Genomic DNA, 56,343 nt, shown 5'->3' with positions numbered 1-56,343 from the left:
CGGTGGCGGGTATCCAGTTGGCCGAAGCGCGGGCGCAGAGCATCAGTCTCGGTCTGCCGTTCCCCGGTGAAGTGCGTTTCGACGAGGATCGCACCGCCCATGTGGTGCCGCGGGTGCCCGGTGTGGTCGAGTCGGTGCCGGTCAATCTCGGGCAGTCGGTGAAGAAGGGCCAGTTGCTGGCGGTGATCGCCAGCCAGCAGATTTCCGATCAGCGCAGCGAACAGGCGGCCGCACAACGGCGTCTGGCTCTTGCCCGAACCACTTATGAACGCGAGAAAAAACTGTGGCAGGACAAGATTTCCGCCGAGCAGGATTTCCTCCAGGCCCGCCAGGCTCTGGAAGAAGCGGAAATTGCTGTGAGCAACGCCCGGCAAAAGATCAGCGTGCTCAGCGGCAGCGTGGTCGCCACCGGTGGCAATCGCTATGAACTGCGCGCGCCGTTCGACGGCGTGGTGGTGGAGAAGCACCTGACGCCGGGGGAAGTGGTCGATGAAACCAGCAATGCCTTCACCCTTTCGGATCTGTCCAGGGTGTGGGTGACCTTCGGTGTTTCGCCCAAGGACCTGACCCGGGTGCAGGTGGGCAAACCGGTGACGATCAGTGCCCCGGAACTGAACGCCGAGGTTGTCGGCAGCGTGGCTTACGTTGGCAGTCTGCTCGGTGAGCAGACGCGTACCGCCACCGTGCGCGTGACCCTGGAAAATCCGCAAGGCGCCTGGCGCCCGGGGTTGTTCGTCACCGCGCTGGTTGCCACTGACAACCGCCAGGCCAGGGTCGCCGTGCCGGAAACCGCGATCCAGACCGTCGAGGACAAGCCGACGGTTTTCGTGCGCACCGAGGGCGGCTTCAAGGCGCAGGCGGTGGAGTTGGGCAGTCGTGCGGCAGGGCAGGTGGAAGTCACCCAGGGGCTGGAGGCGGGCGTGCAAGTCGCCACGGCCGGCAGCTTCGTTCTCAAATCGGAATTGGGCAAGGCCTCGGCCGAACATGCGCATTAAAAGACGCCCACCGATCCGCCCCTCGACGAGAAAATCCTCATGTTCGAACGCCTGATCCAGTTTGCCATCGAGCAGCGCATCATCGTGCTGCTCGCCGTTTTGCTCATGGCCGGCCTCGGTATCGCCAGCTATCAAAAGCTGCCGATCGACGCTGTGCCCGATATCACCAACGTCCAGGTGCAGATCAACACCGGTGCCGCCGGGTTCTCGCCGCTGGAAACCGAGCAGCGCATCACTTTCCCGATCGAAACCGCCATGGCCGGCCTGCCGGCGCTGGAGCAGACCCGTTCGCTGTCGCGTTCGGGGCTGTCCCAGGTCACGGTGATCTTCAAGGACGGCACCGACCTGTTCTTCGCCCGGCAATTGGTCAACGAGCGCTTGCAGATCGCCAGGGAACAATTGCCCGAAGGCGCGGAAGCGGTGATGGGGCCGATTTCCACCGGGCTCGGGGAAATTTTCCTGTGGACCGTGGAAGCCCGGGACGGTGCGCTCAAGGATGACGGCACGGCTTACACACCGACCGATCTGCGGGTGATTCAGGACTGGATCATCAAGCCGCAATTGCGCAACGTCCCCGGTGTGGCCGAGATCAACACCATTGGCGGTTTCGCCAAGGAATACCAGATTGCCCCCGATCCGAAAAAACTCGCCGCTTACAAACTGACTCTTACTGATCTGGTGACGGCGCTGGAGCGCAACAACGCCAACGTCGGCGCCGGTTACATCGAGCGCAGCGGCGAGCAGTTACTGATCCGCGCGCCGGGCCAGGTGGCGAGTACCGAGGACATCGCCAATATCGTCATGGCCAACGTCGATGGCACGCCGATCCGGATCAAGAACGTCGCGAGTGTCGACGTCGGTCGTGAACTGCGCAGCGGCGCGGCCACGGAAAACGGTCGCGAAGTGGTGCTCGGCACGGTGTTCATGCTGATCGGCGAGAACAGCCGCACGGTTTCCCAGGCGGTGGCGGCCAGACTGGAACAGATCAACCGCTCGTTGCCCAAAGGCGTGGTCGCCGTGGCGGTGTACGACCGCACGCATCTGGTGGACAAGGCCATCGCCACGGTGAAGAAGAACCTGGTCGAAGGCGCGATCCTGGTGATCGCGATTCTGTTCCTGTTCCTCGGCAACATCCGCGCGGCACTGATTACCGCGATGGTGATTCCGCTGTCGATGCTGTTCACTTTCACCGGCATGTTCAGCAATAAGGTCAGCGCCAACCTGATGAGCCTTGGTGCGCTCGATTTCGGCATCATCGTCGACGGCGCGGTGGTGATCGTCGAAAACACCCTGCGCCGACTGGCCCATGCGCAACAGCATCACGGGCGACTGCTGACCCGCTCCGAGCGTTTCCATGAAGTGTTTGCGGCGGCCAAAGAGGCGCGGCGACCCCTGATTTTCGGCCAGTTGATCATCATGGTCGTGTACTTGCCGATCTTCGCCCTGACCGGCGTTGAGGGAAAAATGTTCCATCCGATGGCCTTCACCGTGGTGATCGCATTGCTCGGCGCCATGCTGTTGTCGGTGACGTTCGTGCCGGCGGCCATCGCGCTGTTCGTGACCGGCAAGGTCAAGGAAGAGGAGGGCGCGGTCATGCGTGGCGCGCGTCGGGTGTATGCGCCGGCACTGGCCTGGGTGATGAGCCATCGCACCCTGGCGGTGGGCATGGCGCTGGGCGTGGTGGCGCTCAGCGGGGTGCTGACCAGCCGCATGGGCAGCGAATTTGTGCCGAGCCTCAGCGAGGGCGACTTTGCCCTGCAAGCCCTGCGCGTGCCGGGCGCCAGCCTGTCGCAATCGGTGGATATGCAGCAACGCCTGGAAGCCCTGATCCTCGGCAAAGTGCCGGAGGTCGAGCGGGTGTTTGCTCGTACCGGCACCGCCGAAATCGCGTCCGACCCGATGCCGCCGAACATCTCCGACAGCTACGTGATGCTCAAGCCGAAGGAGCAATGGCCGGATCCTGGCAAATCACGCGAGACCCTGATGGCCGAACTGCAACAGGCCGCTGCGACGCTGCCAGGCAGCAACTATGAACTGTCGCAACCGATCCAGTTGCGCTTCAACGAACTGATCTCCGGTGTGCGCAGTGATGTGGCGGTCAAGGTGTTTGGCGACGACATGGATGTGCTCAATGCCACCGCGGCGGAGATCGCCACGGCCCTGCAAAAGGTCAACGGTGCTTCCGAAGTGAAGGTCGAGCAGACCACTGGCCTGCCGGTGCTGACCATCAACATCGACCGCGACAAGGCGGCGCGTTACGGACTCAACGTCGGCGATGTGCAGGACACCATCGCCGTCGCGGTGGGTGGTCGCCAGGCGGGGACGATGTACGAGGGCGACCGGCGTTTCGACATGGTGGTACGCCTCTCCGATGCCATGCGCAAGGACATCGAAGGCCTGTCGGCGCTGCTGATTCCGGTGCCGGCGCCACTCAATGGCAATGCCGGGCAAATCGGTTTTATCGCCCTCAAGGAAGTCGCCAGCCTCGACCTGGTACTGGGGCCGAATCAGGTCAGTCGGGAGAACGGCAAGCGTCTGGTGATCGTCAGCGCCAATGTGCGCGGGCGGGACATCGGCTCGTTTGTCGCCGAGGCGGGCGAGATAATCGAGCGTGATGTGCAGGTGCCAGCGGGTTACTGGACCAGTTGGGGCGGGCAGTTCGAGCAACTGCAATCGGCGGCCAAGCGCTTGCAGATTGTGGTGCCGGTAGCGCTGCTGCTGGTGTTCGGCCTGCTGTTCATGATGTTCAACAACATGAAGGACGGCTTGCTGGTGTTCACCGGGATTCCGTTTGCGCTGACCGGCGGGGTCATGGCGTTGTGGTTGCGCGATATCCCATTGTCGATTTCGGCGGGCGTCGGCTTTATTGCGCTGTCCGGCGTGGCGGTGCTCAACGGCCTGGTGATGATCGCGTTCATCCGCAATCTGCGCGAGGAGGGGCGTTCACTGACGGAGGCGATCAATGTCGGGGCGTTGACCCGGTTGCGGCCGGTGTTGATGACCGCACTGGTGGCGTCGCTGGGCTTTATTCCGATGGCCCTGGCGACCGGCACCGGCGCTGAGGTGCAGCGACCGCTGGCGACGGTGGTGATTGGCGGGATCCTGTCCTCGACCATCCTCACGTTGCTGATACTGCCGGCGCTGTATCAACTGGCGCATCGCCGGGACGAGCAATCGCCCACTGTTGGCTAGTCACTTTTTGCCTCAACAACAGGCCCGCCATTGCGGGCCTTTCTACATAACGGATATGTAATTTCGGCGCCACCGTCACGAAAGGTTCGGATTGTTACCTTGATCCCGTCAGTTACTTAAACGAGGAATCAAAGATGAAATTTGCACAGATGGGTGCGTTTGCCGTGGCGCTGGTGATGTCTTCCCTGGTGTTGGCCGAAGGCGGTGGTGACCGCACTTTCGACAGAATGATGGCCGCCAACGACCGCTCGATGGAGGTGTTTGCCGCCAGGGAAAAGGCCAGTGATCCCGTCGTCGTGAACGACAAGAAGGACGACAAGACCCAAGACTTGTAAGTGTGTTGCCACGAATGAGCCCGTCATCGCGCATCGATGGTGGGCTTTTTTTTGAGTCGTGTTTGAAGGGAATGGGTATGAAACTTCTAAAGTTGATGGTCTTTACCGGTGTCATGGCAATGTCTTTGAATGCGTTGGCCGAGGGCGGCGGCGACAAGACGTTTGACCGGGCGTTCAGCGCCAACGCCAAAGCCATGGCGCAGTACGCCGCCAACCAGGGCAAAGCGGTGCCGGTGGTCAAGGAATACACCTACGGAATGAAACTGGATGTGGTGAAAGTGGTGAGCGTTGTCCGGCCGAAAAATGAATGCGCTGTCGTGCCGGCTGCAATGACTTATGAAGACTCGCAAGGGCAGCTCAATACCGTCACGTACAGCGTGATGGGGAACTGTCGCCAGCAGGGTGGATAAGGGGAGTCCTGGCTGACGCGCCCGGTTCACGTTCAGTGAGTCGGGCTTTTTTCATGCATAAAAAAGGCGCCCCGAAGGACGCCAAAGGATTCACCTCTTACCAAAGGAGCAAGGAGCTTCTAAAGGTGAATTTGCATCAACCGTCTCATCAGAGAATGGCCAGCGGATACTCGACAATCACCCGAACCTCATCCAGATCCGACTCGAACGCCGTGGCCCGGGTGGTGGCCTGGCGCAGGCGCAGGGACAGGTCTTTCAGCGAACCGCTCTGCACCACGTATTTGACTTCGATATCCCGCTCCCAGCGCTTCTGGTCGGTCAGCGGATTGCCGGCGGCATCGCGGCGCATGTACACAGCGTTGGCGTTGGAATAGTCGGCATCGGTGCCTCGGGCATAACGGGTCATGAACGACAGACCGGGCACGCCATAGCTGCTCATGTCGAGGTCATAACGCACCATCCACGAACGTTCCTTGGGTGAGTTGAAATCGCTGTACTGGATCGAGTTGTCGAGGAAGATCGAGTCGGACTGGCGCAGGTAATCGAAGTCGTCATTGCCGTTGTTGCGCTGGTGGGAGAGGGCGACCGAGTGTGCGCCGAACTTCACGCCAACCCGGCCGCTCCAGATGTTGTTGTCGAACTCGCCGAGCAATTGTTTGCCTTCGTCGACCGCCTTGTAGTAATTCAGGCCGCCGAACAGTGACAGGTCATCGGCCAGCGGATAGGTCCACGCGGTGCCGGCGTAGTACTGGTTCCAGGCATCCTTCAAGCGACTGGAGTACAGGCTGAAACTGAGATTCTTGTTCAACGCATAGTCGCCACCGCCATAAGCGATCCAAGGCGAGTTGACCGGGCCGGCGTAGAAGGTCGCGAAGTTTTCGCGCATGTCGCTGGACACCGGTTGGCTCATCGCGTGCAGCCGACCGCCCTGGAGCGACAGACCGTCGATGCTGGTGTTGCTCGCCGTCACACCGCGAAAGCTTTCCGGCAGTAATCGGGAATCGCCGGCCGCCACTACCGGATTGGCCGGGAACACGTCGCCGACCTTGATCACCGTATCGAACGCCCGCACTTTGGCGGCGCCACCGACTTTGGTGTATTCGTCCCGCGCCTGGCCGTCGCCGTTGACCGGCAGCACATCGAACGAACTGCGACCGCCGTTGCGACCGTCACCGGTGTCGAGTTTCAAGCCGATCATCGCAAACGCATCGACCCCGACGCCGACGGTGCCCTGGGTAAATCCGGATTCGAACTTGCCGATCACCCCGTGAGCCCAGGCTTCGGAATAACCATTGCCGGTAGGGCTGGACTGGCCGTTGCGGTGATCACGATTGAAATAGAAGTTGCGGTTGAGCACCGTCAGGCTGCTGCCTTCGATAAACCCTTCGGGTTTTTCTTCTGCAAACACCATGGACGGCCCGGAGCCGACAACCACTGCTAAAGCGGCCATCGACATTTTTTTGTTGTTAACCATCAATCACTCCTTGGGTTCGGCAGAACGGGAACGTGCTTCGGCGTGGTTTTATTGTTCGACAGGCAGAGGCCCGCCGGCATGGTCGCCGGATGACATCGTTGCAGGCGGCGGATAACGCCAAGGTGATGGGGGAATTACAATTTCGTCATATGGATGGAGTGGAACCGGTGAAGGGGAAACAATGAAACGGTTAATTCATGGGCTGCTTTTGCTGAGCCTTTCGCTACTCTCGATGGGAGCAAGGGCAGAGTTCGTCTGCGAGGATTTCCTCGCGAAGATCGGTGCCAAACCTGAGTTCGTGAAGTTTGTGCAGTGCTCTCAAGATACCGAGCGGCAGGGAAAACCTTTGGTCGCCCTCTACCACGTGCCCGGTCCCGACGCTGCCAATGCCGAGCACTACCTGAACCAGCGTTTTGGCCTGCCTCCACTCAAGCGCTACTGCTGTATCTGGGAGTCTTCATCCTTCTTTTATCGAGACCGGAAAACGGGCGTCGGATACGAGTTGGCTATGGCTTCCGAGGAAACCCTTGTACATGAACGCGAATCGTGGCCAGCCATCGGGTCTTTCTACATCAATGTGTTGGTTTATACCGAGGAGCCTTGATAGAGCGGAGGCATGGACGTTTGTCTGTTTTGGCGTCGACTCGCTGTCTGCGCGTTTTTCTCAAAGTATTGCGGACGACTATTCCCATAAAAACAAAAACGGCACCCGAAGGTGCCGTTTCTGTTTGTAGCCGAATGTCGCTGTGCGATCAGCCTGCCAGGCCCGACTGCTGGACCAGGGTCAGCAGCGGTTGTGGGTAGACGCCGAGGAAGAACGCGACCACCGCAATCGCCAGCAGCATCACGCCGCCGGCCTTCTGTTCCCAGTGCAGCTGGGCGTCGTGGCGGCGCAGGTTCGGTTCGATCAGGTACAGGGTGACCATCACGCGCAGGTAGTAGAACACGCCGATGGCGCTGCCCAGGACCAGCGAGCCGACCAGCCACCATTGGTGCGATTCGACACCGGTGGCGATGATGTAGAACTTGCCGATGAAGCCGGCGGTCAGCGGGATGCCGGCCAGGGACAGCATCATCACGGTCAGTACGGCGGTCAGGTACGGACGGCGCCAGAACAGGCCGCGATACTCGTACAGGGCGTCCGCGTCACGGCCGTTGTACGGCGAGGACATCAGAGTGATCACGCCGAAGGCGCCGAGGCTGGTGATCACGTAGGTGACCAGGTACACGCCGATGGCTTCCACCGCCAGACCCTTGCTCGCCACCAGCGCGATCAGCAGGTAGCCGAAGTGCGCGATGGACGAGTAACCGAGCAGACGCTTGAGGTTGCTCTGGGTCAGGGCCAGCAGGTTACCGAACAGGATCGAGGCAATGGCGATGATGGTCAGCACGTTGCTCAGCACGCCACTGCTGGCGGCAGGGGAGATCTGGAACAGACGCACCATCACGGCAAACACGGCGACTTTCGAAGCGGTGGCGAGGAACGCGGCGACTGGCGCCGGAGCACCTTCGTACACGTCCGGCGTCCACAGGTGGAACGGCACCAGCGACAGTTTGAACGCCAGACCGATCAGCATCATGCCCAGGCCCAGTTGTGCCAGCGAGCTTGGCAGGCCGGTGGCCGCCAGGGCCTGGCCGATGCCGACGAAGCTCAGCGAACCGGCGTCTGCGTACAGCAGGGCCATACCGAACAGCAGGAACGCGGAACCGGCCGCCGACAGCACCATGTACTTGATGCCGGCTTCCAGCGAACGCTTGTTGAAGAAGGCGTAGGCCACCAGACCGTAGACCGGCACCGACAGCAGTTCCAGACCGATGAACAAACCGGCCAGGTGCTGCGCGCTGACCAGAACCAGGCCACCGGCGGCGGCCATCAGGATCAGCAGGTACAGTTCTTCACGGTTGCCCGGGTAACCCGAACCGCCATCACCCAGATAGGCGTGGGCGAGGGTGACGCAGGCGAGGGTGGCGACCAGGATCAGCGCCATGTACAGGCAGGCGAAGGTGTCGATCTGCAGCAGCGGAGTCACGGCCAGAGGCGCGACTTTCAGTGCCGGCAGGATCGACAGCAAGGCCAGGTTCAGACCTGCCACCGAAATCAGGAAGGTCTGCGAGTGGTTGCGGCGCCAGGCGATTGCCAGCATCACCACGATAATGGTGAGGCTGGTGATCAACAGTGGCGCAAGCGCAATAAAGTGTTGGATCGTGAATTCCATAGCGCTCTTACCGGGCCGAAGCGAGTTGAGTGAAGGCGGTGCCGAGCCACTGCTGCACGCCATGCATCGTGGCGGCAGAGGTGTCGAGGAACGGTTGCGGGTAGACGCCGAGGTAAATCAGCAGGCCCGCGAGGCCCAGCACCATGATCAGTTCGCGACCGTCCATGCCGTGCAGGATCGAATCCGATTTGGACGGACCGAAGTAGGCGCGGTGGATCATGATCAGCGAGTAGACCGAACCGAACACCAGGCCGGAAGTCGCGATAGCGGTGATCCATGGCGCGCTGGCGAAGGTGCCGATCAGGATCAGGAACTCGCCGACGAAGTTACCGGTGCCCGGCAGACCCAGGGAAGCGGCTGCGAAGAACAGGCTGATGGCCGGCAGGTAAGCGATGCGCGACCACAGACCGCCCATCTCACGCATGTCACGGGTGTGCAGACGCTCGTACAACTGACCGCTGAGGATAAACAGTGCCGCCGCCGACAGACCGTGAGCCAGCATCTGGATCACTGCACCTTGCAGCGCCAGTTGGCTGCCGGAGTAGATGCCGATCAACACGAAGCCCATGTGGGAAACAGAAGAGAAGGCGATCAGACGCTTGATGTCGGTTTGCGCGAACGCCAGGAACGCACCGTAGAAGATCCCGACCAGACCCAGGGTCATGGCGATCGGCGCGAATTCGGCCGACGCGTTCGGGAACAGCGGCAGGGCGAAACGCAGCAGACCGTAGGCCGCAGTTTTCAGCAGGATACCGGCGAGGTCGACGGAACCGGCGGTCGGCGCCTGGGCGTGAGCGTCAGGCAGCCACGAGTGGAATGGCACCACCGGCAGCTTGACCGCGAAGGCGATGAAGAAACCGAGCATCAGGATGTACTCGGTGGTCGTCGACATCTTGGTCTTCAGCAGGTCGGCGTAGTTGAAGGTGATCACGCCGGTGCTGTTGTAGTTGACCAGCACCAGACCGAGGATCGCCACCAGCATGATCAGGCCGGAAGCCTGAGTGAAGATGAAGAACTTGGTCGCTGCGTAGATCCGGGTTTTCTTGCCGTCCGAAGAACTGTGACCCCAGAGCGCGATGAGGAAGTACATCGGCACCAGCATCATTTCCCAGAAGAAGAAGAACATGAACAGGTCGAGGGCGAGGAACACGCCGACGACACCGCCCAGGATCCACATCAGGTTCAGGTGGAAGAAGCCGACGTGACGCTGGATCTCTTTCCACGAGCAGAGTACCGAGAGGATACCCAGCAGGCCGGTCAGCAGGATCATCAGCAACGACAGGCCGTCGAGGGCCAGGTGCACGTTGATGCCGAAACGCTGGATCCAGACGTGCTTGAACTCAAGCGCCCAGGTCGGATCGGCGCCAGGCGCCGGAGCAAATGAATAGTCACCGTGGGCCCACAGCCAGAGGCCGAGAGCGAGTTCCAGGGTCATGGTCAACAGCGCAATCCAGCGGGGGAGGGTGGCGCCGAAGCGCTCACCCATCCAGCACAGCAGGCCGCCGATGAAGGGGATCAGGATTAGCCAAGGCAGAATCATGACGGGCTCGTTTCCTTTCGCAAATTCGCAAGGTTCATATCAGACCGCTACCAGCACGACAGCGCCGATTACCAACACGGCACCGGCAGCCATCGAGGCGGCGTACCAACGCAGTTGACCGGTTTCGGTACGGCTCAGGGCAGTGTGACCACCCTTGGCCATGCGCGGGATCAGACCGATGGTCTGGTCGAGCGGGTCTCTGCGCAGTACATGGCTGATCGCAAGGTACGGCTTGACGAACAGTTTGTCGTAGATCCAGTCGAAGCCCCAGGCGGCGAACCACCAGGCCGAAAGGAAACGGCCGATGCCGCTGTGGGCGATCGCGGTCACGAAGCGACGCTTGCCAAGGAACAGCAGGGCCGCCAGCAGGATACCGGCCAGGGCGATGGCGCCCGAAGCGATTTCCAGACTGTGCTTGGCTTCGCCGCCAGCGTGACCAACGCTTTCCGGCAGTACGCCGTGCAGCGGTGGAACGATCATGGCGCCGACGAAGGTCGACAGCACGATCAGCACCGACAGTGGCAGCCAGTGAGCGATGCCGTGGCCGGCGTGGGCTTCGGTCTTGGCTTCACCGTGGAACGCGATGAAGATCAGGCGGAAGGTGTACAGCGAAGTCATGAATGCACCGACCAGACCGGCATAGAGCAGACCGTGGTTACCGCTGGCGAACGCTTCCCAGAGGATTTCATCCTTGGAGTAGAAGCCTGCGGTCACCAGCGGCAGGGCGGCCAGGGCGGCACCACCGACGATGAAGCTGGCGTAGGCCAGCGGCAGTTTCTTCCACAGGCCGCCCATCTTGAAGATGTTCTGCTCGTGGTGGCAGGCAACGATCACCGCACCCGAAGCAAGGAACAGCAGAGCCTTGAAGAAGGCGTGGGTCATCAGGTGGAAGATCGCGCCTTCCCAGGCACCAACGCCCAGAGCCAGGAACATGTAGCCGATCTGGCTCATGGTCGAGTAGGCGAGGATACGTTTGATGTCGGTTTGTACCAGGGCTGCGAAACCGGCCAGCACCAGGGTCACACCGCCGACGATGCCGACCAGGTGCAGGATGTCCGGCGCCAGGGCGAACAGGCCGTGGGTACGGGCGATCAGGTAAACACCGGCGGTCACCATGGTCGCGGCGTGGATCAGTGCCGAAACCGGAGTCGGGCCGGCCATCGCGTCCGCGAGCCAGGTCTGCAGCGGCAGTTGAGCCGATTTACCGACCGCGCCACCCAGCAGCATCAGGGTTGCCAGCACGATCCAGAAATCGCCGACCTTGAAGTGCTCAGGCGCCTTCACCAGCAGTTCCTGGACGTTCAGCGTGCCCAGTTGCTGGAACAGGATGAACAGGCCGATGGCCATGAACACGTCGCCGATACGGGTGACGATGAAGGCTTTGAGTGCGGCGTTACCGTTGTTGCGGTTGCTGTAGTAGAAACCGATCAACAGGTACGAGCACAGGCCCACGCCTTCCCAACCGAAGTAGATGAACAGCAGGTTGTCGCCCAGGATCAGGAACAGCATGCTGGCGATGAACAGGTTGGTGTACGAGAAGAAGCGCGAGTAACCGGCTTCACCGCGCATGTACCAGGACGCGAACAGGTGGATCAGGAAGCCCACGCCGACGACCACACCAAGCATGGTCACGGACAGACCATCCAGGTACAGGGCGAAGTTAGGCTGGAAGCCTTCCACCGACATCCATTTCCACAAAACGTGGACGTACACGCCACCTTCCGGTGGAGCAACGTTGAACTGCCAGATCACGTAGGCCGCGACGATGGCAGACAGGCCGATGGAGCCGACACCGATCAGCGCCGACAGGTTTTCCGAGAGGCGGCCGCGCGAGAACGACAGCAGCAGGAACCCGATCAGAGGGAATACGAAAGTCAGAAAGAGTAGGTTCATCCGCGCATCTCACTGGCAGCGTCGATATCGAGCGTGTGGAAGCGGCGATACAGTTGCAGCAGGATTGCCAGGCCAATACTGGCTTCGGCGGCTGCCAGGCTGATCACCAGGATGAACATGATCTGTCCATCCGGTTGCGCCCAGCGGGCGCCCGCGACGATGAAGGCCAGTGCAGAGGCGTTCATCATCACTTCCAGACTCATCAACACGAACAAAATGTTGCGGCGGACCATCAGGCCGACCAGACCAAGGCAGAACAGGATGCCGGCAACGGCCAATCCATGCTCGAGAGGGATAGCAGGCATGTCTTACTCCTTCGCCTCGTTACGGCCCAAATGGAACGCCGTGACGGCTGCGGCAAGCAGCAGCATCGAGGCGAGTTCGACCACCAGCAGATACGGGCCGAACAGGCTGACGCCCACGGCTTTTGCATCGACGGTGGTGTGACCGATGGCCTGGCCGCTCTGGTGAGCGAACAGCACATACAGCAGTTCGGCCAGCAGCAGCGCGGCAAGAATCACCGGGCCGGCCCAGATGCCGGGACGCAGCCAGGTGCGTTCCTGCTGAACCGAGGCCGGGCCAAGGTTGAGCATCATCACCACGAACACGAACAGCACCATGATGGCGCCGGCGTAGGCGATCACTTCCAGCACACCGGCGAACGGCGCGCCGAGAGCGAAGAAGGTCATGGCCACGGCGATCAGCGAAATGATCAGGTAGAGCAGGGCGTGCACAGGATTGGTGTTGGTGACCACACGCAGCGTGGACACAACAGCGATACCCGATGCGAAATAGAAAGCGAATTCCATCGTTCTTCCTTAAGGCAGCAAGCTCTTCACGTTGATCGGCTCGGCTTCGTTTTGTGCGGCGCCTTTCGGCTTACCGGCAACGGCCATACCTGCAACACGATAGAAGTTGTAATCAGGGTTTTTGCCGGGGCCGGAGATCAAAAGATCTTCTTTCTCGTACACCAGGTCCTGACGTTTGAACTCGGCCATCTCGAAATCCGGTGTCAGCTGGATCGCGGTGGTCGGGCAGGCTTCCTCGCAGAGACCGCAGAAAATGCAGCGCGAGAAGTTGATGCGGAAGAAGTCCGGATACCAGCGACCGTCTTCGGTTTCAGCTTTCTGCAACGAGATGCAACCCACCGGGCACGCCACGGCGCACAGGTTGCAGGCCACGCAGCGTTCTTCGCCATCGGGGTCGCGGGTCAGGACGATGCGGCCACGGTAACGCGGCGGCAGGTAGACCGGCTCTTCCGGGTATTGCAGGGTGTCGCGCTTGCGAAAGCCATGACCGAAGATCATGACCAGGCTGCGCAACTGGGTACCAGTACCCTTAATGATGTCGCCAATATATTTGAACATGGGTCAAATCCTCACTGAACCGCAACCGCAGGCGTGTTCCACAACACGATTGCAGCGGTCACCAGCAAATTGATCAGGGTCAGTGGCAGGCAGAACTTCCAGCTGAAGTCCATCACCTGGTCATAACGCGGACGCGGGATGGAAGCGCGCAGCAGGATGAACAGCATGATGAAGAACGCGGTCTTCAGTGCGAACCAGACGAAGGACAGTTGCGGCAGGATGCCGAACGGACCGTGCCAGCCACCGAAGAACAGGGTGACCAGCAGCGCCGAGATCAGGATGATGCCGATGTATTCACCGACGAAGAACATGCCCCATTTCATGCCGGCGTATTCGATGTGGTAGCCGTCAGCCAGTTCCTGTTCCGCTTCCGGCTGGTCGAACGGGTGACGGTGAGTCACGGCCACGCCAGCGATGAAGAAGGTACAGAAGCCGAAGAACTGCGGAATGATGAACCACAGGTTCTGCGCCTGGTACTCGACGATGTCGCGCATGTTGAACGAGCCGACCTGTACCACGATGCCCATCAGGGCCAGGCCCATGAACACTTCGTAGGACACGGTCTGCGCCGAGGCACGCAAGCTGCCCAGAAGGGCGAACTTGTTGTTGCTCGACCAGCCGGCGAACAGCACCGCGTAGACCGACAGACCGGCCATGGCGAAGAAGAACAGCAGGCCGATGTTCAGATCCGCCACGCCCCAGGTCGGGGTGATCGGGATGATCGCGAAGGCGATCAGCAGGGCGGACATGGCCACCACCGGCGCCAGGGTGAAGATCACCTTGTCGGCGAACGGCGGGGTCCAGTCTTCCTTGAAGAACATCTTCAGCATGTCGGCGGCGATCTGGAACATGCCGAACGGGCCGACGCGGTTCGGACCGTAACGGTCCTGCCACCAGCCCAGCAGGCGACGTTCGACAAAGCTGAGCAACGCACCGGCGACCACCACGGCCAGCAGGATGACGATGGCTTTGATGACCGTCAGGATCACATCGATCACTTCAGGGGTGAACCAGGTCATTGTGCTGCCTCCTGCAGACCGTCGACGGATGCGCCGGCGAATGCCGGTGGAATGCCGGCGATGCCCGCAGGCAAGGCCACCAGGCCTGCGCCCAGTTCTTCATTGATGCGCAGCGGCAGACGCAGGGTCTGGCCGGCGACATTCAGGCTCAGCATCGCGCCGTCGTTGACACCCAGGCGATCCGCTTCGGACTTGGCCAGCGCGACGTAGGCGGCCGGGATGCGTTCCTGTACCGGAGCGGCTTTCGAAGAGTTCTCTTCGCTGCCGAACAGGTGATGGAACGGCACGGCTTGCCAGGTGCCCTGGGCCGGGTTGAACGCGCGTGGAACGGCGGCGAACCAGTTCAGCGAATCACCGCTGCTTTCGATCAGGCGGGTGCCCGGATCGCCAGCGCGCAGATGACCACCGACTTCGTCCTGGAACTTGTTCCAGGCTTGCGGTGAGTTCCAGCCCGGCGACCAGGCGAACGGCACTTGCGAGCGCGGTTCGGCGGAACCCGAGTAACCTTCCATGGAGAAGGCGAACGCGGTGTCCTTGTCTTGCGGGGTGCGCGGTTCGTGAACGCTGATGTTGGCGCGCATCGCGGTGCGGCCGGAGTAACGCAGCGGCTCGCGAGCCAGTTTCATGCCCTTGATACGGAACGCGGCGGACGGCGCGGCGTCGACGATGCCGGCCAGTTGCGCGGTGCTCGAGGCAACGGCAGAGGTGACGTGGTCGAGCTGGGTCCAGTCGATCGGCTGGTTCAGCAGGGTTGCGCGCAGGGCGTGCAGCCAGCGCCAGCCCTCGTGAACCAGAATGCCGGCGTCCATGTACTGCGGATCGAAAACCTGGAAGAAACGCTGGGCGCGGCCTTCCTGGCTGACCAGCGTACCGTCGCCTTCAGCGAAGCTGGCGGCTGGCAGAACCAGGTGCGCGCGGTCGCTGGTGGCCGTCTTCTGATGGTCAGCGACGATCACCACTTTCGCGGCGTTCAGCGCAGCATCGACCTTGGCTTTGGCGGTGCGGGTGTACAGATCGTTTTCCAGCACGACGATGGCGTCTGCTTTACCGTCGATCACTGCTTGCAGCGCGTCATCCACCGACTCGCCACCGAGCATGGCCAGGCCGAGGCTGTTGGCTTCCGGCACGACCAGGCTGATCGAGCCGTTCTTGTCGCGCAGCTTCAGGGCCTTGGCGATGTTCGCCGCAGCCTCGATCAGCGCTTTGGAACCCAGCGAAGTACCGGCGATGATCAGCGGACGCTTGGCCGCGAGCAGGGCATCGGCGATGCGCTTGGCCAGTTGCTGCGCTTCGGCATCCAGGCCTTCGACGGCCGGGGCGCTGGCGTCCAGGGCGTGGGCAACGGCGAAACCGATGCGCGCCAGGTCGTCGGGAGCGGCGTGTACACACTCTTCGGCGACGTCGTCGAGCTTGGTTTCCGCCAGGCTGGCGATGAACAGCGGGTTCAGTTCGTGCTGGCCGATGTTTTTCACGGCAGCGTCGAGCCAAGGCTGAACGCGCATGGCTTCAGCCATGTCTTCGGCCTTGCCCTTGACCGACTGACGCAGGGCCAGCGCCATGCGCGCGGCGGTCTGGGTCAGGTCTTCACCGAGGACGAACACGGCGTCGTGGTCTTCGATGTCGCGCATGTTCGGCACTGGCAGCGGGCTGTCTTTGAGCACTTGCAGCACCAGACGGATGCGCTCCAGTTCGGAGGCTTCGATACCGGAGTAGAAGTGCTCGGCGCCGACCAGTTCACGCAACGCGTAGTTGCTTTCCAGGCTGGCACGTGGCGAACCGATACCGACGATGTTGCGACCGCGTAGCAGGTCGGCGGCTTTATCCAGCGCGTCGTCCAGCCCAAGCTTGGTGCCGTCGGCCAGCAGCGGCTGACGCGGACGGTCGGTGCGGTTGACGTAGCCGTAGCCGAAACGGCCACGGTCGCACAGGAAGTACTGGTTCACCGAACCGTTGTAACGGTTTTCGATGCGACGCAGTTCGCCGTAACGCTCGCCCGGGGAGATGTTGCAACCGCTGGAGCAGCCATGGCAGATGCTCGGCGAGAACTGCATGTCCCACTTGCGGTTGTAGCGCTCGGAGTGAGTCTTGTCGGTGAACACACCGGTCGGGCAGACCTCGGTGAGGTTGCCGGAGAACTCGCTTTCCAGGGTGCCGTCTTCAACGCGACCGAAGTACACGTTGTCGTGGGCGCCGTACACGCCCAGGTCGGTGCCGCCCGCGTAGTCTTTATAGAAACGCACGCAGCGGTAGCAGGCGATGCAGCGGTTCATTTCGTGGGAAATGAACGGACCCAGTTGCTGGTTCTGGTGGGTGCGTTTGGTGAAGCGATAACGGCGCTCGTTGTGGCCGGTCATCACGGTCATGTCTTGCAGGTGGCAGTGACCGCCTTCCTCGCAGACCGGGCAGTCGTGCGGGTGGTTGGTCATCAGCCATTCGACGACACTGGCGCGGAATGCCTTGGATTCTTCATCGTCGATGGAGATCCAGGTGTTGTCGGTGGCCGGGGTCATGCAGGACATGACGATACGACCACGGGTGTCGTTCTCGTCGGTGTACTGCTTGACCGCGCACTGGCGGCAGGCCCCGACGCTACCAAGCGCGGGGTGCCAGCAGAAATAAGGGATGTCGAGGCCCAGCGACAGACATGCCTGTAACAGGTTGTCTGCCCCGTCGACTTCGAGCGCTTTGCCGTCTACGTGGATAGTGGCCATGGTTCAAAGTTCTTCGTTGGCCCGGTGTCAGCGGGCGTGGCTAATGGAATCTTGTTATCCGTCCGAATCCAAACAGCCCCGAAAGGCGTCATCGGACGAAAGGCGAAGGGCACGGACCCTTCGCCTTTTTAAGCGTTTACGCGCCGACTACGATCGGCTTTGCCAGAGGCGGGGCGACATTGCCAGGAGCAATGCCGGCTTCGAACTCCGGACGGAAGTATTTGATGGCGCTGCCCAGCGGCTCCACGGCACCCGGTGCGTGAGCACAGAAGGTCTTGCCTGGGCCGAGGAAACCGACCAGACCGAGCAGGGTTTCGATATCCCCCTCGCGGCCCTGACCGTTTTCGATGGCGCGCAGCAGCTTCACGCTCCATGGCAGACCGTCGCGGCAAGGGGTGCAGAAACCGCACGACTCACGAGCGAAGAACTCTTCCATGTTGCGCAGCAGGGACACCATGTTGATGCTGTCGTCCACCGCCATTGCCAAGCCAGTACCCATGCGGGTGCCGACCTTGGCGATGCCGCCGGCATACATTTGTGCATCGAGGTGTTCCGGCAACAGGAAACCCGTACCGGCGCCGCCTGGTTGCCAGGCCTTGAGCTTGTAACCGTCGCGCATGCCGCCGGCGTAGTCTTCGAACAGCTCGCGTGCGGTCACGCCGAAAGGCAGCTCCCACAGACCCGGGTTCTTGACCTTGCCGGAGAAGCCCATGAGCTTGGTGCCCATGTCTTCGCTGCCGTCGCGGGCCAGTGATTTGTACCAGTCCACGCCGTCGGCGATGATCGCCGGCACGTTGCACAGGGTTTCCACGTTGTTCACGCAAGTCGGCTTGCCCCACACGCCCACGGCGGCAGGGAAGGGCGGCTTGGAGCGCGGGTTGGCGCGGCGGCCTTCGAGGGAGTTGATCAGTGCGGTTTCTTCACCGCAGATGTAACGCCCGGCGCCGGTGTGGACGAACAGCTCGAAATCGAAGCCGCTGCCCAGGATGTTCTTGCCCAGCAGGCCTGCTGCCTTGGCTTCTTCCACCGCACGGTTGAGGTGCTTGGCGGCGGTGGTGTACTCGCCACGCAGGAAGATGTAGCCACGGTAGGTTTTCAGCGCGCGGGCGCTGATCAGCATGCCTTCGATCAGCAGATGGGGCAGTTGCTCCATCAGCATGCGGTCTTTCCAGGTGTTCGGCTCCATTTCATCCGCGTTGCACAGCAGGTAGCGGATGTTGATGGATTCGTCCTTGGGCATCAGGCCCCATTTCACGCCGGTCGGGAAACCCGCGCCGCCGCGACCCTTGAGGCCGGCGTCCTTCACCGTCTGGACGATGCCGTCCTGATCCATTTCGGCGAAGGCTTTACGCGCGGCGGCGTAACCGTTCTTGGCCTGGTACTCGTCGAGCCACACGGCTTCGCCGTCGTCACGCAGGCGCCAGGTCAGCGGATGAGTCTCGGCCGAACGCTTGATGCGGTTGGCAGGACCGAAAGAAGTCAGGGTCATACGTAGCCCTCGAGCAGTTTGGCGACGCCGGCAGGCTGTACGTCGCCAAAGGTGTCGTCATCGATCATCAGTGCCGGCGCCTTGTCGCAGTTGCCGAGGCAGCAGACCGGCAGCAGGGTGAAACGACCGTCGGCGGTGGTCTGACCCAGGCCGATACCCAGATTGTTCTGGATTTCACTGACCACCGACTCGTGGCCGCCGATGTAGCAGACCATGCTGTCGCAGACGCGAATGATGTGACGGCCCACTGGCTGACGGAAAATCTGGCTGTAGAACGTGGCCACGCCTTCAACGTCGCTGGCCGGGATGCCGAGGATTTCGCCGATGGCGTACAAGGCGCCGTCCGGCACCCAGCCGCGTTCCTTCTGAACGATCTTCAGGGCTTCGATCGACGCCGCGCGCGGGTCTTCGTAGTGATGCAGCTCGTGCTCGATGGCCGAGCGCTCGGTTTCACTCAAGGTGAAACGGTCTGTCTGGATAAGCGTGCTGTTCATGCTTAGCGGTCCACGTCGGCCATAACGAAATCGATACTACCCAGGTACGCAATCATGTCCGCGACCATGCTGCCTTTGATCACCGAAGGGATCTGCTGCAGGTGGGCGAAGCTCGGAGTACGGATCCGGGTACGGTAGCTCATGGTGCCGCCGTCGCTCGTCAGGTAATAACTGTTGATGCCCTTGGTCGCTTCGATCATCTGGAAGGATTCGTTGGCCGGCATGACCGGACCCCACGAAACCTGCAGGAAGTGCGTGATCAGGGTTTCGATGTGCTGCAGCGTGCGCTCTTTCGGCGGTGGCGTAGTCAGCGGGTGATCCGCCTTGTACGGGCCTTCCGGCATGTTGCGCAGGCACTGCTCGATGATCTTGACGCTCTGGCGCATCTCTTCGACGCGCACCATGCAGCGGTCATAGGCGTCGCCGTTGGCGGCCAGCGGCACTTCGAACTCGAAGTTCTCGTAGCCGGAGTACGGACGCGCCTTGCGCAGGTCGAAGTCGCAACCGGTGGAACGCAGGCCGGCACCGGTGACGCCCCATTCCAGGGCTTCTTTGGTGTTGTACTGGGCAACGCCGATGGTCCGGCCCTTGAGGATGCTGTTCTGCAGGGCGGCCTTGGTGTATTCGTCGAGGCGTTTTGGCAGCCATTCGACGAAGTCGCGAACCAGTTTGTCCCAGCCGCGCGGCAGGTCGTGGGCGACACCGCCGATGCGATACCAGGCCGGGTGCAGGCGGAAACCGGTGATGGCTTCGATCACCGTGTACGCCTTCTGGCGGTCGGTGAAGGTGAAGAACACCGGGGTCATCGCGCCGACGTCCTGGATGTATGTACCCAGGAACAGCAGGTGGCTGGTGATCCGGAAGAACTCGGCCATCATGATGCGGATGACGTCGACCTTCTCCGGCACCTTGATGCCGGCCAGCTTCTCGACCGAGAGCACATACGGCAGGTTGTTCATCACGCCGCCGAGGTAGTCGATACGGTCGGTGTACGGGATGAAACTGTGCCAGGACTGACGCTCGGCCATCTTCTCGGCACCACGGTGGTGGTAACCGATGTCCGGCACGCAGTCGACGATCTCTTCGCCGTCCAGTTGCAGGATGATACGGAAGGCACCGTGGGCCGAAGGGTGGTTCGGGCCGAGGTTGAGGAACATGTAGTCCTCGTTCGGGCCGGAACGCTTCATGCCCCAGTCTTCAGGACGGAAGCGCGCGGCTTCTTCCTCGAGCTGTTGCTTGGCCAGGTTGAGGCTGAACGGATCGAATTCGGTGGCGCGCGCCGGGAAGTCCTTGCGCAGCGGGTGACCTTCCCAGGTCGGCGGCATCATGATGCGCGACAGGTGAGGGTGGCCTTTGAAGTCGATGCCGTACATGTCCCAGACTTCGCGCTCGTACCAGTTGGCGTTCGGCCAGATGCTGGTGACGCTTGGCAAGCTGAGGTCGCTCTCGGACAAGGCAACCTTGATCATCACGTCACTATTACGCTCCAGCGACATGAGGTGATAGAACACGGTGAATTCGGCGTCGCTCGGCAGCCCTTGACGCTTGGTGCGCAGACGCTCGTCCACGCCGTGCAGGTCATAGAGCATGACGTACGGCTTGGGCAGGTTGCGCAGGAAAGTCAGGACTTCAACGAGCCTGGCGCGTGCCACCCACAGCACCGGCATGCCGGTGCGGGTCGGCTGAGCGGTGAACGCTTCGGCGCCAAAACGGTTGTTCAGTTCGACGACCACATCCTGGTCGTCTGCCTTATAAGGCGGGATGTACAGAGCACTGCCTGTAGTCATGGTTATTTTTTCGCTTTCGGTCAACGTAAAGAATGAAGCCAGCTTCTCGTTTCTTTGTAAGAACAGATCTGGATCAGACTTCGTCAGGGCTGCGCAGGTTGGTTACCTGAATACGCTGTTCGCGACGCTGTTCCTTTTGCGAAGGCATGTCGGCGCGATAAACGCCTTGATCACCAACGACCCAGGAAAGAGGGCGACGCTCCTGGCCAATCGATTCCTGCAACAGCATCAAGCCTTGCAGAAATGCTTCTGGACGGGGCGGGCAGCCAGGTACGTAGACGTCAACGGGCAGGAACTTGTCCACCCCCTGAACCACGGAGTAGATGTCGTACATGCCGCCGGAGTTGGCGCACGAACCCATCGAGATCACCCACTTGGGCTCGAGCATCTGCTCGTACAGACGCTGGATGATCGGGGCCATCTTGATGAAGCAGGTGCCGGCGATAACCATGAAGTCGGCCTGGCGCGGCGATGCCCGGATAACCTCGGCGCCGAAGCGCGCGATGTCGTGGGGCGCCGTGAAGGCGGTGGTCATTTCCACGTAGCAGCACGAAAGGCCGAAGTTGTACGGCCACAGGGAGTTTTTACGCCCCCAGTTGACCGCGCCACTCAGCACGTCTTCGAGCTTGCCCATGAAAATGTTTTTGTGGACCTGATCCTCTAGCGGATCGGAAACGGTTTCCCGCTGGCCGATCGGATACTGCTCGTTAGGAGCATCAGGGTCGATTCTGGTGAGATTGTATTGCATTGCCAAAGCCTCATTGTTTCAGCTTCGCCTGCCGCTTGCGACGAGCTTCCGGAGCCCAGTCAAGGGCGCCCACTCGGAACAGGTAGACAAGACCTGCCAACAGAATTGCTATGAAAACGAGAGCTTCGACGAATCCGGTCCAGCCGCTTTCGCGGACGGACACAGACCATGCAAAGAGAAAGAGGGCTTCGATATCGAAGATCACGAACAGCATCGCGACCAGATAGAATTTGGCTGAGAGCCGCAAGCGGGCGCCACCGGTAGGTAGCATGCCGGACTCGAACGGTTCGTTTTTGCTGCGGCCCCAGGCTTTTGACCCGAGGAGGCTGGAAACACCGAGCATGAAGGCGCACAGGCCGACGACACCCAGAAGGAAAATGGCAAAGCCCCAGTTGTGGGCCATGAGTCCTGTCGCTTCGGGCATGCTGGTAATCCTTAACAGAGAGCAAAGGTCTCTGAGCTTGATAAAGAAATAAGGCAGTGACGATATGTCGCAGCAATCAATCGCGCTGATTTTATGGCTAAACACCCTGCAAGTAAAATTCCTATAGCGAAATTATTTATTGGAATAAGGACATAGCGCACCTCGAAAGCCCCGCAGCCCATGCGTTGCGGGCATTAGCCGGAATTCTGTGAATGATGTTTTGTAAGAATCGTAACAAGCATAGTTGTTGCTAAATGATAATTAATATCGTTTGGGCTGGTTTTGTTACTTTTATTCGAGCCGGGTGTTGGGAAGTTGTCTTACTTGCACGTTACTGCAAGTAGCGGCGGCGCTCGTTTTAGCGGATTTTTTTGCTGCCTGCCTTGTGCTGGATCAATGTTGTGGTCCGGGCTGACAGAGAATCCAGGAGAGGGCTGCTGAGCAGCAGGCAAAAAAAACGCCCCGAACCAGTCGGGGCGTCAGTTGTGCGGCAGTGCGGTTAGCTTTCTATCCGGTCCGCAAAGGCCGTTTGCTCAGGCGAAGTCGATCAGTGGAACTGTTCTTCTTCGGTGGAACCGGTCAGTGCGGTAACCGAGGACGAGCCACCCTGGATCACGGTGGTCATGTCGTCGAAGTAGCCGGTGCCCACTTCCTGCTGGTGAGCCACGAAGGTGTAGCCCTTGGCGGCGTCAGCGAATTCCTGCTCTTGCAGCTTCACGTAGGCGGTCATGTCGTTGCGGGCGTAGTCGTGCGCCAGGTTGAACATGCTGTGCCACATGTTGTGAATGCCGGCCAGGGTGATGAACTGGTGCTTGTAACCCATGGCGGACAGTTCGCGCTGGAACTTGGCGATGGTCGCGTCGTCCAGGTTTTTCTTCCAGTTGAAGGAAGGCGAGCAGTTGTACGACAGGATCTGGTCCGGGTATTCCTTCTTGATCGCTTCGGCGAAGCGACGGGCTTCGTCCAGGTCCGGCTTGGCGGTTTCGCACCAGATCAGATCGGCGTACGGCGCGTAGGCCAGGCCACGGGCGATGGCTTGATCCAGGCCGGCACGAACCTTGTAGAAACCTTCCTGGGTGCGGGTGCCGGTCACGAACGGCTGGTCGTACGGGTCGCAGTCGGAGGTCAGCAGGTCGGCGGCGTTGGCGTCGGTACGGGCCAGGATGATGGTCGGTACGCCGGCAACGTCGGCCGCCAGACGGGCAGCGGTCAGCTTCTGCACGGCTTCCTGGGTTGGAACCAGTACCTTGCCGCCCATGTGGCCGCATTTCTTCACGGAAGCCAGTTGGTCTTCGAAGTGAACGCCGGCGGCGCCTGCTTCGATCATGCTCTTCATCAGCTCGTAAGCGTTCAGGACGCCGCCGAAACCGGCTTCGGCGTCAGCCACGATCGGAGCGAAGTAGTCGATGTAACCGTCATCGCCCGGGTTCTTGCCGGCTTTCCACTGGATCTGGTCGGCACGACGGAACGAGTTGTTGATGCGCTTGACCACGGTTGGAACCGAGTCCACCGGGTACAGCGACTGGTCCGGGTACATCGATTCGGCGGAGTTGTTGTCCGCTGCAACCTGCCAGCCGGACAGGTAGATCGCCTGGATACCGGCCTTGACTTGTTGCACGGCTTGGCCGCCGGTCAGGGCGCCCATGCAGTTGACGAAATCTTTCTCTGGGCGGAAGGACGGCTTGGCACCCTGGGTCACCAGATTCCACAGCTTCTCGGCGCCCATTTTTGCCAGGGTGTGCTCTGGTTGAACCGAGCCACGCAGACGAACGACGTCAGCAGCGGAGTAGGTGCGAGTCACGCCTTTCCAGCGCGGGTTTTCAGCCCAGTCTTTTTCAAGGGCTGCAATTTGCTGTTCGCGTGTCAGTGCCATGGAGATAAACCTCGTCGCGTCTTTATGAAAAGTTGTTCTGCGGTGGAAAATTCCTGCGCTCGCTGACCAGAAGCTTGGGTGGTCAAGTCGGATTCGAACGGGGTAGGCGACGGGATGAACGATGGGCTCGAGGGGAAGTGAGCAGGTAAGGGCGAAACTGACGGGCGCATGCGGGTGTCGTGGACCGTTGTGCGAACAGCAGTGTGATGCCGGGTTACCTAATTACGCTTCCGTCCCTCGGGACAACTTCGTTCCAGTCGGCAACCTCGTCAAACACACCTTGTGGGCGGTACAGACACGAAGCGGTTCGCGGGGTAGGTGCGAACATCGCTTCGAAGGCCCTTGCCAGGGCCTCTGATTAGCGGGAGCGAGGCCATCATGCCTTCGCTTTTTTTTCGCGTCAAACGTTTTGTAGTGCTTTTTTTCAAGCACTACATCTTTCGTCTAATACGACTAATCAGTCAGTTTTTGGTGCTTTAGTCCAAGGTGTCGACTTTCACCCGCAAGGTCATGTCATCCCGGCCTTGAGTCGAGTAGCTGCGGGCCAGGCCCTGTTTGTCGGCCTGGGTCTGGCGATTGACGCCGGCAAGGGTGATCCATTCGCCCAGGCGCCCGGTGACGGTTGTGTCGGTACTTTGTACGTTCACTACATCGGGACGTTCCTGGCTCATGCGGTCACGGTTGGTACTGATCGACAGATGAACGGTCTCTCCGGTGACGCTGGCGGTGACATAGAAACCCTGGGTCACGTTGCGATATTGAGTCTGGCTGGCGTAGTTGCCGTAGGAGTCGCTCTGGCTGCTGGTGATCGGCACGCTCTGGCCGACCTGAATCAGTGCCGGCGCGCCTTCGCTGGCCTGCACTTGCTGGATGCCGCCGTCGCGACTGGCGGTGCTGCGGCTGATGATGCGGGTCTGGGCGCCATTGACCGAGTAGCCGTCGTCGCCGCGACCGTTGTTTTCGTTGGTGTCGACCGTGATCAGCAAGCGTTTGGGCGCGGTGTCGAGTTGTGACAGCAGCGCCTTGAGTTCCTCGATCTTGTCCGGTTCTGCCTTGACGATCAGTTGATTGCCGTAGGCGCTGACCTGGCCGTCCTTGCCGATGAAGTCCTGTGCCACCGGCAGCATGTCGGCGCTGGTGCGGTACTTGAGGGGCACGATTTCTGTGGCTGCCATCACCGAAAGACTGCAGCCGAGCAGCAGGGTGGTGAGCAGGGTGCGTAGGGACATGTCCGTTATCTCCGCTTTCGAAAGGCTTGATATTGCCAGTTTGTCGGCCCGGGGTGGGGCAAGTTGAATCGTAGACAGCAAAACGCCCCGGCATCCGAGAATGGCGGGGCGTTTTGTGGTGCTCTTGAGGCTCTCTTCGCGAGCAGGGCCGCGCCTCGGTATCAGGCCGAATGACGAACCATGTCGACATGTGGAATCCCGGCTTCCAGGAATTCCTCGCTGACCAGGTTGAAGCCCAGGCGTTCGTAAAACGCCGTGGCCTGTACCTGGGCGCTGAGCATCTGCTGCTTCAGGCCGCGCGCTTCGGCTTCGGCGATCACCGCCTGCATCAGCGCGTCGCCGACTTTCAGTCCGCGCCAGTCCTTGAGTACCGAAACCCGGCCGACATGCCCGTCGGGCAGCAGGCGGGCGGTGCCGATCGGAAAGTCGCCTTCCAGTGCCAGAAAATGTACGGCGGTCGCGTCATCGGCGTCCCATTCCAGCTCGGGTGGAACCGATTGTTCGGCGATGAACACCGCTTCACGAATGCGCCGGATCTCGGCGTTGTCCTTTTGCCAGTCTGCGACACGTACGCGAATTTTATTCATCGGCAAACCCCAGGCTGCCCTGCTTGACCAGCTCGCACAGCAGGCCGCGACCATCCTCGTCGCTCAGCCATTCGCCGAGGTTGTCGATGTGCAGCGCGTCGGCGGCGCAGATCATCTTCAGCAGTTCGCGCAGCTTGCCCGGCAGATAACGGCTCTGGCCGCTGGCGAACAGCAGCAGATCGTCATCGACTTCCGACCAGGCCAGGCGTGCGCTCGGATTGCGGATCAGGATGGCACCGTCTTCCAGAGCGGCGATGAAGTCTTCTTCGCCGACTTCTTCCGGGCCAACCACCAGTTCCGGGTAGCGCGGTTCGGTCATGTACTGGCCGAACCAGGTCAGCAGCAGGCGTTCATCGCTCATGTGCTCGGCCAGCAGGCTTTTCAGGCGATCCAGCGCATCGTGTTGAATCTGGTGCGGATCGGCTGCCGGGATGGCATCGGCGTCGGTGTAGCGCTCTTCGTCAGTCAGGAACTGGCTGAGGAAGTCGGTGAAGTGGGTCAGCACCTCGGAGGCGCTTGGCGCGCGGAAGCCGACCGAGTAGGTCATGCAGTCGTCCACGGCCACACCGCAGTGGGCCAGGCGCGGCGGCAGGTAGAGCATGTCGCCGGGCTCCAGTACCCACTCGGCGGTCTCTTCGAATTCAGCGAGGATGCGCAGGTCGGCGTGTTGCAGCAGCGGGCTCTCGGAGTCGCACATCTGGCCGATTTTCCAGTTGCGCTTGCCGTGGCCTTGCAGCAGGAACACGTCGTAGTTGTCGAAGTGCGGGCCGACGCTGCCGCCCGGAGCGGCAAAGCTGATCATCACGTCGTCGACGCGCCAGCTCGGCAGGAAGCGGAAGTTTTCCAGCAGTTCGCTGACTTCCGGCACGAACTGGTCGACAGCCTGTACCAGCAGGGTCCACTCGCGTTCCGGCAGTTTGCTGAATTCGTCTTCGGCGAACGGGCCGCGACGCAGTTCCCAGGGGCGCTCGCCGTGTTCGATTACCAGGCGCGATTCGACTTCTTCTTCCAGGGCCAGGCCGGCCAGTTCGTCGGGGTCGATCGGGCTTTCGAAGTCAGGAATCGCCTGACGGATCAGCAGTGGTTTTTTCTGCCAGTAGTCGCGCAGGAACTCGCGCGCCGTGAGACCGCCCAGAAGTTGAAGAGGAGTATCGGAATTCATATGTAACCTATTGAAAAAAAGCACTTTTCACACGGGAATAAAAACGCCCGGCGCGGCCGGGCGTCTTAAACGGGTCAAACGGTCGATCAGATGCGTTTGGCTTGTGCCACAGCGTTGCCGATGTAGTTGGCTGGCGTCAGTTGCTTCAACTCGGCTTTCGCTTCGGCTGGCATGTCCAGGCCGTCGATGAAAGTCTGCAGCGCTTCAGGGCTGATGCCCTTGCCGCGAGTCAGCTCTTTCAGCTTCTCGTAAGGGTTTTCGATGTTGTAGCGACGCATCACGGTCTGGATCGGCTCGGCCAGGACTTCCCAGCAGGCGTCCAGATCGGCAGCAATCTTGTCGGCGTTGAGTTCGAGCTTGCTGATGCCTTTGAGGCTTGCTTCATACGCGATCACGCTGTGGGCGAAGCCGACACCGAGGTTGCGCAGTACGGTGGAGTCGGTCAGGTCACGCTGCCAGCGGGAAATCGGCAGCTTGCTCGCCAGGTGCTGGAACAGTGCGTTGGCGATGCCCAAGTTGCCTTCGGAGTTTTCGAAGTCGATCGGGTTGACCTTGTGCGGCATGGTCGACGAACCGATTTCGCCGGCGATGGTGCGCTGCTTGAAGTAACCCAGGGAGATGTAGCCCCAGATGTCACGGTCGAAGTCGATCAGGATGGTGTTGAAGCGCGCGATCGCGTCGAACAGCTCGGCGATGTAGTCGTGCGGTTCGATCTGCGTGGTGTACGGGTTGAAGCCCAGGCCCAGTTCGTCTTCGATGAAGGCGCGGGCGTTGGCTTCCCAGTCGATCTGCGGGTAGGCCGACAGGTGAGCGTTGTAGTTGCCGACAGCGCCGTTGATCTTGCCCAGCAGCGGAACGGCAGCGACCTGAGCGATCTGGCGCTCGAGACGGTAAACCACGTTCGCCAGTTCCTTGCCCAGGGTGGTCGGCGAAGCCGGTTGACCGTGGGTGCGCGACAGCATAGGCACGTCGGCGAAGCGGATGGCCAGTTCGCGGATGGCGTTGGCGGTCTGGCGCATCAGCGGCAGCATCACGTCGTCACGGCCTTCGCGCAGCATCAGGGCGTGGGACAGGTTGTTGATGTCTTCGCTGGTGCAGGCAAAGTGGATGAACTCGCTGACCTTGGCCAGTTCCGGCAGCTTGGCCGCCTGCTCCTTGAGCAGGTATTCGATCGCCTTGACGTCGTGGTTGGTGGTGCGCTCGATCTCTTTGACGCGCTCGGCGTGCTCCAGCGAGAAGTTTTCAGCCAGTTCATTCAGAACGGCGTTGGCCTCGGCGGAGAAGGCTGGCACTTCCGGGATACCGGCGTGAGCGGCCAGGCGCTGGAGCCAGCGCACTTCAACCAGGACGCGGGCACGGATCAGGCCGTACTCGCTGAAAATAGGGCGCAGGGCCTGGGTTTTGCCGGCGTAGCGGCCGTCAACAGGGGAAACCGCAGTGAGCGAAGAGAGCTGCATGGGGTGTTCTCGGACAGTCGGGCAACGAAATGGGGCGCGTATCATACATGAAAAAATCCGCCGATCCGTTGCCAACTGACCGGCGTATTACGCGTTACTGACTTGAAGCGGTGTTGCAGGCGCGGTTCAGCTGCTGCGCATCAGCGGATAAAGCTCTTTGAGCAACTTGCGACGGCTGATCACCAGCTGCCAGCGATGGCCGCCAAGCTGTCGCCACAAGCGGGCCGAACGGATACCGGCGAGCAGCAGGGCGCGGATCTTCGAGGCGTTGCTCGGCTGTTGCAGGTTGCGCATGTCGCCATGCACCTGAATACGCTGGCGCAAGGTGCTCAAGGTGTCCTGGTACAGCGCGCCACAAGCGGCGACCACGTTTTCGTGGGCCGGGCCGAAGTGCTCGACCTGTGACTGGATCTGCGGCAGACGCTTGCCGATCACGTCCAGCATGTCGCCGCGTTTGGCCAGTTGCCGCTCCAGGCCCAGCATCGACAGGGCGTAGCGCAGCGGTTCGCGTTGCAGGGCGCTCGGATCGCGTTCGAGGGCGCCGATCAGTGCGCGGTAGCCGTCGCGCAGATTGATGTCGTCGCCGCCGTACACATCCAGAGTGTCCTTCGGGTCGCGGACCAGCAGGCTGCCGAGCATGCAGCTCAGGCCGGCTTCGTTGGTCTGCCCGGTCTTGGCGATCCGGTCGACCAGCACGGCGGCAAGAAACACGCCGCCCAGCGCCGTCAGTTGTTCCTGAATCGGGCTCATGCCTGGCCGCTCCACGGCTCGGCGACTTCGATCACGCCGCCGCCGAGGCAGATTTCACCGTCGTAGAACACCACCGACTGGCCTGGCGTGACCGCGCGCTGCGGCTCGTCGAAGACGGCACGGTAACCGGTCGCGGTCTGTTCCAGGGTGCAGGCCTGATCGCTCTGGCGATAGCGAACCTTGGCGGTCAGGCGCCGTGGCTGGCTCAGGTCGATCGGGTTGACCCAATAGATTTCCGAGGCGAGCAGGGCGCTGGAGAACAGCCACGGGTGGTTGTTGCCCTGGCCGACAATCAGTTCGTTGTGTTCCAGATCCTTGCGCAGTACGTACCAAGGCTCGTCGCCAGCGTCTTTCAGGCCGCCGATGCCCAGGCCCTGGCGCTGGCCGATGGTGTGGTACATCAGGCCGTGGTGGCGGCCGATGATTTCACCTTCGGTGGTCTTGATCTCACCCGGTTGCGCCGGCAGGTACTGCTTGAGGAAGTCGCTGAAACGACGCTCGCCGATGAAGCAGATGCCGGTGGAATCCTTCTTCTTGGCGGTCGCCAGCTCGTACTTCTCGGCAATGGCGCGTACTTCGGGCTTTTCCAGTTCGCCGACCGGGAACAGGGTCTTGGCGATCTGCTCACCGCCGACGGCGTGCAGGAAGTAGCTCTGATCCTTGTTCGGATCCAGGCCCTTGAGCAGTTCGGTGCGGCCATCGATGTCGCGGCGGCGCACATAGTGGCCGGTGGCGATCAGGTCGGCACCGAGCATCATGGCGTAGTCGAGGAACGCCTTGAACTTGATCTCGCGGTTGCACAGGATGTCCGGGTTCGGCGTGCGTCCGGCCTTGTATTCGGCGAGGAAGTGCTCGAACACGTTGTCCCAGTACTCGGCGGCGAAGTTGGCGGTATGCAGCTTGATGCCGATCTTGTCGCACACGGCCTGGGCATCCGCCAGGTCGTCCATGGCGGTGCAGTATTCCGTTCCGTCGTCTTCTTCCCAGTTCTTCATGAACAGGCCTTCCACCTCATAACCCTGCTCGATCAGCAGGAGGGCGGAAACGGAAGAGTCCACGCCGCCGGACATGCCGACAATGACGCGCTTCTTGGATGTGTCAGAAGGGGCTGGATCACGCATAGGGATTCAATGAGTGTCTTGAAAAAGGACGCGATTCTATCAGGCTCACGGCCTCAAGGCTAAAGGGAAGGGCGGATCAATTCGAGGCCGAAGCGATTACCGGCCAGATAGTCGTCGATGCAGCGGATGATCAGCTCGCTGCGCCAGTTGTCGCGCTGCTCGATTAATTCGTCGCGGGTCAACCACTTGGCGCCGACGATGCCGTCGTCCAGTTGGTAGTCCGGGTGGTGTTTCACAGGTTTGGCGCTGAAGCAGACGCGCTGGTAAGTCACGCCGTTGCTCGGGGCGGTGTACAGGTAAATGCCGATGACGGCGGTGGGTTCGACGTCCCAGCCGGTTTCCTCGAGGGTTTCGCGGATGGCGGCGTCGATCAGGGTTTCGTCCGGGTCGAGATGGCCGGCGGGCTGGTTGAGCACGTTGCGGCCGCCCTTGGACTCTTCGACCATCAGGAAGCGACCATTGTCCTCGACGATGGTGGCGACGGTGATGTGGGGTTGCCAATCCATGAGGTGTCCTCGGTTCAAAGGTTGAATTGCAAAGTGTGGGAGCTGCAGGTCGATGTGTGAAGCCCAAAACAGAAACCCCGGCGCTGGGCCGGGGCTTCTTTACATCTTTACCGCTTAAACCAGCGCGGCGATGGCCGCGTTGAGCGTGGCGCTCGGACGCATGGCCTTGCTGATCAGTTCGGCATTGGCGTGGTAGTAACCGCCGATGTCCACTGGTTTGCCCTGAACGGCGTTGAGCTCGGCGACGATGGTCGCTTCGTTCTCGGTCAGGGTCTTGGCCAGAGGTGCGAACTGCGCTTGCAGTGCAGCGTCTTCGGTCTGGGCGGCCAGGGCCTGAGCCCAGTACAGCGCCAGATAGAAGTGGCTGCCACGGTTGTCGATGTTGCCGACTTTGCGCGATGGCGACTTGTTGTTGTCCAGGAACTGGCCGGTGGCCTGGTCGAGGGTCTTGGACAGAACCAGTGCTTTCGGGTTGTTGTAGTTGACACCCAGGTGCTCGAGAGAAGCGGCCAGGGCCAGGAACTCGCCCAGCGAATCCCAGCGCAGGAAGTTCTCTTCCAGCAGCTGCTGCACGTGCTTCGGAGCCGAACCGCCGGCGCCGGTTTCGAACAGGCCACCGCCGTTCATCAGCGGCACGATCGACAGCATCTTGGCGCTGGTGCCCAGTTCCATGATCGGGAACAGGTCGGTCAGGTAGTCACGCAGTACGTTGCCGGTCACCGAAATGGTGTCCTTGCCTTCGCGGGTGCGCTGCAGGGTGTACTTCATCGCTTCGACTGGCGCCATGATCTGGATGTCCAGACCGGCGGTGTCGTGATCCTTCAGGTAAGCCTGAACTTTCTCGATGACCACACCGTCGTGAGCGCGCATTGGGTCCAGCCAGAAGATCGCCGGAGTGCTGCTTGCGCGAGCACGGTTGACGGCCAGTTTGACCCAGTCCTGGATCGGCGCGTCTTTGGTCTGGCACATGCGGAAGATGTCGCCGGCTTCGACAGCCTGCTCCATCAGCAGGGTGCCTTTGCTGTCGGTCACGCGAACCACGCCGTCAACCTTGATCTGGAAGGTCTTGTCGTGGGAGCCGTACTCTTCGGCTTTCTTGGCCATCAGGCCAACGTTCGGCACGCTGCCCATGGTGGTCGGATCGAACGCGCCATTGGCCTTGCAGTCTTCGATCACTGCCTGGTAGATGGTGGCGTAGCAGCGGTCCGGGATCACGGCCTTGGTGTCGTGCAGTTGACCGTCGGTGCCCCACATCTTGCCGGAGTCACGGATCATTGCCGGCATCGAGGCGTCGACGATGACGTCGCTCGGTACGTGCAGGTTGGTGATGCCCTTGTCGGAGTTGACCATCGCCAGCGCCGGACGAGCGGCGTAGACCGCCTGGATGTCAGCTTCGATAGCGGCTTGCTGCTCGGCCGGCAGGGATTTGATGCGGGCGTACAGGTCGCCGATGCCGTTGTTCAGATTGAAGCCGATCTGTGCCAGCACGTCGGCGTGCTTGGTCAGGGCGTCTTTGTAGAACTCAGCAACGATCTGGCCGAACATGATCGGGTCGGAGACTTTCATCATGGTGGCTTTCAGGTGAACCGACAGCAGCACGCCTTGTGCCTTGGCGCTTTCGATTTCAGCGGCGATGAAGGCGCGCAGAGCGTTTTTGCTCATGACGGCGCAATCGAGGATCTCGCCAGCCTGAACGCTGGTTTTTTCTTTCAGGACGGTAGCGGTGCCGTCTTGTGCGATCAGCTCGATCTTCACGGCGTCAGCGGCGTCGATCAGGGCGGCTTTTTCGCTGCCGTAGAAATCGCCGGTGCTCATGTGTGCAACGTGAGACTTGGAGTCCTTGGCCCAGGCGCCCATTTTGTGCGGGTGCTTGCGCGCATAGTTCTTGACCGACAGCGGAGCGCGACGGTCGGAGTTGCCTTCACGCAGAACCGGGTTCACGGCGCTGCCCTTGACCTTGTCGTAACGCGCCTTGGCGTCTTTGTCGGCGTCGCTGGTCACGGTCTCCGGGTAGTCCGGCAGGTTGTAGCCCTGGGCTTGCAACTCTTTGATCGCGGCCTGCAGCTGTGGAACCGAAGCACTGATGTTCGGCAGCTTGATGATGTTGGCTTCAGGCGTAACGGCCAGGTCGCCCAGTTCGGCGAGGTGGTCGGCTACGGCTTTGTCGCCCAGTTGCTCGGGGAAGCTGGCCAGAATGCGCCCTGCAAGAGAGATATCGCGGGTTTCCACGGCGATATCGGCCGAGGCGGTGTAAGCCTCGATGATTGGCAGCAGGGAATAGGTGGCGAGGGCTGGAGCTTCGTCGGTGAAGGTATAGATGATCTTCGAGCGGGTGGGCATATTCGGATTAACTCTCTCTTCTTTGCTAAAGCGTGCGCAGAAACTCGAGGGGCGCCGGGTAAGCGCGTTCGTTCAAAGTCATCCATGAACCGAGTGTCGAGATTTCTTCGCGGTGATGTTGGGTGCATCAGTAGAGCGTCAAGCGGTCGGACTGCGGTAACAGCCGGACTTAATCAGGCGGAAAGTCTCATCGTAGAGAGGTCGGCCGTTGTGACCCTGTGGTCAGCGGGCGGCATTATACATAGGTAGCTGGCAATCTGCCGATGGTTCATATGCAACGTTTGTCGTCCATTGGTCTAAAGGTCGCAGGGCAGGGTGGGGTATAGAGTCGTCGCGAATGCTTGAGTTTGGCGCTTTTCCCTTTGCTTTCAGGCTTGTACGCCGCGAGATGTGCGGTGGGCCGGAACATAGGGTTTGCGTGTTGATTCAAGTGGGTTACGCTCGAACCAAGCCAGATGTTCAATCCAATCAGTGGAGTTCAGCATGGGTTACAAGAAGATTCAGGTTCCAGCCGTCGGCGACAAAATCACCGTCAACGCAGACCATTCTCTCAATGTCCCTGATAACCCGATCATCCCCTTCATCGAAGGTGACGGGATTGGCGTCGACGTCAGTCCGGTGATGATCAAAGTGGTTGATGCTGCCGTAGCCAAAGCCTACGGGGGCAAGCGCAAGATTTCCTGGATGGAGGTCTACGCTGGCGAGAAGGCGACCCAGGTCTACGATCAGGACACCTGGCTGCCCCAGGAAACCCTGGACGCCGTGAAAGATTACGTCGTTTCCATCAAGGGGCCGCTGACCACTCCGGTCGGCGGTGGTATCCGCTCCCTCAACGTTGCCCTGCGCCAACAGCTCGATCTGTATGTCTGCCTGCGGCCGGTGGTGTGGTTCGAAGGCGTGCCGAGCCCGGTGAAAAAGCCTGGCGATGTCGACATGGTCATCTTCCGCGAGAACTCCGAAGACATTTATGCCGGTATCGAGTGGAAGGCCGGCTCCGCTGAGGCCACCAAAGTCATCAAGTTCCTGAAAGAGGAAATGGGCGTCACCAAGATCCGTTTCGACCAGGATTGCGGTATCGGCATCAAGCCTGTTTCCAAGGAAGGCACCAAGCGTCTGGTGCGCAAGGCCCTGCAATATGTCGTGGACAACGATCGCAAGTCGCTGACCATCGTGCACAAGGGCAACATCATGAAATTCACCGAAGGCGCCTTCAAGGACTGGGGCTACGAGGTGGCGAAGGAAGAGTTCGGCGCCGAACTGCTCGATGGCGGCCCGTGGATGAAATTCAAGAACCCGAAAACCGGCCGCGAAGTCATCGTCAAGGATGCCATCGCCGACGCCATGCTCCAGCAGATCCTGCTGCGTCCGGCCGAGTATGACGTGATCGCCACGCTGAACCTGAACGGTGACTACCTTTCCGACGCCCTGGCGGCGGAAGTGGGCGGTATCGGTATCGCGCCGGGCGCCAACCTGTCCGACACTGTGGCCATGTTCGAGGCGACCCATGGCACCGCGCCGAAGTATGCCGGCAAGGACCAGGTCAACCCGGGTTCGGTGATCCTGTCGGCGGAGATGATGCTGCGTCATCTGGGCTGGACCGAGGCGGCTGACCTGATCATCAAAGGCACCAACGGCGCGATCAAGGCCAAGACCGTGACCTATGACTTCGAACGCCTGATGGAAGGCGCCAAGCTGGTATCGTCGTCCGGTTTCGGTGATGCACTGATTTCGCACATGTAAGCGAAACAACGGGCAGCAAAAATCGCCCGGCTCGAGTGATCGAGCCGGGCGATTTTTTATGGCTGAGCGTCCTGAAAAGTGCCGGTCAGCTCAGGGCTCTGGCCTGCGCGCCGATGGCGCTGGCGGCCGCTGCCGCATCAACGGCCGATTTGTCCTTGATGGCGACGGCATGCAGCCCCTTCGGGCCTTGAATGATGTTGAAAACCACCGCCTGACCCGCCTTCAAGGTTTTATAGCCATCCATTTCGATGGCCGAGAAGTGGGCGAACAGATCTTCGGTCTTGTCATCCTCGTTTATGAATCCGTAGCCCTTGGCATTGTTGAACCATTTCACCTTGCCGACAGCCATGCTCAAATCCCTCTGCAACAGACTCCAACGCTGGAGTATCATCCAATTCATCCGCCATCCAATCCGTTAAAAAGATTGACGCCGCGGATCTTTTTTACCCACTGTGGGTTCTATTGGTTGTAACACCGTTTTCCCGATAGTCAAGGTGACCGGGCAGTCGGAGTTGAAAACGTGTCAAGCCGCCCCCACCACTGTATTTGCACAACTGACGAACCTTTCTTTCCATGCATGCAATCAGCCAGATTCGACTAACATTCAATCAGGATCGCCCTGATTTACACGACGACGATTCAGCGGGTATTGCTGTTCAGGAAGCAAAGCCTGCGTTACAGGCGCCGCCGATGTACAAGGTGGTTTTGTTTAATGATGACTACACACCGATGGATTTCGTCGTCGAAGTGCTCGAGGTGTTTTTTAACCTGAATCGCGAGCTGGCGACCAAGGTCATGCTGGCCGTTCATACAGAAGGACGGGCAGTATGTGGAGTGTTTACCCGCGACATCGCCGAGACAAAGGCCATGCAGGTCAACCAGTACGCCAGGGAAAGCCAGCATCCGCTACTCTGTGAAATCGAGAAGGACGGTTAATCGCCGACCACTTGGGTATGAGGTGAAGCTATGTTAAACCGCGAGCTCGAAGTCACCCTCAATCTTGCCTTCAAGGAGGCTCGTTCGAAGCGTCATGAGTTCATGACCGTCGAACACCTGCTGCTGGCCTTATTGGACAATGAGGCTGCCGCCACCGTTTTGCGTGCCTGCGGCGCAAACCTCGACAAACTCAAGCATGATCTGCAGGAGTTCATCGACTCCACCACGCCATTGATCCCCGTCCATGACGAAGATCGTGAAACCCAGCCAACCCTGGGCTTCCAGCGTGTACTGCAACGTGCTGTCTTTCATGTACAGAGCTCGGGCAAACGCGAAGTGACTGGCGCCAACGTGCTGGTTGCGATCTTCAGTGAGCAAGAGAGTCAGGCGGTGTTCCTGCTTAAACAGCAGAGCGTTGCCCGCATTGATGTCGTCAACTATATCGCCCACGGTATTTCCAAGGTGCCGGGGCATGGCGATCACTCTGAAGGTGAGCAAGATATGCAGGACGACGAGGGCGGTGAGTCTTCTTCTTCAGGCAATCCTCTGGATGCTTATGCCAGCAACCTCAACGAACTCGCACGCCAGGGCCGGATCGATCCGCTGGTAGGGCGTGAAATGGAGGTTGAGCGTGTCGCGCAGATCCTGGCGCGCCGGCGCAAGAACAATCCGCTGCTGGTGGGCGAGGCGGGCGTGGGTAAAACCGCGATTGCCGAAGGCCTGGCCAAGCGCATTGTCGACAATCAGGTGCCGGATCTGCTGGCGAACAGTGTTGTTTATTCCCTCGATCTGGGCGCGCTGCTCGCAGGCACCAAGTATCGCGGCGATTTCGAGAAGCGCTTCAAGGCGCTGCTCAATGAACTGAAAAAACGTCCGCAGGCGATCCTGTTCATCGACGAAATCCACACCATCATTGGTGCGGGTGCTGCGTCCGGTGGGGTGATGGACGCCTCGAACCTGCTCAAGCCGCTGCTGTCGTCGGGTGATATCCGTTGCATCGGTTCGACCACGTTCCAGGAGTTTCGCGGCATCTTCGAGAAAGACCGTGCCCTGGCGCGGCGCTTCCAGAAGGTCGACGTCGTCGAGCCGTCGGTGGAAGACACCATCGGTATCCTGCGCGGCCTGAAAGGACGCTTCGAACAGCATCACAACATCGAGTACAGCGATGAGTCGCTGCGTGCCGCCGCTGAGCTGGCGTCGCGCTACATCAATGACCGGCATATGCCGGACAAGGCCATCGATGTGATCGACGAGGCGGGTGCCTACCAGCGTCTGCAACCGGTCGATGTGCGCGTGAAGCGCATTGAAGTGCCGCAGGTCGAAGACATTGTCGCCAAGATCGCGCGGATTCCGCCGAAGCACGTCACCAGTTCCGACAAGGAATTGCTGCGTAACCTGGAGCGCGACCTGAAACTCACCGTGTTTGGTCAGGATGCGGCGATCGATTCGTTGTCGACGGCTATCAAGTTGTCCCGTGCCGGGCTGAAATCGCCTGACAAGCCGGTCGGTTCCTTCCTGTTCGCCGGTCCTACCGGTGTCGGCAAGACCGAAGCGGCGCGCCAGTTGGCTAAAGCGCTGGGCATTGAACTGGTGCGCTTCGACATGTCCGAGTACATGGAGCGCCACACCGTATCGCGTCTGATCGGTGCGCCTCCGGGATATGTCGGGTTCGACCAGGGCGGTCTGTTGACCGAGGCAATCACCAAACAACCGCATTGCGTGTTGCTGCTCGATGAAATCGAGAAGGCGCACCCGGAAGTCTTCAACCTGCTGTTGCAGGTGATGGACCACGGCACGCTGACCGACAACAACGGGCGCAAGGCGGACTTCCGCAACGTGATTGTCATCATGACCACCAACGCCGGTGCCGAAACGGCGGCACGCGCTTCGATCGGTTTCACCCATCAGGATCATTCGTCCGATGCGATGGAAGTGATCAAGAAGAGCTTCACGCCGGAATTCCGCAACCGCCTGGATACCATCATTCAGTTTGGTCGCCTCAGTCATGAGGTCATCAAAAGTGTGGTGGACAAGTTCCTCACCGAACTTCAGGCGCAGCTGGAAGACAAGCGCGTGCTGCTGGAGGTCACCGACGCGGCGCGCAGCTGGCTGGCGGCCGGTGGTTACGATTCGGCAATGGGTGCCCGGCCGATGGCGCGCCTGATCCAGGACAAGATCAAGCGTCCGCTGGCGGAGGAGATCTTGTTTGGCGAACTGGCCGAGCATGGCGGTGTGGTTCACATCGACATCAAGGACGGCGAGCTGACCTTCGACTTCGAGACTACTGCTGAAATGGCCTGACGGCTGGTTGTGAGCGAAAGGCGCCTTTGGGCGCCTTTTTGCTGTCTGGTGGTTTTTGGGTTTTGGGTGAATATCCGTTGCTTCGGGTGTTGCGGCTGGCGGTTTCGCCTTGGCTCGCCGTAAGGGCGAAACCATAAGACGCCGTTACCGCAGCAGCGGATATTCACCCAAAATCCCAAGCTCCAAGCGCTCAAAACCCAAATCCCGGACAAACAAAAACGCCCGGCATTAGCCGGGCGTCTTGTATTGACTTGATTAACGAGCGCGGTAAGTGATGCGCCCTTTGCTCAAGTCATAGGGCGTCAGCTCGACGCGCACTTTGTCACCGGTAAGAATACGAATGTAGTTCTTGCGCATCTTGCCGGAGATGTGCGCGGTTACGACGTGCCCATTTTCCAACTCCACACGAAACATGGTGTTGGGCAGGGTGTCGACGACAGTGCCTTCCATTTCGAAGCTGTCTTCTTTCGACATGCAGTAAAGCCCTCGGTATCCAATGAATGGCCCGGTGCAACTGCGCCAGGCAAAAGCGGCGTGCATTGTGCCCGAAAAATGGGGTTTACGCCAAGGGGTTTAGGGCTTGCGTTTAGTTCAGGATGACCCAGCGCTGATTAATCAGTAGTTCAATGGGGCGATACTGGGTCTTGTAGTTCATCTTTTTGCAGTTCTTGATCCAGTAACCCAGGTAGACCGCTTCGAGCCCCAAACGCTGGGCTTCGGCAATTTGCCAGAGGATCGCATAACGCCCCAGGCTACGGCGTTCTTCGTCCGGTTCGTAGAAGGTGTAGACCGCCGACAAGCCATTGGGCAGCAGGTCGGTCACCGCTACGGCCACCAACCGTCCGTCGAGCCGGAACTCGTAAAAACGCGAGAAGGGCAGGTCTCTTACCAGAAAAGTCGAGAATTGGTCGCGGCTTGGCGGGTACATATCGCCGTCGGCGTGGCGTTGCTCGATGTAGCGCTGGTAGAGGTCGAAGTACTCTTCACTGAACCCTGGCTTGACCGGGCGAACCTGCAGATCGGCGTTGCGTTTGAAAATCCGCTTCTGCTGCCGGTTGGGGTTGAACTGCGCCACCGGGATGCGCGCAGGCACGCAGGCATTGCAGTTCTGGCAATGCGGGCGGTACAGGTGATCGCCGCTGCGACGAAAGCCCATTTCCGACAGATCTGCGTAGACATGCACATCCATGGGCTGGCTCGGATCGAGGAACAGGGTCGTAGCCTGCTCCTCGGGCAGATAACTGCAAGAGTGAGGCTGAGTGGCATAAAACTTCAAACGCGCCAACTCGGTCATGATCAACCCTCGGGATAAGCTGGTGAATTAAGTGTAAGCCACGCGCGGCAAAGTCGCTCAGCAAACCCAGGTGGCGCGACTGGGTTGATCCAGGTGGCGGGCCAGGTAGTCAGCGAATGCGGGGCGGGAGATGGCTCGGGCACCAAGACTGTGCAGATGGTCGGTCGGCATCTGACAGTCGATCAACACGAAACCCGATTCTTTCAGATGCCGTACCAGGGTCGCAAAGCCATATTTCGAGGCGTTGTCGGCGCGGCTGAACATCGATTCGCCAAAAAACAGTTGGCCCATCGCCAGGCCGTACAGCCCGCCGACCAGTTCGCCCTGGTCCCAGACTTCCACTGAATGGGCAAAGCCGCGTCGGTGCAGTTCAACGTAGGCGTCCTGCATGGCTTGAGTGATCCAGGTGCCGTCGGCGTAATCCCGTGGCGCGGCGCAGGCGCGGATGACCGCGTGAAAATCCTGATCGAAGGTCACCTGATAGCGCTGTTTGCGCAACAGTTTGCCCAGGCTGCGGGACACATGCAGCTCGTCAGGAAACAGGACCGTGCGTGGGTCCGGCGACCACCAGAGAATCGGCTGGCCTTCGGAAAACCACGGAAAGCAGCCATGGCGATACGCCTGAATCAGACGATCGGCAGACAGATCACCGCCGGCGGCCAACAACCCGTTGGGGTCGCGCATGGCCTTTTCCAGGGGCGGAAAACTCAGTGTGTTGCGTTGTAACCAGGTCAGCATGGCATCCGGGCTTGCAGAAGGGGAGGGCGGTGGGCGTCTCGGCCCGCCATGAAGTGTGCCGTTAAATGACAGGAATGTCGTGTCGATCCTGCTCGGCATCGGCAAGGTTGCAACTTGGCGCCGTGGATGCGGTCGTAAGCGAGCGTTGCGACCTGTCTGCGTCCGGCCTGACAGGCATCCGGTGCTCGTCGGGGAGGCAGGTTCGGTAATGCTTCGCTACGTTCATCAAATACACCTCATAAGCCTTTGTCACAAAAGACAATGCATGCTCAAATTGAGCCGCACGTCGCGCGGGGCCGACTATGCTTGAACATGGGGTTTGAAGCATGGCATCGGACGTACAAACCCGTACAATGCCGGGCTGTTACAGAATATTCGCCGCGCGCCCGGTTTATAAAAACCGGGGCGCAGTGTTAAAAGTAGTCTCAGTTGCGCCCGTCAACTTTTTTACCTGCCTGGATTGGGCAGTTTTTATCGTCATTCAATAGATGGACGCGCCGCTGGCGCAGGAAAAGAAGCGTTTTGAAGAAATCCACCGAAGCACCAAAAACAGTCGTTCCGCTCTGGCGTCAGCAGTTGCACTACCGACTCAAGGAAGGTGCACTGATCGCCATCGGCGCCTTGTGCCTGTTCCTGATGATGGCGTTGCTGACTTACGGCAAGGATGATCCGGGCTGGAGCCACAACAGCAAGATCGACGACGTGCAGAACTTCGGCGGCCCGGCCGGCTCCTACAGCGCCGACATCCTGTTCATGGTGCTGGGTTACTTCGCGTACATCTTCCCGTTGCTGCTGGCGATCAAGGCTTACCAGATCTTCCGTCAGCGCCACGAACCCTGGCAGTGGAGCGGCTGGCTGTTCTCCTGGCGCCTGATCGGCCTGGTGTTTCTGGTGCTGTCCGGTGCCGCTCTGGCGCACATTCATTTCCACGCTGCCACCGGTCTGCCGGCTGGCGCCGGTGGTGCGCTGGGTGAAAGCCTCGGCGATCTGGCCCGCAACGCCCTGAACATCCAGGGCAGCACGCTGCTGTTCATTGCGCTGTTCCTGTTTGGCCTGACGGTGTTTACCGACCTGTCGTGGTTCAAGGTGATGGACGTCACCGGCAAGATCACCCTCGATCTGTTCGAACTGTTTCAGGGCGCGGTCAATCGCTGGTGGACGGCACGCACCGAGCGTAAGCAACTGGTCGCGCAATTGCGCGAAGTCGACGACCGTGTACACGACGTCGTCGCACCGACCGTCACCGACAAGCGCGAGCAGGCCAAGGTCAAGGAGCGCCTGATCGAGCGCGAGCAGGCCCTGAGCAAACACATGTCCGAGCGTGAGAAACAGGTGCCGCCGGTCATCGCTCCAGCGCCGGTCAAGGCCCCCGAGCCAAGCAAACGCGTGCAGAAAGAGAAGCAGGTGCCGCTGTTCGTCGACAGTGCAGTGGAAGGCACCTTGCCGCCGATTTCCATTCTCGACCCGGCGGAAAAGAAACAACTCAATTACTCGCCGGAATCCCTGGCTGCGGTCGGCCACTTGCTGGAAATCAAGCTCAAGGAGTTCGGCGTCGAGGTCGCGGTGGATTCGATCCATCCCGGCCCCGTCATTACCCGTTACGAAATCCAGCCGGCCGCGGGGGTGAAGGTCAGCCGTATCGCCAACCTGGCAAAAGACCTTGCGCGTTCCCTGGCCGTGACCAGTGTGCGGGTGGTTGAAGTGATTCCGGGCAAGACCACGGTCGGTATCGAGATTCCCAACGAAGACCGGCAGATCGTGCGTTTCTCCGAAGTGCTGTCGACCCCCGAGTACGACAACTTCAAGTCGCCGGTCACTCTGGCCCTGGGCCACGATATCGGTGGCAAACCGGTCATCACCGACCTGGCGAAGATGCCGCACCTGCTGGTGGCCGGTACGACCGGTTCCGGTAAGTCGGTGGGTGTGAACGCGATGATCCTGTCGATCCTGTTCAAGTCCGGCCCGGACGACGCCAAGCTGATCATGATCGACCCGAAAATGCTTGAACTGTCGATCTACGAAGGCATCCCGCACCTGCTGTGCCCGGTGGTCACCGACATGAAGGACGCGGCCAACGCCCTGCGCTGGAGCGTTGCCGAGATGGAGCGGCGCTACAAGCTGATGGCGAAGATGGGTGTGCGCAACCTGTCCGGCTTCAATGCCAAGGTCAAGGAAGCCATCGAAGCCGGCGAGCCGTTGAGCGATCCGCTGTACAAGCGCGAAAGCATCCACGACGAAGCGCCGTTGCTGCAGAAGCTGCCGACCATCGTGGTGGTGGTCGACGAATTCGCCGACATGATGATGATCGTCGGCAAGAAGGTCGAAGAACTGATCGCCCGTATCGCGCAGAAGGCGCGTGCGGCGGGTATCCATCTGATCCTGGCGACCCAGCGGCCGTCGGTGGACGTGATCACCGGTCTGATCAAGGCCAACATCCCGACGCGGATGGCGTTCCAGGTGTCGAGCAAGATCGACTCGCGGACCATCATCGACCAGGGCGGTGCCGAACAACTGCTGGGCCACGGTGACATGCTCTACATGCCGCCGGGCACCAGCCTGCCGATCCGGGTTCACGGCGCTTTCGTTTCCGACGATGAAGTTCATCGCGTGGTCGAAGCCTGGAAACTGCGGGGCGCGCCGGAGTACAACGACGACATCCTCAACGGTGTCGAAGAAGCGGGTAGTGGTTTCGAGGGCAGCAGCGGCGGTGGTGACGGCGATGATCCGGAAGCCGACGCGCTGTACGACGAAGCCGTACAGTTCGTTCTCGAAAGCCGCCGGGCGTCGATTTCCGCCGTGCAGCGCAAGCTGAAGATCGGCTACAACCGCGCCGCGCGCATGATCGAAGCCATGGAAATGGCTGGCGTCGTCACGGCCATGAACACCAACGGTTCTCGTGAAGTCCTGGCCCCCGGCCCGATGCGCGACTGATTCGAAACCCCGGATTTACCAAGTAAGGGATGGCGCAATGACGCGCCGTCCGCTCTCCCACGAGTATTCAAGAGGACTCCCATGCGTCTTATCCGCATGCTGCTGCCGGTACTGGCTCTGACCACTCTCTCGGCCCACGCCGATGACAAGGACGTGGCACGCCTGACCCAATTGCTGGAAACATCCAAGACCCTGACCGCGAACTTTTCCCAGCTGACCCTCGACGGCAGCGGCACCCAGTTGCAGGAAACGTCCGGCGAGATGACGCTGCAGCGTCCGGGCCTGTTCTACTGGCACACCAATGCGCCCGCCGAGCAGACCATGGTGTCCGATGGCAAGAAAGTCACTCTGTGGGACCCGGATCTCGAGCAGGCCACCATCAAGAAGCTGGATGAGCGCCTGACCCAGACGCCGGCCCTGTTGCTGTCCGGCGATGTGTCGAAGATCAGCCAGAGCTTCGACATCACCGCGAAAGAGGCGGGCGGCGTGATCGACTTCACCCTCAAGCCGAAAACCAAGGACACCCTGTTCGACAGCCTGCGCCTGTCGTTCCGCAACGGTCTGGTCAATGACATGCAACTGATCGACAGCGTCGGCCAGCGCACCAACATCCTGTTCACCGGGGTGAAGGCCAACGAAGCGGTGCCGGCCTCGAAGTTCAAGTTCGACATCCCCAAGGGTGCCGACGTCATCCAGGAATAACCCCACAGGGTCAAGCAGAGGTTTCAACGGTACGTGATGGATCTGTTTCGCAGTGCGCCGATTGCCCAGCCCCTGGCCGCCCGTTTGCGCGCGACCAACCTGGATGAGTACGTCGGTCAGGAACACGTGCTCGCTCGCGGCAAGCCTTTGCGTGAGGCGCTGGAGCAGGGTGCCCTGCATTCGATGATCTTCTGGGGGCCGCCGGGCGTGGGTAAAACCACGCTGGCGCGGCTGCTGGCGGAAGTCTCGGACGCGCACTTCGAAACGGTCTCGGCTGTACTCGCCGGGGTGAAGGAAATCCGTCAGGCGGTGGAAATCGCCAAGCAGCAGGCCGGCCAGTACGGCAAACGCACGATCCTGTTCGTCGATGAAGTGCATCGCTTCAACAAGTCCCAACAGGATGCCTTCCTGCCGTACGTCGAGGACGGCACGCTGATTTTCATCGGCGCCACCACCGAAAACCCTTCGTTCGAATTGAATAACGCGCTGTTGTCGCGGGCGCGGGTCTACGTGCTCAAGAGTCTGGACGAAACAGCGTTGCGCAAACTGGTGCATCGCGCGCTGACCGAAGAGCGAGGCCTGGGCAAACGCAATCTGACCCTCAGCGATGAAGGGTTCCAGATGCTGCTGTCGGCCGCCGACGGTGATGGCCGACGCCTGCTCAATCTGCTGGAGAACGCTTCGGACCTGGCCGAAGACAACAGCGAGATGGGCACCGAGCTGCTGCAAAGTCTGCTCGGCGACACCCGCCGACGTTTCGACAAGGGTGGCGAAGCCTTCTACGACCAGATTTCCGCGCTGCACAAATCGGTGCGCGGCTCCAATCCCGATGGCGCGCTGTACTGGTTCGCGCGGATGATCGACGGCGGCTGCGATCCGCTGTACCTGGCCCGGCGTGTGGTGCGCATGGCCAGCGAAGACATCGGCAACGCCGACCCCCGTGCCCTGAGCCTGTGCCTGGCGGCGTGGGAAGTGCAGGAGCGTCTCGGCAGTCCCGAAGGCGAACTGGCGGTGGCGCAGGCCATCACCTATCTGGCCTGCGCGCCGAAAAGCAACGCGGTTTACATGGGCTTCAAGACCGCACTGCGTGCCGCCGCCGAATACGGCTCGCTGGAAGTGCCGCTGCACCTGCGCAACGCCCCGACCAAGCTGATGAAGCAGCTGGGTTACGGCGACGAATACCGTTACGCCCACGATGAGCCGGACGCCTATGCCGCCGGCGAAGACTATTTCCCGGAAGAACTCGATCCGATTCCGTTCTACCAACCGGTGCCCCGTGGCCTGGAGTTGAAGATCGGCGAGAAGCTCAACCACCTCGCCCAACTTGACCGTCTAAGCCCCCGGCAGCGGAGAAAATCGTGATTCCATTGATTGTTGCCGTCTCGGTCGGCGGCATTGCCGGCACCTTGTTGCGCTTCGCCACCGGCAATTGGGTCAACGCCAATTGGCCACGGCACTTCTATACCGCGACGCTCGCCGTTAATATCGTGGGCTGTCTGCTGATCGGTGTGTTGTACGGTCTGTTTTTGATACGCCCGGAGGTGCCGATCGAGGTGCGCGCCGGGTTGATGGTCGGCTTCCTCGGGGGGCTGACGACTTTTTCATCCTTTTCACTGGATACGGTGCGCTTGCTGGAAAGCGGGCAAGTGCCGCTGGCCCTGGGCTATGCGGCCATCAGCGTATTCGGCGGGCTGCTCGCCACTTGGGCCGGCCTGTCCCTGACCAAACTTTGATAACGAGAAACCGACATGCTCGATTCCAAACTGTTACGTAGCAACCTTCAGGACGTAGCGGATCGCCTGGCTTCCCGTGGCTTTGCCCTGGATGTCGCGCGCATCGAAGCGCTGGAAGAACAGCGCAAGACCGTCCAGACCCGCACCGAAGCATTGCAGGCTGAGCGTAACGCGCGTTCCAAATCCATCGGTCAGGCCAAACAGCGCGGCGAAGACATCGCGCCGCTGATGGCCGACGTCGAGCGCATGGCGGGCGAGTTGAGCGCAGGCAAGGTCGAGCTGGATGCGATCCAGACCGAACTGGACGCCATCGTTCTGGGCATCCCGAACCTGCCGCACGAATCGGTGCCGGTCGGTGCCGACGAAGACGGCAACGTCGAAGTCCGCCGCTGGGGCACGCCGACCGCGTTCGACTTCCCGGTTCAGGATCACGTCGCCCTGGGCGAGAAGTTCGGCTGGCTCGACTTCGAAACCGCCGCCAAGCTGTCCGGCGCACGTTTCGCTCTGCTGCGCGGCCCGATTGCCCGCCTGCACCGCGCCCTGGCGCAGTTCATGATCAACCTGCACGTCACCGAGCACGGCTACGAAGAGACTTACACGCCTTATCTGGTTCAGGCGCCGGCCCTGCAAGGCACCGGTCAACTGCCGAAATTCGAAGAGGACTTGTTCAAGATCGCTCGCGAAGGCGAAGCCGATCTGTACCTGATTCCGACCGCCGAAGTGTCGCTGACCAACATTGTGGCCGGTGAAATCGTCGATGCGAAATTGCTGCCGATCAAGTTTGTCGCTCACACGCCGTGCTTCCGCAGCGAAGCCGGTGCGTCGGGTCGTGACACGCGCGGCATGATCCGCCAGCACCAGTTCGACAAGGTCGAGATGGTGCAGATCGTCGAGCCGTCGAAATCGATGGACGCGCTGGAAAGCCTGACCGCCAACGCCGAAAAAGTCCTGCAACTGCTGGAGCTGCCATACCGCACCCTGGCGCTGTGCACCGGCGACATGGGCTTCAGCGCGGTCAAGACCTACGACCTGGAAGTGTGGATTCCGAGCCAGGACAAATACCGCGAAATCTCCTCGTGCTCCAACTGCGGCGACTTCCAGGCCCGCCGCATGCAGGCGCGGTTCCGCAACCCGGAAACCGGCAAGCCTGAATTGGTCCATACCTTGAACGGCTCCGGCCTGGCCGTCGGTCGTACCCTGGTGGCGGTGCTGGAAAACTGCCAGCAGGCCGACGGTTCGATCCGCGTACCGGAAGTCCTCAAGCCGTACATGGGTGGCCTCGAGGTCATCGGCTAAATGAAATATCTGCCGCTGTTTCACAACCTGCGCGGCAGTCGTGTGTTGGTCGTCGGTGGGGGGGAAATTGCCTTGCGCAAATCCCGCCTGCTGGCCGACGCCGGTGCGCTGCTGCGGGTGGTCGCACCTGAAATCGAAACGCAACTGCGCGAGCTGGTCGCTGCCAGCAAGGGCGAATGCCTGCTGCGCGGTTACCTCGAAACGGATCTGGACGGTTGCGGGCTGATCATCGCCGCCACCGACGATGAAACACTCAATGCCCAAGTGTCCGCCGATGCCCATCGGCGTGGCGTGCCGGTCAACGTGGTGGATGCGCCTGCGCTGTGCAGCGTGATCTTTCCGGCCATTGTTGATCGGTCGCCGCTGATTATCGCCGTGTCCAGTGGCGGCGATGCGCCGGTGCTGGCGCGGCTGATCCGCGCCAAGATCGAAACCTGGATTCCTTCGACCTACGGCCATCTGGCCGGCCTCGCCGCGCGCTTCCGTCATCAGGTGAAAAACCTGTTTCCGGATGTGAATCAGCGTCGTGGTTTCTGGGAAGACGTGTTTCAAGGCCCGATTGCCGACCGGCAACTGGCCGGGCAGGGCGCCGAGGCCGAGCGTCTGTTACAGGCGAAAATCGACGGCGATGCCGCTATCACGACCGGTGAGGTGTATCTGGTGGGTGCCGGGCCGGGTGATCCGGACCTGCTGACCTTCCGCGCGCTGCGTCTGATGCAGCAAGCCGATGTGGTGCTGTACGACCGTCTGGTGGCGCCGGCGATTCTTGAACTGTGCCGGCGTGATGCCGAGCGCGTTTACGTCGGCAAGCGCCGCGCCGATCATGCGGTGCCGCAGGATCAGATCAACCAGCAACTGGTGGAGTTGGCGAAAGCCGGCAAGCGCGTGGTGCGGTTGAAGGGTGGCGATCCGTTCATCTTCGGCCGTGGCGGCGAGGAGATCGAAGAACTGGCGGCCCATGGCATCCCGTTCCAGGTCGTGCCGGGCATCACGGCGGCCAGCGGATGTGCGGCTTATGCCGGGATTCCGCTGACCCACCGTGATTACGCGCAGTCGGTGCGCTTCGTCACCGGGCATCTGAAGGACGGCTCCACCGATCTGCCTTGGGCCGACCTCGTCGCGCCCGCGCAGACTCTGGTGTTCTACATGGGCCTGGTGGGCCTGCCGGTCATCTGCGAGCAGTTGATCAGGCACGGTCGCGGGGCGGATACCCCGGCGGCACTGATCCAGCAGGGCACCACGGTCAATCAGCGGGTATTCACCGGCACTTTGGCCGATTTGCCGAAACTGGTGGCGGAGCATGAAGTGCATGCGCCGACCCTGGTGATCGTTGGCGAAGTGGTGCAACTGCGCGAGAAACTGGCGTGGTTCGAAGGGGCTCAGGGCCAGGTCTGACAGATCGCGTTGTCCCTTCGCGAGCAAGCCCGCTCCCACATCAGATCGAGTCGAACTCAGATCACATGTGGGAGCGGGCTTGCTCGCGAAAGGGCGTTCAATTCAACGCAATATTCAACCCCGCTTCCAGACCCCTTTTCCGCTCAAGCGCGCCCGGTCATGGGCCACACTGAAGTCCTGCTCCGGCCCCTTCGGCACCACGCCCGTCGGGTTGATGGTCCTGTGGCTGGCGTAGTAGTGGTGCTTGATGTGGGTGAAGTCCACGGTCTGCGCGACGCCCGGCACCTGATACATCTCACGCAGCCAGTTCGACAGGTTCGGATAATCGGCAATCCGTCGCAGGTTGCACTTGAAGTGCCCGTGATACACCGCGTCGAAGCGAATCAGGGTGGTGAACAGGCGAACGTCCGCCTCGGTCAGGTACTCGCCGGTCAGGTAACGATTGGCACCCAGAAGCTGTTCGAGGTGATCCAGTTCGGCGAACACATCATCGAACGCCGCTTCATAGGCATTCTGTGAGGTGGCGAACCCGGCGCGATAAACGCCGTTGTTGACCGCCGGGTAGATCCGCTCGTTCAGCGCATCGATCTCGCTGCGCAGGGGGGCCGGGTAGAAGTCCAGGTCGTTACCGGTCAGGTCGTTGAAGGCGCTGTTGAACATGCGGATGATTTCCGCCGATTCATTGCTGACGATGCGCTTGAGCTGCTTGTCCCACAGCACCGGCACGGTCACGCGCCCGGTGTAATCGGCGGTGTCGGCGGTGTAGCGCTGGTGCATGAATTCGAAATCGTCGAGTTTGTCGCCAGTGGAACCGAGCGTCTTGTCGAACGTCCAGCCGTTTTCCAGCATCAGCCAACTGACCACCGAGACATCGATCAGCCCTTCCAGGCCCTTGAGTTTGCGCAGGATCAGCGTGCGATGCGCCCACGGACAGGCCAATGACACATAGAGGTGATAGCGCCCGGCCTCGGCGGTAAATCCGCCGTCCCCGCTCGGGCCGGGTTGGCCGTCAACGGTGACCCAGTTGCGCCGCTGCGCCTGTTCGCGCTGGAAGGCGCCGTCCTTGCTGCTTTCGTACCACTTGTCCTGCCAGTGGCCATCGACGAGTAAACCCATGATCAAGACTCCAGAAACCAATAATCCGTTGGAGTGGAGTCTATTCCGATGAGTTCGAACAAAAAGCGCAAAGATCGGGCGCAAATGATCGACTAGATCGATGTGTTCCGTGCAGCCCAGTATTTTTCGGCGGTTTCGAAGGCCTGTTCACGGGGTTGTCCCAAACCGCGCAGCGCCAGGGCCATGGTCGAAATCAGTGCCATTTGCGGATAGCTGTCGACCACCTCACCCCGCCACACCGCTTTCAAATGCTCGACGTCCAGCGAGGCCGGTTTGACGTGGCGCTGGGCGGATAACTGTGGCCATTCCTCGTCCCAGCTCACGCCGCCCGTGGTGCCGTACAGGTGGCTGTCGGCGTCCGGGTTGATCTCGATTTCGCCGCCGTCGCCCTTGACCACAATCGCCGTGTCGCCGAGCAAGCCGCTGGCTTCGCGATGCACCGCCTGATAGCCAGGGTGGAAAATGCTTTGCAGGCCGCAGCGTGCGCCGAGTGGGTTGAGAATCCGTGCCAGGGAGTGGATCGGCGAACGCAAACCGAGGGTGTTGCGCAGGTCGATCATCTTTTGCAGTTGCGGTGCCCAGTCCACTAGTGGCATGAACGCCAGTCCACCGTTGTCCAGCGCGCTGCCGACCTGTTGCCAGTCGCGGCACAGCGGGATGTTCAAGTCCGTGAGCAGTTGTTCGGAGTACAGACGTCCGGCGGTGTGGGCGCCGCCGCCGTGCATGAAGATGCGCACGCCGTTCTGCGCCAGGCACTTGGCAGCCAGCAGATACCACGGCAGATGGCGTTTTTTGCCGGCGTAGGTCGGCCAGTCCAGATCGACCTTCAACGCTGGCGCCTGCAAACGCTCGCGCAGGGCTTCGGTAAAACCGGCCATTTCCTCGGCGCTTTCTTCCTTGTGCCGCAGCAGCATCAGAAAGGCGCCGAGCTGGGTGTCCTCGACCGCGTCGTCCAGCACCATGCCCATGGCTTGCCGGGCTTCTTCACGGGTCAGGTCGCGGGCGCCGCGCTTGCCCTTGCCGAGGATCCGCACGAACTGGGCGAAGGGATGTTCGGCGGGTGTTTCGAGGGTCAGGGCTGGAGAGTCGGTCATAAGCAATTCGTCGGTTTGGGCAGGCCCGCCAGTTTCGCGGCGAGTTTGGCAGGGGTGCCTTTGAACAATCGGTTCAGGTGCAGGCTGTTGCCTTTGTCCGGGCCGAGCTTCAGTGCGGTGTACTTGATCAGCGGCCGGGTCGCCGGAGACAGCTGAAACTCTGTATAGAAGCTGCGCAGCAGTTCGAGGACTTCCCAGTGCTCGGGGGTCAGTTCGATGTCCTCGACAGCGGCGAGGGCGCTGGCGACCTCTGCCGACCAGTCATCGAGGTCGACCAGAAAGCCGTCCTTGTCCAGTTCGATGGCGCGGGCGCCGACGGTCAGCGCATTCATAGCCAGGTGTTGACCTTGTCGTGATGGATCGACAGTTCGACGAAGGCCGGGTAGTCCACGGCTTCGGCCCAGTCCGGCACGTGAACGGCACGCGCCTCGGCATCTTCGGTGAGTACGAACAACTTCACCCGGCGTGCATTCAGCGCTTCGAACGGCGCGGTGCCTGCTTGCAAGGCGTAGGTGGCGTCGCCACACAACAGCAACGCATCGGCCGTGCCAAGCAGGCGCAGGCAACTGGTCAGGCGTTCGTCACCGAACGGCGAGTGAGACAACACATGCAAAGTCGACATCAGAGGGTGATCACCTGGTCGTAACGGTCAATAAGGGCGGTGATGTGTTCGGCGGCGAGCGGTTGTGCCTCGTCCAGCGACAGATTCGCCAGACCACGCTGGCTGGCACTGTCGGCGCAGTAGAACAACTCTTCGACGCCGAACATCGGCAGCGCTTGCAGGTTGGCGCTCAGGTCTTTCTGCTGCAGGGACTTGGCGTTTTGCCCGGCGGCCAGTTGCAACACACCGTCGTCGAGAAACAGCAGGCCGATCGGCAGATCGAACGCGCCACCGGCCAGCACGATGTCCAGCGCCTCGCGGGCGCCCGGGCCTGACCACGGCGACTGGCGGCTGATAATCAACAGGGATTTGGCCATTTCATGCGCCTCCGAAACAGATCAGACGGTCGGCGTCCTGTACCGCATCGTGCAACTGCCCGAGCCCGGATAACTCCCACGGCGCGCTGACTGCCACCGCTTCACGCTGATAACGCTTGGCTTCTTCATCATTCAGAACACCGCGACGCAGGGCGGCGGCGATGCACACCACGCCGTCCAGTTGTTGCTCGGTGATGAACGCGCGCCATTGCTTGGGCAGATCCCGTTCGTCCTGCGGGGTGACCACCGCGTCGGACGCGTTGTAGACGCCGTCCTGATAGAAAAACAGCCGGACGATTTCATGCCCGCCGGCCAACGCGGCCTGAGCGAACAGCAGGGCGCGGCGCGAGGAGGGCGCATGAGCGGCGGAAAACAGCGCGATGGCGAACTTCATGACGGACTCGATCAGCAAAACTGCGGCCATGATAAAGCTTTATCGGCGGGGCGGCTAAGTCGATGTTGCTTGCCCGCGAAAGCGCCCGCTCAGGCGATAACGATGCCGCATCTGCAAACCTCAGCGCGGCATGTACCCCAACTGCCAGCGCCGGGGAATCGCCAGCGACACCACCCCGAGCAGTCCTGCCAGCAAACCGCTGACGAACAACGCCTTCAGCCCCAGGTGATGTTCCAGCACTGCCCCTAAAATCGCGCCGATGAACATCCCGCTCCACGGCACCAGTTGCACCCGCCAGCCATTGCGTCGTTCGCCGAGCATCCAGCGCCCGAGCCCGCGCCCGAACCGGGACAACGCGCCGGTGACATACGTCAGCCCGACGGCCAGGCCGTTCACTTCTTCCACGGCGGCATTGAGCATGCCCATGGCAATGATCGCCGCCAGCAGTGCCGGCAGTTGCGCCTCGAACGGCCAGACCGCCGCCGCGCAGAGCAGCGTGGCGATACACAGCAGCAGCGGCAGCGCCCGTCGCCCACCCAGGCGCCCGACCACTACGCCCAGGGCGTTACCAACAATGAATGTGACGACAAGGATGACCAGTCGCAACGTCAGACTCATATCGCCAACGCTGATCGCCACCGCCAGTCGCGTGGTGTTGCCGCTCATGAACGACACGAAATCGCCGCTGGCCATGAAACCGATGGCATCGGTCATCCCGGCCAGCACCGAGAGCGCGGCAACCAGCGCCAGGCCCACACGCCCGCGCCACTTTTGTGTGTGCAGATGACCGGGACTGGCGCGGTGAGTCGAGGCTGACGGCAGCATTGATAAGGAGGTCCTTGAGCGGCAATTACGGTTCTATGCCATACAGATCGCAGTATTCCAGCCAGCTCATGCCGGCCATTTCCGCGACTTCGCGATGCACTTCAAGGCGTTGTGCCTGATAGTCCTCGGGCGTGGCGCTGGTCAATTGCAAAGTGAGTTCCCAGGCGAACAGACCAAGGCTTTCGGCCTCGGCTTCGAAGGCTTCGTGCAGGCGTTCTTCGCGGTATTGCGCCTGAGTCTCGCCCTTGGCCTGGGCCAGCAGCGGGTTGAGGTGATCGAGGGTTTCGCGCAGTTCCGGGCGTGCATCGAGAAACAGTTTCAGGGCCTGTTCGTGTCGCTGGTCGGTGGCCGCCATGGGGATTCCTTGTTGGGCTGGTTGACCATAGGGTGCAGGAGTCGGCGTAGCGTGTCGCGTCATAAATGCAGTAAAGCAGAACGATTTCCTGCGCTGCGATGATACAGTCCGCTTTTTTCCGAATGAGCGAATGCAATGCGAATTCTGATGGTAGCGCTGGCGGCCACCGTGCTGGCCGGTTGCGCGGGTTCGGTGATGGACGATGCCCGCACCAAGGCCCCTTACAAGACCCTGACTTCGGAAAAGCCGGAGAAAGACGTGGCCCAGTGTGTACAGTTCGCCTGGCAGGACGAAGCGGTGTTCGGGGTCGATGCCGCCGCCTATCTGCAACCGGGCAAGAAGGGTGGCTCGACGGTCTACACGCGTTCGGCGGAGTCGTTTGTCGATCTGACCAGCGATGCGTCGGGTACGACATTGAGCTATTACGCGCAGAAAGACGACTTCGTCGCCAAGCGCCGGATGGCGGCGCTGGCGACCTGTCTCTAAGCACTGCAGAACGTGCCGGCTCCCACGCTGAAGTCATGGGCGCCGGCCTGCTCGCGAAAAGGTTCAGTCAACTCAATCGTCCAGCCTTTTCTGGAAAAACATCCGCTTATGCCCCGGCGGATAATCCTGCAACTCGCCAAACTGGCTGTACCCCAACTTCTTGTAGAACTCCGGCGCCTGGAAATCGAAGGTATCGAGCCACGCGCCGATGCAACCTTTCTCTCGCGCCAGCTCCTCGGCCATGCGCATCAGTTTCGAGCCAACACCCTGGCCCCGGCCCTGTTCCGGCACCGACAGCAAATCGACGAACAGCCAGTTGCAGACCAGCCGGCCATACAGCCCGCCGAGAATCTCGTCGTGCTCGTCGCGCACCAGCAGCGTGAGCGGTTCCGAAACCGCAATCCCGGCCTGGGCGACGTTATAGGCATGGAGCGGTGCCAGGATGGCCTGGCGTTCTTCTTCCGTGGAGTTTTGCGACAGCTCGATCCGCAAGTTCATCTGCGCTTCCTTGATAGCAATGAGCACGCAGCCTAGCGCGCTTCAGACGATCATTCCAATCCTCTTTCGAGGGGGCGCAGCGAGTGGTGAATGCAGGTTTTCTCAACGTTGCCATGTACTCTTTTTGCCATACGTAGGGTAGGCGTTGGCGCAGCGTACTGTGTTTATATCCAGTGTTGTCGGCGTTTTGCTGCACCGGACCTTGTTAGCTGCGATAAACCCGCCAATGGACAAAATAACCAGCTCCGCTAGCTTGAAGGTCTCTCCTCGGAAAGGAGAGTTCTTAAATCAACGGAGTGAAAAACATGAATCAACCACAAGCTCAAACCCAACTGCGACACGGTCGCGTCATCTCTCCTGCCAGCCGCGGCGCGGTGGCCATCGAGCAAGGATTGCTTGGTGCGTGGCAGGTCAACGAAATGGAGGGTGGCAAGAACTTCCCGGCGCTGGTGGCCGGTCCGTTCCCGGCGCCGTTCGAGACAGATAACCCAAGCGACGTACCACCCGCTGACGGCTACATCCTCAGCGGCGGCAAGACCGATGCCCGCGACTGCGTGAACTTCACCGCCGCGGAAATGAGCAAGAAGCTCGGTCGTCCGTTCTCTTGGCCGCTGCTCAATGTCGCCCCCGGTCAGACCCTCGAGGTCAAATGGGAATACACCGCGCCACACACCACCCGCGGCTACCGCTGGCTGATCACCAAGGATGGCTGGGACCCGCAGCAGCGCATCAGCCGTGCGCAGCTCGAAGCGCAGCCATTCTTCGAGGATTTTTACCCTCAGGTGCCTTACTACAGCCATTCGGCCGAACTGAAGGCCAAGATCAATCATGCGGTGAAACTGCCGGCCAACAAGACAGGCCATCACGTCATCGTGCTGATGTGGATCGTCGCCAACACCGGCAACGCTTTCTATCAGGCCTTCGATGTGGACTTCAAATAACCACGCGACACCCCACTCACACGTTCTGAAGGATTAGAACATGTCATCGAACATTGACTTCACCCTTGTGCAAAACCAGGCGAGCGACGCGGCGTCGCTGATGCCGAGCCTCACTGGCAAGAAGATCCTCATGGGCTTCTGGCACAACTGGCCGGCAGGCCCCAGCGACGGTTACCGCCAAGGCCGTTTCGCCAGCATTGCGCTCGAAGACGTACCCAAGGAGTACAACGTCGTCGCGGTGGCCTTCATGAAGGGCAGCGGGATTCCGACGTTCAAGCCGTTCAACGTTTCCGATGCCGAGTTTCGCCGCCAGGTCGGCGTGCTCAACAGCCAGGGGCGGGCGGTGCTGATTTCCCTCGGCGGTGCCGATGCCCACATCGAACTGCGCAGCGGCCAGGAGCGTCCTCTGGCCAACGAAATCATTCGGCTGGTGGAAACCTATGGTTTCGACGGTCTGGACATCGATCTTGAACAGAGCGCGATTGATTTCGCCGCCAACAAGACCGTGCTGCCGGCCGCGCTGAAACTGGTCAAGGATCACTACGCCGGACAGGGCAAGCATTTCATCATCAGCATGGCGCCGGAGTTCCCGTACCTGACCAGCACCGGCAAATACGTCGGCTACCTGCAAGCGCTGGAAGGCTACTACGACTTCATCGCTCCACAGTTCTACAACCAGGGCGGTGATGGCGTCTGGGTGCCGGAAGCCAACAACGGCAACGGGGCGTGGATCGCCCAGAACAACGATGCGCTGAAAGAGGATTTCCTCTATTACCTGACAGAAAGCCTGGTGACCGGTACTCGCGGCTTTACCCGTATTCCGGCGGACAAGTTCGTCATCGGCCTGCCGGCCAACGTCGATGCGGCTGCCACCGGTTATGTGATCGACGACACCGCCGTCGGCAACGCGATGAAACGCCTGGCGATCAAAGGGCATCCGATCAAGGGCCTGATGACCTGGTCGGTGAACTGGGATAACGGCACCAGCAAGGATCGCGTGCCCTACAACTGGGAATTCAGTCGGCGCTATGGGCCGCTGATCCATGGGGCGCGGCTGTCTTCGCCAGAGTCTGATGCCGTCGCACCAGGCGTCGCCCGTCAGCAGTAAATGAATGAAAGCCCGGTAGCGCTGCCGGGCTTTTTTTCGTTCTTGGCGGGTGGTTTTTCGCCTACGATGGACGCCTTTCGATGACAAAAAAGGATCAGGCGTCATGTCCACCACAGCCGAGCGGGTCAACATTGTTGAAACCCAGGTGTTGTCCCACGACTGGTATCTGCTGAAGAAAATCACCTTCGATTACCAGCGCAACAACGGTGACTGGCAGCGTCAGACCCGTGAGGTCTACGACCGGGGCAACGGCGCAGCGATTCTGCTGTTCAACCGTGAGAAACGGACCGTGGTGCTGACCCGCCAGTTCCGCTTGCCGGTGTTCGTCAACGGTCATGACGGGTTGCTGATCGAAGTGGCAGC

Annotated in this window: 53 protein-coding genes and 1 pseudogene (2 of these 54 running past the window's edge); 18 read left to right on the top strand and 36 right to left on the bottom strand. The window is 60.7% G+C overall.

The window, feature by feature from the left end; all coding sequences use genetic code 11:
- From N8H74_RS22910 to N8H74_RS22895, 4 genes are all read left to right on the top strand, one after another.
- Positions 1-995, top strand: partial view of an efflux RND transporter periplasmic adaptor subunit gene (locus tag N8H74_RS22910; RefSeq protein ID WP_262150503.1) — the 3' portion only. Its footprint begins 205 nt before the window's first position; only the last 995 of its 1,200 coding nucleotides appear in the window; its start codon lies off the left edge, out of view; its stop codon occupies positions 993-995.
- Positions 996-1,034: 39 nt separating this feature from the next.
- On the top strand, positions 1,035-4,187 hold the full coding sequence (locus N8H74_RS22905; RefSeq protein ID WP_262150501.1) for a CusA/CzcA family heavy metal efflux RND transporter: 3,153 nt from the start codon (positions 1,035-1,037) through the stop codon (positions 4,185-4,187).
- A gap of 134 nt (positions 4,188-4,321) precedes the next feature.
- Positions 4,322-4,522 (top strand): co-regulatory protein PtrA N-terminal domain-containing protein, encoded by a 201-nt coding sequence (locus N8H74_RS22900; protein ID WP_262150499.1) that lies wholly within the window; start codon positions 4,322-4,324, stop codon positions 4,520-4,522.
- 77 nt (positions 4,523-4,599) lie between these two features.
- A complete protein-coding gene (locus N8H74_RS22895; protein WP_262150497.1) occupies positions 4,600-4,932 on the top strand; it encodes a DUF2790 domain-containing protein in 333 nt (110 codons plus the stop codon).
- A gap of 148 nt (positions 4,933-5,080) precedes the next feature.
- Here the strand turns inward: N8H74_RS22895 and N8H74_RS22890 are convergent, their stop codons facing one another.
- Positions 5,081-6,406 carry an OprD family porin gene (locus N8H74_RS22890; RefSeq protein WP_262150495.1) on the bottom strand — a complete coding sequence of 442 codons (1,326 nt, stop codon included), beginning with the start codon at positions 6,404-6,406 and terminating at the stop codon, positions 5,081-5,083.
- Between the two features lie 181 nt (positions 6,407-6,587).
- Here N8H74_RS22890 and N8H74_RS22885 point away from each other — a divergent pair, with 181 nt between their 5' ends.
- On the top strand, positions 6,588-7,010 hold the full coding sequence (locus N8H74_RS22885; protein ID WP_217830478.1) for a DUF4952 domain-containing protein: 423 nt from the start codon (positions 6,588-6,590) through the stop codon (positions 7,008-7,010).
- 148 nt (positions 7,011-7,158) lie between these two features.
- Here the strand turns inward: N8H74_RS22885 and nuoN are convergent, their stop codons facing one another.
- From nuoN to N8H74_RS22775, 22 genes are all read right to left on the bottom strand, one after another.
- Entirely contained in the window at positions 7,159-8,622 is a 1,464-nt protein-coding gene (nuoN, locus tag N8H74_RS22880; RefSeq protein ID WP_217830477.1) for an NADH-quinone oxidoreductase subunit NuoN, read from the bottom strand.
- A 7-nt stretch (positions 8,623-8,629) separates the two neighbouring features.
- Complete coding sequence (nuoM, locus tag N8H74_RS22875; protein WP_262150492.1) at positions 8,630-10,162, bottom strand: NADH-quinone oxidoreductase subunit M; 1,533 nt, start codon at positions 10,160-10,162, stop codon at positions 8,630-8,632.
- A gap of 39 nt (positions 10,163-10,201) precedes the next feature.
- Positions 10,202-12,055, bottom strand: coding sequence for an NADH-quinone oxidoreductase subunit L (nuoL, locus tag N8H74_RS22870; RefSeq protein ID WP_262150490.1), 1,854 nt, complete (start codon positions 12,053-12,055; stop codon positions 10,202-10,204).
- Positions 12,052-12,360 (bottom strand): NADH-quinone oxidoreductase subunit NuoK, encoded by a 309-nt coding sequence (nuoK, locus tag N8H74_RS22865; RefSeq protein ID WP_003180046.1) that lies wholly within the window; start codon positions 12,358-12,360, stop codon positions 12,052-12,054. Before nuoK ends, nuoL begins: the two co-directional genes overlap by 4 nt.
- A gap of 3 nt (positions 12,361-12,363) precedes the next feature.
- A complete protein-coding gene (gene nuoJ / locus N8H74_RS22860) occupies positions 12,364-12,864 on the bottom strand; it encodes an NADH-quinone oxidoreductase subunit J (RefSeq protein WP_217830473.1) in 501 nt (166 codons plus the stop codon).
- Between the two features lie 9 nt (positions 12,865-12,873).
- Positions 12,874-13,422 (bottom strand): NADH-quinone oxidoreductase subunit NuoI, encoded by a 549-nt coding sequence (gene nuoI, locus N8H74_RS22855; protein ID WP_085712394.1) that lies wholly within the window; start codon positions 13,420-13,422, stop codon positions 12,874-12,876.
- Between the two features lie 11 nt (positions 13,423-13,433).
- A complete protein-coding gene (gene nuoH / locus N8H74_RS22850) occupies positions 13,434-14,441 on the bottom strand; it encodes an NADH-quinone oxidoreductase subunit NuoH (protein WP_007951460.1) in 1,008 nt (335 codons plus the stop codon).
- Positions 14,438-17,152 (bottom strand): NADH-quinone oxidoreductase subunit NuoG, encoded by a 2,715-nt coding sequence (gene nuoG / locus N8H74_RS22845; protein ID WP_262150486.1) that lies wholly within the window; start codon positions 17,150-17,152, stop codon positions 14,438-14,440. The genes nuoH and nuoG overlap by 4 nt, the downstream gene beginning before the upstream one ends.
- A 136-nt stretch (positions 17,153-17,288) precedes the next feature.
- Entirely contained in the window at positions 17,289-18,641 is a 1,353-nt protein-coding gene (gene nuoF, locus N8H74_RS22840; RefSeq protein ID WP_217830470.1) for an NADH-quinone oxidoreductase subunit NuoF, read from the bottom strand.
- Complete coding sequence (nuoE, locus tag N8H74_RS22835) at positions 18,638-19,135, bottom strand: NADH-quinone oxidoreductase subunit NuoE (protein ID WP_003223804.1); 498 nt, start codon at positions 19,133-19,135, stop codon at positions 18,638-18,640. The genes nuoF and nuoE overlap by 4 nt, the downstream gene beginning before the upstream one ends.
- A 2-nt stretch (positions 19,136-19,137) precedes the next feature.
- Positions 19,138-20,922 (bottom strand): NADH-quinone oxidoreductase subunit C/D, encoded by a 1,785-nt coding sequence (nuoC, locus tag N8H74_RS22830; protein ID WP_217830469.1) that lies wholly within the window; start codon positions 20,920-20,922, stop codon positions 19,138-19,140.
- 73 nt (positions 20,923-20,995) lie between these two features.
- On the bottom strand, positions 20,996-21,670 hold the full coding sequence (locus N8H74_RS22825; protein WP_217830468.1) for an NADH-quinone oxidoreductase subunit B: 675 nt from the start codon (positions 21,668-21,670) through the stop codon (positions 20,996-20,998).
- 10 nt (positions 21,671-21,680) lie between these two features.
- Positions 21,681-22,094 carry an NADH-quinone oxidoreductase subunit A gene (locus N8H74_RS22820; RefSeq protein WP_003223812.1) on the bottom strand — a complete coding sequence of 138 codons (414 nt, stop codon included), beginning with the start codon at positions 22,092-22,094 and terminating at the stop codon, positions 21,681-21,683.
- Positions 22,095-22,641: 547 nt separating this feature from the next.
- Positions 22,642-23,967 (bottom strand): isocitrate lyase, encoded by a 1,326-nt coding sequence (gene aceA, locus N8H74_RS22815; protein ID WP_217830467.1) that lies wholly within the window; start codon positions 23,965-23,967, stop codon positions 22,642-22,644.
- 476 nt (positions 23,968-24,443) lie between these two features.
- Positions 24,444-25,196 (bottom strand): secretin N-terminal domain-containing protein, encoded by a 753-nt coding sequence (locus N8H74_RS22810; RefSeq protein WP_262150482.1) that lies wholly within the window; start codon positions 25,194-25,196, stop codon positions 24,444-24,446.
- A gap of 161 nt (positions 25,197-25,357) precedes the next feature.
- Positions 25,358-25,783 carry a GNAT family N-acetyltransferase gene (locus N8H74_RS22805; RefSeq protein ID WP_262150480.1) on the bottom strand — a complete coding sequence of 142 codons (426 nt, stop codon included), beginning with the start codon at positions 25,781-25,783 and terminating at the stop codon, positions 25,358-25,360.
- Positions 25,776-26,945, bottom strand: a complete 1,170-nt coding sequence (locus tag N8H74_RS22800; RefSeq protein ID WP_262150478.1) for a cupin domain-containing protein — start codon at positions 26,943-26,945, stop codon at positions 25,776-25,778. Before N8H74_RS22800 ends, N8H74_RS22805 begins: the two co-directional genes overlap by 8 nt.
- An 86-nt stretch (positions 26,946-27,031) precedes the next feature.
- Complete coding sequence (gene purB, locus N8H74_RS22795) at positions 27,032-28,402, bottom strand: adenylosuccinate lyase (protein WP_027614666.1); 1,371 nt, start codon at positions 28,400-28,402, stop codon at positions 27,032-27,034.
- A 126-nt stretch (positions 28,403-28,528) separates the two neighbouring features.
- Positions 28,529-29,152, bottom strand: coding sequence for a high frequency lysogenization protein HflD (gene hflD / locus N8H74_RS22790; protein WP_217830462.1), 624 nt, complete (start codon positions 29,150-29,152; stop codon positions 28,529-28,531).
- Positions 29,149-30,273 (bottom strand): tRNA 2-thiouridine(34) synthase MnmA, encoded by a 1,125-nt coding sequence (gene mnmA / locus N8H74_RS22785; RefSeq protein WP_262150476.1) that lies wholly within the window; start codon positions 30,271-30,273, stop codon positions 29,149-29,151. The genes hflD and mnmA overlap by 4 nt, the downstream gene beginning before the upstream one ends.
- Before the next feature lie 59 nt (positions 30,274-30,332).
- A complete protein-coding gene (locus N8H74_RS22780; RefSeq protein ID WP_262150475.1) occupies positions 30,333-30,779 on the bottom strand; it encodes an NUDIX hydrolase in 447 nt (148 codons plus the stop codon).
- A gap of 114 nt (positions 30,780-30,893) precedes the next feature.
- On the bottom strand, positions 30,894-33,119 hold the full coding sequence (locus tag N8H74_RS22775; RefSeq protein ID WP_262150474.1) for an NADP-dependent isocitrate dehydrogenase: 2,226 nt from the start codon (positions 33,117-33,119) through the stop codon (positions 30,894-30,896).
- 483 nt (positions 33,120-33,602) lie between these two features.
- On the opposite strand from N8H74_RS22775, the gene icd reads away from it, so the two are divergent.
- Complete coding sequence (gene icd / locus N8H74_RS22770) at positions 33,603-34,859, top strand: NADP-dependent isocitrate dehydrogenase (RefSeq protein WP_217830454.1); 1,257 nt, start codon at positions 33,603-33,605, stop codon at positions 34,857-34,859.
- A gap of 85 nt (positions 34,860-34,944) precedes the next feature.
- Here the strand turns inward: icd and cspD are convergent, their stop codons facing one another.
- Complete coding sequence (cspD, locus tag N8H74_RS22765) at positions 34,945-35,208, bottom strand: cold shock domain-containing protein CspD (RefSeq protein WP_262150473.1); 264 nt, start codon at positions 35,206-35,208, stop codon at positions 34,945-34,947.
- 224 nt (positions 35,209-35,432) lie between these two features.
- Between cspD and clpS the strand changes: the two genes are divergently transcribed.
- Both clpS and clpA read left to right on the top strand, forming a co-directional pair.
- On the top strand, positions 35,433-35,795 hold the full coding sequence (clpS, locus tag N8H74_RS22760; RefSeq protein ID WP_015094394.1) for an ATP-dependent Clp protease adapter ClpS: 363 nt from the start codon (positions 35,433-35,435) through the stop codon (positions 35,793-35,795).
- 30 nt (positions 35,796-35,825) lie between these two features.
- Positions 35,826-38,096: an ATP-dependent Clp protease ATP-binding subunit ClpA gene (gene clpA, locus N8H74_RS22755; RefSeq protein WP_217830452.1), complete on the top strand. Its 2,271-nt coding sequence runs from the start codon at positions 35,826-35,828 to the stop codon at positions 38,094-38,096.
- A 255-nt stretch (positions 38,097-38,351) separates the two neighbouring features.
- On the opposite strand, the gene infA is transcribed toward clpA, so the two are convergent.
- From infA to aat, 3 genes are all read right to left on the bottom strand, one after another.
- On the bottom strand, positions 38,352-38,570 hold the full coding sequence (gene infA, locus N8H74_RS22750) for a translation initiation factor IF-1 (RefSeq protein ID WP_002553999.1): 219 nt from the start codon (positions 38,568-38,570) through the stop codon (positions 38,352-38,354).
- A 112-nt stretch (positions 38,571-38,682) separates the two neighbouring features.
- Entirely contained in the window at positions 38,683-39,390 is a 708-nt protein-coding gene (locus N8H74_RS22745; RefSeq protein ID WP_217830451.1) for an arginyltransferase, read from the bottom strand.
- Positions 39,391-39,447: 57 nt separating this feature from the next.
- Complete coding sequence (gene aat, locus N8H74_RS22740) at positions 39,448-40,128, bottom strand: leucyl/phenylalanyl-tRNA--protein transferase (protein WP_262150472.1); 681 nt, start codon at positions 40,126-40,128, stop codon at positions 39,448-39,450.
- 522 nt (positions 40,129-40,650) lie between these two features.
- Between aat and N8H74_RS22735 the strand changes: the two genes are divergently transcribed.
- From N8H74_RS22735 to cysG, 6 genes are all read left to right on the top strand, one after another.
- Positions 40,651-43,059 carry a DNA translocase FtsK gene (locus N8H74_RS22735; RefSeq protein ID WP_262150471.1) on the top strand — a complete coding sequence of 803 codons (2,409 nt, stop codon included), beginning with the start codon at positions 40,651-40,653 and terminating at the stop codon, positions 43,057-43,059.
- Positions 43,060-43,140: 81 nt separating this feature from the next.
- Positions 43,141-43,761, top strand: a complete 621-nt coding sequence (gene lolA / locus N8H74_RS22730) for an outer membrane lipoprotein chaperone LolA (protein WP_217830447.1) — start codon at positions 43,141-43,143, stop codon at positions 43,759-43,761.
- 36 nt (positions 43,762-43,797) lie between these two features.
- Positions 43,798-45,123, top strand: coding sequence for a replication-associated recombination protein A (locus N8H74_RS22725; RefSeq protein ID WP_262150469.1), 1,326 nt, complete (start codon positions 43,798-43,800; stop codon positions 45,121-45,123).
- A complete protein-coding gene (gene crcB / locus N8H74_RS22720; RefSeq protein ID WP_217830445.1) occupies positions 45,120-45,494 on the top strand; it encodes a fluoride efflux transporter CrcB in 375 nt (124 codons plus the stop codon). The genes N8H74_RS22725 and crcB overlap by 4 nt, the downstream gene beginning before the upstream one ends.
- Before the next feature lie 15 nt (positions 45,495-45,509).
- A complete protein-coding gene (serS, locus tag N8H74_RS22715) occupies positions 45,510-46,790 on the top strand; it encodes a serine--tRNA ligase (RefSeq protein ID WP_262150467.1) in 1,281 nt (426 codons plus the stop codon).
- Complete coding sequence (cysG, locus tag N8H74_RS22710) at positions 46,791-48,185, top strand: siroheme synthase CysG (RefSeq protein ID WP_262150465.1); 1,395 nt, start codon at positions 46,791-46,793, stop codon at positions 48,183-48,185.
- Between the two features lie 114 nt (positions 48,186-48,299).
- Here cysG and N8H74_RS22705 read toward each other — a convergent pair whose 3' ends face one another.
- The 8 genes from N8H74_RS22705 to N8H74_RS22670 all read right to left on the bottom strand — a co-directional run bounded on the left by N8H74_RS22705 (position 48,300) and on the right by N8H74_RS22670 (position 52,947).
- Positions 48,300-49,301 carry a glutathione S-transferase family protein gene (locus N8H74_RS22705; protein ID WP_262150463.1) on the bottom strand — a complete coding sequence of 334 codons (1,002 nt, stop codon included), beginning with the start codon at positions 49,299-49,301 and terminating at the stop codon, positions 48,300-48,302.
- Between the two features lie 92 nt (positions 49,302-49,393).
- The gene (locus N8H74_RS22700) at positions 49,394-50,395 is read right to left on the bottom strand and encodes a glycosyl transferase family protein (protein WP_262150461.1); all 1,002 of its coding nucleotides are present in this window, start codon (positions 50,393-50,395) and stop codon (positions 49,394-49,396) included.
- Complete coding sequence (locus N8H74_RS22695) at positions 50,392-50,727, bottom strand: TusE/DsrC/DsvC family sulfur relay protein (RefSeq protein ID WP_262150459.1); 336 nt, start codon at positions 50,725-50,727, stop codon at positions 50,392-50,394. Before N8H74_RS22695 ends, N8H74_RS22700 begins: the two co-directional genes overlap by 4 nt.
- Positions 50,724-51,017 (bottom strand): sulfurtransferase complex subunit TusB, encoded by a 294-nt coding sequence (tusB, locus tag N8H74_RS22690; RefSeq protein WP_262150457.1) that lies wholly within the window; start codon positions 51,015-51,017, stop codon positions 50,724-50,726. Before tusB ends, N8H74_RS22695 begins: the two co-directional genes overlap by 4 nt.
- Entirely contained in the window at positions 51,017-51,373 is a 357-nt protein-coding gene (gene tusC, locus N8H74_RS22685) for a sulfurtransferase complex subunit TusC (RefSeq protein WP_262150455.1), read from the bottom strand. Before tusC ends, tusB begins: the two co-directional genes overlap by 1 nt.
- Before the next feature lies 1 nt (position 51,374).
- Positions 51,375-51,767: a sulfurtransferase complex subunit TusD gene (gene tusD, locus N8H74_RS22680; RefSeq protein WP_217830436.1), complete on the bottom strand. Its 393-nt coding sequence runs from the start codon at positions 51,765-51,767 to the stop codon at positions 51,375-51,377.
- Between the two features lie 120 nt (positions 51,768-51,887).
- Complete coding sequence (locus N8H74_RS22675; protein WP_262150454.1) at positions 51,888-52,592, bottom strand: YoaK family protein; 705 nt, start codon at positions 52,590-52,592, stop codon at positions 51,888-51,890.
- Positions 52,593-52,617: 25 nt separating this feature from the next.
- Positions 52,618-52,947 (bottom strand): DUF6388 family protein, encoded by a 330-nt coding sequence (locus tag N8H74_RS22670; RefSeq protein ID WP_217830433.1) that lies wholly within the window; start codon positions 52,945-52,947, stop codon positions 52,618-52,620.
- A 135-nt stretch (positions 52,948-53,082) separates the two neighbouring features.
- On the opposite strand from N8H74_RS22670, the gene N8H74_RS22665 reads away from it, so the two are divergent.
- The gene (locus N8H74_RS22665) at positions 53,083-53,433 is read left to right on the top strand and encodes a hypothetical protein (RefSeq protein ID WP_217830432.1); all 351 of its coding nucleotides are present in this window, start codon (positions 53,083-53,085) and stop codon (positions 53,431-53,433) included.
- Positions 53,434-53,505: 72 nt separating this feature from the next.
- Here the strand turns inward: N8H74_RS22665 and N8H74_RS22660 are convergent, their stop codons facing one another.
- The gene (locus N8H74_RS22660) at positions 53,506-53,931 is read right to left on the bottom strand and encodes a GNAT family N-acetyltransferase (RefSeq protein ID WP_262150453.1); all 426 of its coding nucleotides are present in this window, start codon (positions 53,929-53,931) and stop codon (positions 53,506-53,508) included.
- A gap of 305 nt (positions 53,932-54,236) precedes the next feature.
- Between N8H74_RS22660 and N8H74_RS22655 the strand changes: the two genes are divergently transcribed.
- The 3 genes and pseudogenes from N8H74_RS22655 to N8H74_RS22645 all read left to right on the top strand — a co-directional run.
- Entirely contained in the window at positions 54,237-54,872 is a 636-nt protein-coding gene (locus N8H74_RS22655; protein WP_217830430.1) for a lytic polysaccharide monooxygenase auxiliary activity family 9 protein, read from the top strand.
- A 40-nt stretch (positions 54,873-54,912) separates the two neighbouring features.
- A pseudogene (locus N8H74_RS22650) lies at positions 54,913-55,917 on the top strand (chitinase); the annotation flags it as partial.
- Positions 55,918-56,083: 166 nt separating this feature from the next.
- On the top strand, positions 56,084-56,343 hold the 5' portion of the coding sequence (locus tag N8H74_RS22645; protein WP_217830428.1) for an NUDIX domain-containing protein. The gene runs 331 nt beyond the window's last position; 260 of the gene's 591 nt are visible here — the first part of the coding sequence; its start codon is at positions 56,084-56,086; its stop codon lies off the right edge, out of view.

Source organism: Pseudomonas sp. B2M1-30 (assembly GCF_025447575.1).
Lineage (GTDB): Bacteria > Pseudomonadota > Gammaproteobacteria > Pseudomonadales > Pseudomonadaceae > Aquipseudomonas > Aquipseudomonas botevensis.
The sequence above is the reverse complement of the archived record's forward strand: the minus strand, read 5'-3'. Positions and strand labels throughout refer to the sequence as shown.

Coding starts and splice junctions, on each gene's coding strand:
- nuoF (WP_217830470.1), bottom strand. CDS start 18,641: ATGACCCTGACTTCTTTCGGTCCTGCCAACCGCATCAAGCGTTCGGCC.
- N8H74_RS22660 (WP_262150453.1), bottom strand. CDS start 53,931: ATGAACTTGCGGATCGAGCTGTCGCAAAACTCCACGGAAGAAGAACGC.
- N8H74_RS22895 (WP_262150497.1), top strand. CDS start 4,600: ATGAAACTTCTAAAGTTGATGGTCTTTACCGGTGTCATGGCAATGTCT.
- N8H74_RS22675 (WP_262150454.1), bottom strand. CDS start 52,592: ATGCTGCCGTCAGCCTCGACTCACCGCGCCAGTCCCGGTCATCTGCAC.
- nuoI (WP_085712394.1), bottom strand. CDS start 13,422: ATGTTCAAATATATTGGCGACATCATTAAGGGTACTGGTACCCAGTTG.
- nuoK (WP_003180046.1), bottom strand. CDS start 12,360: ATGCCTGCTATCCCTCTCGAGCATGGATTGGCCGTTGCCGGCATCCTG.
- nuoH (WP_007951460.1), bottom strand. CDS start 14,441: ATGACCTGGTTCACCCCTGAAGTGATCGATGTGATCCTGACGGTCATC.
- icd (WP_217830454.1), top strand. CDS start 33,603: ATGGGTTACAAGAAGATTCAGGTTCCAGCCGTCGGCGACAAAATCACC.
- N8H74_RS22665 (WP_217830432.1), top strand. CDS start 53,083: ATGCGAATTCTGATGGTAGCGCTGGCGGCCACCGTGCTGGCCGGTTGC.
- N8H74_RS22655 (WP_217830430.1), top strand. CDS start 54,237: ATGAATCAACCACAAGCTCAAACCCAACTGCGACACGGTCGCGTCATC.
- N8H74_RS22885 (WP_217830478.1), top strand. CDS start 6,588: ATGAAACGGTTAATTCATGGGCTGCTTTTGCTGAGCCTTTCGCTACTC.
- N8H74_RS22905 (WP_262150501.1), top strand. CDS start 1,035: ATGTTCGAACGCCTGATCCAGTTTGCCATCGAGCAGCGCATCATCGTG.
- nuoN (WP_217830477.1), bottom strand. CDS start 8,622: ATGGAATTCACGATCCAACACTTTATTGCGCTTGCGCCACTGTTGATC.
- N8H74_RS22670 (WP_217830433.1), bottom strand. CDS start 52,947: ATGGCGGCCACCGACCAGCGACACGAACAGGCCCTGAAACTGTTTCTC.
- N8H74_RS22780 (WP_262150475.1), bottom strand. CDS start 30,779: ATGGATTGGCAACCCCACATCACCGTCGCCACCATCGTCGAGGACAAT.
- infA (WP_002553999.1), bottom strand. CDS start 38,570: ATGTCGAAAGAAGACAGCTTCGAAATGGAAGGCACTGTCGTCGACACC.
- N8H74_RS22695 (WP_262150459.1), bottom strand. CDS start 50,727: ATGAATGCGCTGACCGTCGGCGCCCGCGCCATCGAACTGGACAAGGAC.
- nuoE (WP_003223804.1), bottom strand. CDS start 19,135: ATGAACAGCACGCTTATCCAGACAGACCGTTTCACCTTGAGTGAAACC.
- tusD (WP_217830436.1), bottom strand. CDS start 51,767: ATGAAGTTCGCCATCGCGCTGTTTTCCGCCGCTCATGCGCCCTCCTCG.
- nuoJ (WP_217830473.1), bottom strand. CDS start 12,864: ATGGAATTCGCTTTCTATTTCGCATCGGGTATCGCTGTTGTGTCCACG.
- N8H74_RS22745 (WP_217830451.1), bottom strand. CDS start 39,390: ATGACCGAGTTGGCGCGTTTGAAGTTTTATGCCACTCAGCCTCACTCT.
- N8H74_RS22900 (WP_262150499.1), top strand. CDS start 4,322: ATGAAATTTGCACAGATGGGTGCGTTTGCCGTGGCGCTGGTGATGTCT.
- hflD (WP_217830462.1), bottom strand. CDS start 29,152: ATGAGCCCGATTCAGGAACAACTGACGGCGCTGGGCGGCGTGTTTCTT.
- aceA (WP_217830467.1), bottom strand. CDS start 23,967: ATGGCACTGACACGCGAACAGCAAATTGCAGCCCTTGAAAAAGACTGG.
- cspD (WP_262150473.1), bottom strand. CDS start 35,208: ATGGCTGTCGGCAAGGTGAAATGGTTCAACAATGCCAAGGGCTACGGA.
- lolA (WP_217830447.1), top strand. CDS start 43,141: ATGCGTCTTATCCGCATGCTGCTGCCGGTACTGGCTCTGACCACTCTC.
- clpA (WP_217830452.1), top strand. CDS start 35,826: ATGTTAAACCGCGAGCTCGAAGTCACCCTCAATCTTGCCTTCAAGGAG.
- N8H74_RS22700 (WP_262150461.1), bottom strand. CDS start 50,395: ATGACCGACTCTCCAGCCCTGACCCTCGAAACACCCGCCGAACATCCC.
- tusC (WP_262150455.1), bottom strand. CDS start 51,373: ATGGCCAAATCCCTGTTGATTATCAGCCGCCAGTCGCCGTGGTCAGGC.
- tusB (WP_262150457.1), bottom strand. CDS start 51,017: ATGTCGACTTTGCATGTGTTGTCTCACTCGCCGTTCGGTGACGAACGC.
- N8H74_RS22810 (WP_262150482.1), bottom strand. CDS start 25,196: ATGTCCCTACGCACCCTGCTCACCACCCTGCTGCTCGGCTGCAGTCTT.
- N8H74_RS22800 (WP_262150478.1), bottom strand. CDS start 26,945: ATGAATTCCGATACTCCTCTTCAACTTCTGGGCGGTCTCACGGCGCGC.
- N8H74_RS22825 (WP_217830468.1), bottom strand. CDS start 21,670: ATGCAATACAATCTCACCAGAATCGACCCTGATGCTCCTAACGAGCAG.
- N8H74_RS22705 (WP_262150463.1), bottom strand. CDS start 49,301: ATGGGTTTACTCGTCGATGGCCACTGGCAGGACAAGTGGTACGAAAGC.
- nuoM (WP_262150492.1), bottom strand. CDS start 10,162: ATGATTCTGCCTTGGCTAATCCTGATCCCCTTCATCGGCGGCCTGCTG.
- aat (WP_262150472.1), bottom strand. CDS start 40,128: ATGCTGACCTGGTTACAACGCAACACACTGAGTTTTCCGCCCCTGGAA.
- N8H74_RS22725 (WP_262150469.1), top strand. CDS start 43,798: ATGGATCTGTTTCGCAGTGCGCCGATTGCCCAGCCCCTGGCCGCCCGT.
- N8H74_RS22820 (WP_003223812.1), bottom strand. CDS start 22,094: ATGCCCGAAGCGACAGGACTCATGGCCCACAACTGGGGCTTTGCCATT.
- nuoC (WP_217830469.1), bottom strand. CDS start 20,922: ATGACTACAGGCAGTGCTCTGTACATCCCGCCTTATAAGGCAGACGAC.
- cysG (WP_262150465.1), top strand. CDS start 46,791: ATGAAATATCTGCCGCTGTTTCACAACCTGCGCGGCAGTCGTGTGTTG.
- mnmA (WP_262150476.1), bottom strand. CDS start 30,273: ATGCGTGATCCAGCCCCTTCTGACACATCCAAGAAGCGCGTCATTGTC.
- N8H74_RS22805 (WP_262150480.1), bottom strand. CDS start 25,783: ATGAATAAAATTCGCGTACGTGTCGCAGACTGGCAAAAGGACAACGCC.
- serS (WP_262150467.1), top strand. CDS start 45,510: ATGCTCGATTCCAAACTGTTACGTAGCAACCTTCAGGACGTAGCGGAT.
- N8H74_RS22890 (WP_262150495.1), bottom strand. CDS start 6,406: ATGGTTAACAACAAAAAAATGTCGATGGCCGCTTTAGCAGTGGTTGTC.
- clpS (WP_015094394.1), top strand. CDS start 35,433: ATGCATGCAATCAGCCAGATTCGACTAACATTCAATCAGGATCGCCCT.
- purB (WP_027614666.1), bottom strand. CDS start 28,402: ATGCAGCTCTCTTCGCTCACTGCGGTTTCCCCTGTTGACGGCCGCTAC.
- N8H74_RS22775 (WP_262150474.1), bottom strand. CDS start 33,119: ATGCCCACCCGCTCGAAGATCATCTATACCTTCACCGACGAAGCTCCA.
- nuoL (WP_262150490.1), bottom strand. CDS start 12,055: ATGAACCTACTCTTTCTGACTTTCGTATTCCCTCTGATCGGGTTCCTG.
- nuoG (WP_262150486.1), bottom strand. CDS start 17,152: ATGGCCACTATCCACGTAGACGGCAAAGCGCTCGAAGTCGACGGGGCA.